Origin of the sequence: Crossiella sp. SN42, assembly GCF_023897065.1 — a bacterium.
Taxonomy (GTDB): Bacteria; Actinomycetota; Actinomycetes; order Mycobacteriales; family Pseudonocardiaceae; genus Crossiella.
Map to the genome: position 1 here is coordinate 1 of NZ_JAMHIV010000002.1, position 57,671 is coordinate 57,671.

Consider the following 57,671-nt stretch of genomic DNA (forward strand, 5'->3'; position numbering starts at 1 on the left):
TCCGGCGAGGACATTCTTTTGATCTTCGGGGTTAAAACCAAGAGCGAAGATCAAGAGCGTCCTCGCCGGACGGGCAGGAATCAAAGCATGGGGGGAAAGTCAAGGTCAAAGGCAGAGACGCAAGCGGGTCTTGAGGTTCCCCATGCCCGTCAACCTTCCGAAATCGAACCACATCCCAGCGAGCAGCCGCCGTCACGTGGCGTGGCCTTGGCGGCGGCGCCTGTGAGCGTCTGCTCGCTGGGATGTGGTGCGATGTCTCCAGGTTGACGGGCATGGGGAACCTCAAGACTTCGGACAGGTTTTGAAAAGCCAGCCCGTCGCTAGCTCATGTGGCTGATCTCCGGCCAGAGGTCGTCCCAAGATCGCGTGACGTTCTCGCAGAGCCAGATCTTGCCGCCCTGTTCGCGGTTCTTGATGCCCAGGTTGTTGCGGATCTCGGCTTCGTAGCGGAGGTTGGTGCAGGCTTTCTTCGCCCAGGCAGGGGGTTCTGGGCTCTTGGCGGGCTGGATCAGGATGGCGTTCCGTGCTGTCGCCGGGGGGCGTTCCCAGGCCGCGTAGCCCCGGTATCCACTGTGGACGGTGGGGAGGCCCCTGGTGCGGCCGTAGCGGTGCAGGGCGGCTGCCTCGCCGAAGTTTTCGGCGATGATGACGGTGGTGCCGCGTTGGGCTGGGGGGAGGGTGTCGTAGACCTTGGTCACGGTGTCGGTGAGTTCCGGCCAGCCGAACTGTTCGGCGGACAGGCCGTTCATCTGGATCACCGGGATGCGGTCGAGCTGGCTTTCCGGGACCAGGGGCAGCGCCAGGGGGAGGATGAACACCGCGGAGAGGACGCCGGCGGTGGTGGCCACGGCGGTTCTCGCGTTGCCCTTGGCTCGGGACAGCCAGCCGTCCACGGCCAGCGCGCCTGCCGCGAGCAGAGCCGGGTAGCCGCCGAACAGGTACAGGGGGGAGCCGCCGCCGGCGATCAGGGCAACCGTGAGGATGAGGAAGGCCGCGCCCAGGAAGCGGAACTGCTGGGTGCGGAGCAGGCGGACCAGGCCGGCCAGCCAGAGTGGGGTGAGCAGGGGGCCGATGGCCAGGGCCTGCATGGCGAGGAAGAGGGCCGGGCCGCCTCGGTCGGTGTTGCCTTCGCTGAGGATCTTGGCCATTTCCAGTTGGGGCCAGCCGTTTTCGTACTGCCACAGCAGGTTGGGCAGCCAGATCAGGACCGCCAGGGCTGCCCCGGCCCAGAGCCAGGGGGTGCGGAACAGGGAACGGGGGCCGGCGAGGAGCAGGGCCAGCAGGAGGGAGGCGACCACCGCGCCGATGAGGTACTTGTTGTGCAGGGCCACGCCCAGGATCGCGCCCGCGGCCAGCAGGAGTTTGGGGTTGCCGCCGCGGATCACCTTGACCAGCAGCCAGATCACCGCGGCGGTGAAGGTGATGTCGAAGGTGGTGGTGTGCAGCATGTGGCCGGGGATCAGGACCATGCCGGACAGCGCCGTGGCCAGGGCGGCCAGGGTTTGGGCGCGGTGGGTGCCGCCCAGCTCCCTGGCGGTGAGGGTGACGAACAGGACGGTCAGTCCTGCGGCCAGTGCGGCGGGGAAGCGCAGGGCCATCATGGAGTCCGGGACCAGGAAGTCCATCAGGGCCGCGATCATCGGGGTGAAGCTGGGCTGGTCGGGGTAGCCCCAGGCCGGGTGCTGGCCCGCGACGATGAAGTACAGCTCATCGCGGTGGTAGCCGTAGCCGCCGCTGAAGGCGATCAGCGCCAGGGCGGTCACGGCGGGGATCGCCAGCGCCGCCCTGGACAGCGCCGGGCGCACCGAAGTCTCCTGCATCATGGCGGGAAGCCTGCCGGGGCAAGGGTTTCCCGGCCATGGGTCTGCGTCCCTGGCCGGGGTGGTGCCAGGTCTACCGGTGCGGAGGGCTCAGCTTGTGCACGCCACCGGTGCGCAGGAAGCGGTTGACCAACAGGGTCGCCGCGCCCAGGGCGATGGCGTCCGGGCCGAGTTCGCACAGGGCGATCTGGGTGCCTTCGAACGGGTGGCGCAGGGCGTAGGCGCGGGCGGTGTCCCTGATCAGTGGGAGGGTGTGCTCGGCGAGCAGCAGGCCGGCCCAGCCGCCGAGCAGGATGCGTTCCGGGTTGAACAGGTTGACCAGGTTGGCGATGCCCGCGCCCAGGTACCGCGCGCTCTCCTCGATCAGGGCCTGGGCCTGGGGCGCGGGGTCGGCCAGGGCGGCGCGGAAGGCGGTGGCCTCGTCGGTCAGCGGGGTGCTGATGTTCATGGCGGCGCGGTGGCGGGCGACCACGGCCGCCGCGCCGGTGAAGGACTCCAGGCAGCCCCGGGAACCGCAGCGACACGGTGGGCCGTCCAGGGCGAGGGTGGTGTGGCCCCACTCCCCCGCGCTGCGCCGGGCGCCGCGGAAGGGGTTGCCCTCGGCGATCACGCCCGCGCCGACGCCGGAGCCGATCAGCGCGATCACCGCGTGCTTCGCGCCCCGGCCCGCGCCGAACCACATCTCCGCCTGGCCCATGGTGTTCGCGCCGTTGTCGATGTGCAGGGGCAGGTCGGTTCCCTTGCGCAGCAACGCTTCCAGCGGGACCTTGCGCCAGGCCGCGGTGTGCCCGTGCACCAGCAGCTCGCTGTCCTGCTGCACCACGCCCGGCACGCCGACCCCGACGCCGAGCACCCGGTCGGTGCACACCGTGTCCGCGGCCAGCACCTTCTCCAGGCCGGTCAGGATGTGCCCGATCACCAGGTCCCGGTCCTGGTTGTCCGGCTCGACGGGCAGCGTCTCCTCGGCCAGCACGGCCAGGGTCAGGTCGAAGGCCTTGACCCGCACCCAGGTCTCGGCCACCTCCACGCCGATCACCGTGGCGTGCCCCGGGTTCACCCGCAGCAGACCGCGCGGCCGGCCGCCGTCGGAGTCCACCGTGCCCGCCTCGACCAGCACCTGCTCGTCCACCAGCTGGCCCACCACGTTGCTCACCGAGGCCTGGCTCAGACCGGTGCGCGCGGCCAGCTCACGGCGGCTGAGCGGGCCCTCGAAGTACACCGCGCGCAGCACCATCGCCCGGTTGCCGCGGCGCAGGTCGTGCACCGTCTGACTGTTCTCGCGCACCCGCATCCCTTCGCCGTCCTGACCGATTATCAACCTCCGAGTGCTTCCCCTTACCCGGCCGGGCTCTGCCCAGCCTTCCGCGCGGCCGGGATCACCACCAAGGCCCTGGTGCTGGACTGGAACTGGAACTGGAACAAGTGGGCCGAGTGGGGCGCGCCGAACCAGCAGCGGAGCACCGCGTGAGCGCGCACCGGTGAGGTGGTAGGCCCGGGTCCGCGCGGGGAACCCTGGCCTACTTGACCAGCCCGGCCAGCTTCGTCACCAGCGTGGCCGGGGCGGGCATGCCTGCCATTTCCTTGCGCACGGCCAAAGAAGCCTCGGTCAGCGCCGGGTCGGTGAGCAGCCTGCGCAGCTCCGCGGTGCTGATGTCCTTGGCCGCCACCGCGGTGCCCGCGCCGCGCTTGGCGACCAGGCGGGCGTTGTGGTCGCGGTCGCCCGCGCCGGGGACCACCAGCTGCGGGATGCCGGCGGCCAGCGCCGCGGACACCGAACCCGCGCCGCCGTGGTGCACCAGCGCGGCGCAGTGCGCCAGCACGCTGGTCAGCGGGGCCCAGTCCAGGGTGCGCACGTTGGCGGGCAAGGACTCCCGGCGCAGCACCCGGCGGTCCGGGCGCAGCAGCACGATCTCGGCGTCCAGGCCCTCGGCGGCGTCCACCACCGCGCTCATCAGGCGGTTGCCGCCCGGGCCGCCGACGGTGCTGCGGCTGACCGCGATCCGCGGCCGCTCGGACTCCGCGGCCAGCCAGGCGGGCAGCTCGCCTTCGCCGCTGTAGGGCTCGTAGCGCATCGGCCAGCCGGGCTGCTCGCCGACCAGGCTGGGCGGCGCGGTGACGATCCGCGCGGCGGGCTCCGGCAGATCGTCGATCCCGTTGCGGCGCAACGGCTTGGTCAGCTTCTCCTTGGTCGCGGCGAGCAGTTCCAGGCCGTCGAAGAGCGAGTTCTCCACCAGCACCGCGGGCACCCCGGTCACCGCGGCGGCCAGCGCGCCCGCGATGGCCAGCGGCTCGTGCAGGATCAGGTCCGGCCGCCAGGAGCGGGCCAGCTCGACCGCGCCGTCCGCGAGCTCCTCGTTCACGTGCCCGAACAGCAGGGCCGCGCCCCTGGTGCCGGACTTGCCCGCGATCTCCGCCTTGGCGATCAGCGGGTGCCACAGCAGGGTCCGGCGCACGATCGGCTCGAACCGGAAGCCCGGCGCGAGGTCGCGCACCGGCAGGTCGGACTGGTCGGCCACGGCCAGCGCCTCGCCTGCGGTGGCCAGCAGGACCTGGTGACCGGCCTCGCGGATGGCGCGGGCGAGGGGAACCAGCGGCAGCAGGTGGCCCAGCATCGGAGCCGCGGTGATCATGACGCGCACCCCGCCACGGTAGCGCGATCTCCAGAGAGGTTTGTCGATCAGCCGAACGACCTACTCTGGATGCATGGAGCGGCCGAACCCGGCCCGCTGGCTGGCCTACGCCTACGGCGCTCGCCTGCCGCAGCGGTACCGCGAGTGGGTGCTGCACGACGTGACCGCGCCGACCTGGCTGCTGCGGCACGTGGCCCGCACCCTGGCCCAAGCCGCGCCGCTGGTCTTCCTGCTGTTCCTGGTCTTCGACCCGCTGCTGGGCTTCCCGCCTGCCATCGTGCTGCCCGCGCTGGGCATGGGGCTGCTGGTGAGCCTGTACTACTCGGCCTCCTTCGCACCGGAGAGCGCGGACTACCGGGCGGCCAAGCACGGCTACCCGGAGGGCCACGCGACCCAGGTCAGGGCGGCTCGGCGACGGGAGCGCGGTTCGCGCTGACCAGGTCAATTGTTACAGCCTGTGACACTTGTCATACGGGCTACGCGGACGCCTGCCGATGACCGACCATCGAGCCGCACTTCCTGGGATTTGAACGATTTCCCGTGACTGGGGGAACCACACCGTGACTCGCCACCGTGCGGGCAAGGCCGTCGGCCTGCTCGCCTTCACCACCGCCGCGGCGCTGCTGACCAGCCTGCCCGCGTACGGCCTCGCCGGCGGTACCGCCGCGGCGGAGGGCTCCTACGGCTTCGTCGCCAAGATCGACGTCGGCCCTGGCACCCGCAGCTGCAGCGGCGTGCTGATCGACCCGAACTGGGTGCTGACCGTGAAGTCCTGCTTCCCGGAGAACGCCCAGGGCGGCAAGCCGGCCCAGCCGACCAAGGTCACCGTCGGCCGCGCCGTGCTCTCCGGCAGCACCGGCCAGGTGGTGGACGCGGTCAACCTGGTGCACCGCGCCGACCGCAACCTGAGCCTGGTCCGGCTGGCCACCGCGGTCACCGGCGTGGTGCCGGCCACCGTGGCCAAGACCGCGCCCGCCGCCGGGGACACCGTGCGCCTGGCCGGCTACGGCCGCACCGCCACCGAGTGGACCCCGGACCGGCTGCACACCGGCCCGGCCAAGGTCGAGTCGGCCGCCGCGACCACGCTCAGCGTGCTCGGCGAGGGCTCGGTCTCGGTCTGCCGCGGCGACTCCGGCGGCCCCGCCTTCCGCGAGACCGGCAGCCGCGCCGAGGTCATCGGCCTGCACGCGGCCTCCTGGCAGGGCGGCTGCATGGGTGAGACCGAGACCAGGCGCACCGTCACCGAGTCCAGGGTGGACAACCTGGACGGCTGGCTGGAAGCCCAGCTCATCGGCCTGACCGCGACCCCGCTGGCGCAGCACGGCAACCAGCTCAGCTGGCTGAACCCGCCCGCGCTGAACGCCACCGCCTACCGCGTCTACGGCGCGCAGACCGCGGACGTGCCGCTGGTCCCGGCGAACCTGCTGGGCACGGTCAGCGACGGCAGGTTCGCGCACACCGCGCTGCCGGCCAAGCAGACCTGGCACTACCGGGTGGTCCCGGTGACCGCCGCCGGTGACGGCCCGGTCTCCGCGGTCGCCTCGGCCACCGTGAAGACGCACACCATCAGCGACTTCAACGGCGACGGCCGCGACGACATCTCCGCGATCTACGACTACAGCAACGGCGACGCGGGCACGTTCAGCTTCGACGGCACGGTCGCCGGCCCCACCGAGCCGGTCTCCAAGCACCGCACCGGTCCGAACAACTGGACCGTCTCCAGCGCCAAGTACCTCAACGGCGACTTCAACGGCGACGGCTTCGCCGACTGGGGCGCCTTCTACAACTACGGCGGCGGCAACATCAAGTTCTGGGTCCGCTGGGGCTCGCCGACCGGGCTCAAGGACAGCACCTCGCTGTGGGACTCCGCTGGCCAGTGGGACTGGAACCGGGCGCAGTTCGTGGCCGGTGACTTCAACGGCGACGGCCGCACCGACGTCACCGCCGCCTACGGCTACGACAACGGCCGCACCGCGTTCTGGCTGTTCCGGGGCAACCCGACCGGGTTGGACGCGCCGGTGCAGACCTGGAACTCCGGTGACGGCAACTGGGAGCGCACCAGCAGCACCTTCATCGCCGGTGACTTCAACGGCGACGGCCGCGACGACCTGGCCGCGCTGTACAACTACGGCGGCTACGACGTCTCGCTGTTCACCGCCAACGGCACCGTCGACGGGCACACCGCCCCCGCGCAGCAGTGGCGGACCGGCCCCAACCAGTGGGACCCGGCCCGTTCCCGTTTGCTGGCAGGCGACTTTGACGGCGACGGGCGCACCGACGTCGCGGGCCTGTACGGCTACGCCGACGACCGGCTCGCGCTGTACGTGGCCAAGAGCACCCCGAACGGCATCGGGCGGTTCGCGATGACCTGGGAGACCAGGCCGGGCGACTGGCACCTGCCCTCCAGCGTGTGGGTGGCCGGTGACTTCAACGGGGACGGCCGCTCGGACCTCGGCGGCTTCTACAACTACGGCGGCGGCAGCATCAAGCTGTTCAACTTCCGCGGCCAGCCCGGCGGCGGCACCGACCGCGGCGCGGAGGCCTGGGACTCCCGCGGCGGCTGGTACTGGGAGCGGGCCTACTTCATCCCGTGAGGTAGCGCAACGGACAACGCCCGGATCGGCTCAGGCCGGTCCGGGCGTTTCGCTGTGCGGGGCCTGCTCAGGCGAACAGGCTGGCGCCGAAGGCGGTGAAGACCAGCGCGGCGATCACCGCGAGCCAGGTGGCGGTCAGGATGCCGTGGTAGCCCACCACGGCCCGGCCGCCGGCGCGCCCGCCGAAGTGGCCGCGCTCCAGGTTGTGCAGCGTGGTGTAGACGAAGACGGGGATGGTCACCGCCCAGACGACCATGCAGTAGGGGCAGAGCACCCGGATGTCGTACAGGCTCTGCACCACCAGCCAGTGCACGAACACCAGGCCCAGCGTCGCCCCGGCTTGCAGGCCCAGCCAGAACCAGCGGCGGTAGGTCGCCCCGGCCAGCAGCCCGAAACCGATCGCGGTGACCACGCCGAACCCGCCGATGCCCAGCAGCGAGTTGGGGAAGCCGAACACCGCGGCCTGCGGCGACTGCATCACCGTGCCGCAGCTGAGCGCGGCGTTGAAGGTGCAGGTGGGGATGTAGTTCGGGTTGAGCATCAGCTCGAACTTCTCCACCGTCAGCACGAACGCGGCCACCAGCCCGACCAGCCCGCCGACCGACAGCACCCAGGCCACGATCCGGTCCAGCCTGCGGTCCTCGACCCCGGCGTCACCCTCGGCAACGACCTGCCTGCTCGTCATAGCGCTTCCGATCCACTGCGGTTCCGGCCTGCCCACGGTAGGCGGTGCGCGGAGACCACGCACCGCCCCGTTCGATCCCAGCACCGCTGAGGTGACACCGGGGTGAAAACCGGCCGTTCAGTTATCAGTTCACCCGGCCGGGGCCAGGCCGTGTGGTCAAAGCCAGCGCAGGAGGGTGCCTCAGGGCCGCTGGCGCACGGCGCCGTCGGCCGCGACGATCACCCCGGCCTGCGGCTGGCCGCCGCCGCAGTGCGCGCCGGCCGGGAAGACCTCCTTCGGCGTGAGCTGGACCTCCTGCTCCACCAGCACCACGCCCGCGGCGTCGGTGAGCCGGACGCTGAGCCGCATCGGCGCCAGCTTCAGTCCCACCTGGTCGAGGAAGCCGTTCTTCGCCCCGGTGCGGACCAGTTGGGCCGAACAGGGTTGCTCCGGTTTCCCGCTCGGGCAGGTGGACGGCACGGCCGCGGTGGACTCGCTCAGCACCACGTCCTTGCCGTCCAGCGTGGCCTTGGCGACCTTGGCGGCCAGCGGCGCCTCGATCTCCAGCCCGATACCCGCCCGGGCGGCCATGGCCGGACAGGCAAAACCGCCCGGACCACCGCAGCCGGTGAGCACGGCAAGCCCGGCCAGTGCGAGCAAGAACCTCCGCATACCGACCAGACGGTGTGCGCGGCTCACCTGGTTGCACCCCGCTCCACCCGGTTCCGGCCTAGCACTCCGGGTCGCAGCAGGAGTTGCGGCGCATGGTGTGCGCGACCTCCAGCCAGTGCGCGTCGTCGGGCGCCGACTTGGTGAGCGCCTCGGCCTGGTTGGCGAAGGAGCCGACCAGGTCGTCAGCGGTGAACTGGATACCGCCGCGCAGCACCGAGGTGGTGCGGACCAGGGAGCTGAAGTCGGTGAACGGGTCACCGTCCACAATGGTCACATCGGCGACCTTGCCGACCTCAAGGGTGCCCAGGTCCTCGAACTGGCCGAACACCTTGGCCGGCAGCGAGGTCACCGTGCGCAGGGCCTGCGCCGGGGTGAACCCGTTGCGGTGCAAGGCTCGCAGCGCCAGGTGCAGGTGCAGGCCGACCGCCACCAGCGGCTGGTCAGTGCCCAGGGCGACCAGGCCGCCGCCGTCGAGGACCCGCTTGTACACGTCGACCTCGGTGGCCAGCGTGGTCAGCTGGGCCTGGCTGGGCGGCACCTTGGCCGCGGCCCGCGCGGCCGCGGCGTCCCACGGCGGCATCAGCGTGCCGACCCTGGGGTCCTCGGCCAGTGCGGCGTCCGCGCCGAGCAGCGGGGCCGCGGTGAACGGGGTGGCGATGAGGTGGAAGTTCGTCTTCGTGTAGATCTCGGTGAGGTCCTGGTAGGCGCGGCCGGAAGCGCTGGTCGCGTGGCCCCACTCCAGGCGCTGGGTGGCCTGCAGGTGCGTGGTCAGGTCCTGGTTGAGCTGCACGCCGGGTGAGCACAGGTGGCCGCCGCTGCGCACGCCGAGCCGCTCGTGCGCGAACCTGGCCGCCTCGGCCATGATCCAGCCGGGCGCGCGGACGTAGGTCTTGACGAAGTCCCAGTCCAGCGCGGCCGCCCGGTCCAGCGAGCGGCGCAGGCCCTCGCGGGTGCTGTGCGCGCGGCCCATGCTGTAGGCGACCCTGGCGCCGTCGAGCAACTCGCCGGTGGCGATCAGCCGCGGTCCGGCCAGCGCGCCCGCGTTGACCGCCTCCCTGATCCGGGCCTGCTCGTAGGCGAAACCGCCGAAGGAGACCGCGGTGGTGATGCCGTAGGCCAGCTGCAGCGCGGTCTGGCGGCCGCCGTAGGTGGACTGCCAGGGGTGGGTGTGCGCGTCCCACAGCCCGGGCAGCACGGTCTGCTTCGAGGCGTCGATCCGCCTGCCGACCGGCCTGCCGGGACGGTGCGGTTCGACCGCGGCGATCCGGCCGCCGCGCAGCACCAGGTCCACGTCCTGGCGCACCTCGTCACCGGTGCCCGCCCAGAACCTGCCCGCGTGCACCACGGTGTCCTCTGGTCGGGGCCGCCGGTAGTCCAGCGGCGCGCGGACCGTCCGCGGCGCGCCCCCGCCGGTCCCGATCAGCCGCAGGCGGCCGTTGGAGAGGTAGAGCACGGTGCGGCCGTCACCGGCGAAGGACGGGTGGTCGGCGGCCTCGTCGGCGAGCTTGCGCGGCGGGCCGGAGGGGGTGCCGTCCGGGCCGATCGGCACCAGGTGCAGCGCGGACTCGATGATCACCGCGAAGTGCCTGCCGTCCGGGGACCAGACCGGGCCGGAGTCGTAGCGGTCGGCGATCGAGGTGTTCGGCGCGACCGGGTGCAGCCGGGACTTGCCCGAGCCTGCCTCGACCACCCTGATCAGGTTGTAGCCCTCGCGGAAGCGGCCGTTGAGCCGGTTGCGGTCGCAGAAGGCGAGGAACTTCCCGTCCGGCGACCAGCTCGGCCTGCCCGGGATGCCACCGCCGCCGAGCGGGCTGGCCAGCACCTTCTCCGTGCCGGCCGCCAGGTCGCGCAGCACCAGGTTGCCGGACATGTCCAGCGCGGCCAGCCACTTGCCGTCCGGGGACAGCGCGGGGTGCACCCGGCCGCCGGTGGCCAGCACGGTCTCCGCGCCGGTGGCCAGCTCGCGGCGGCGGACGGTGTAGAGGCCGTCGCGGTCGTCGCTGAAGACGATGCTCTTGCCGTCGGCGGTCCAGGTCGGCGCGAGCAGGAACCGGGTCGGCTCGGCGCTGACCACCTTGCGCGGGCTGCCGCCGGAGCTGGGCACGGTCCACAGCGAGTTGAGCGCGGCGAAGACGACCTGCCTGCCGTCCGGGGACAGCGCGGGCAGATGCGGCGAGCGCACGTCGCGCACCCCGCCGCCGGTGAGGTCGTAGCGCTTGCCGCGGTAGCGCGGCCGGTCCACCGGCAGCATCGCGGTGAAGGCGATGGGCTCGGCGTTCGCGGGCGCGCCGGGGCGCAGCAGGGTGAACTTGCCGCTGACGGTGAGCAGCAGTTGGTCCGCCGCCACCCAGCGCGGCGGCACCGGCTCCACGTCGCCGCCCACCGGCACCGGCTGACCGGCCACCACCAGCGTGCAGCCCGCGGCGGGCGCGGGAGTGGTGCGCAGGTAGGCCAGGCGGCCGTCCGGGGACAGCGCGGGGGCCAGCACCTGGGCGCCGCTGGTGTCGGTGTGCGCGACGGTGACCGGGCCGCTGCCGTCGGCGCGGATTTCGGCCACGGTGCGGGAGTCCAGCGCGGTGCCGGTGAAGGAGCCGCGCACGAACAGGATCCGGCCGCCGTCGGCGGAGAACGTCGGGTCGAAGTCCTCCCACGCCTTGTCCTGCAACGGGCCGTCCTGGCCGGGCTTGCCGGTGATCCGGGTCAGCTCGCCGGTGCGCACGTCCAGCACCCAGATCCGGTACGGGCTGCCGTTGACCGTGTGGCCTTCCCGCTCGGAGGCGAAGACGATCTTCGTGCCGTCCGGGGACCAGGCCGGGCCGCGGTCGTCCCACGGGCCGTCGGTGAGCTGGCGCAGGCCGGAGCCGTCCGCGCGCAGCAGCCACAGGTGGAAACCACCGCCGCGATAGGCGCAGACGACGAGCTGTTTGCCGTCCGGGCTGAACACCGGGCGGTTGGGTTCGAGGTCGGCCGGGGTGAGCGCCTTGGCTTTGCCGCCGCCGCGGGGAATGGCCCACAGCACGTTCTGCACCTCGGCGACCAGGCTGCCGTCGACTGGGCTCAGGGTGGCCGCGCCGTTGGTCGCCGCGGTGAAGGAAAGCGCTGTCCGACCAGCCTCTTCGGCGGCGGGCGCGGCGAGTGCCCCCGGTGCGGAACCGAGGGCTCCGGCGGTGCCAGCCGCGGCCGCGGTGAATGCGGCCGCCTGCAGGAACCGGCGTCGGGACAAAGTCGAATCGCTGCTGTCCGATATCTCCACGCGTCGAGGCTACTCAGCAGCCCAGTCCCGACAAGTGCGTTTTAGTTCAGCAAACAGTGCATTTCTGGGCTTTTCGGATTTATTCCCAATCCCAGTGAAAACTGTGCCAGCCCGGCCGGGGTTCGGGCACCAGCAGCTCGACCAGGCCGGTGCGGTCGACCGCCACCGTGCGGACGGTTTCCGGGCAGGTGGCCGGGTCGGGCTGCCAGGTGTGCCGCACCCGCATGGGCAGCGCGTCCGGGTGGAAGGTCAGCCTGGCGCCCAGGGAGTGCACGCCCGCGCGCAGGTGGCCGCGGTAGCGGTGCGCGGTGCGGTGGCAGCCCGCGAACAGCCAGCGCCACTCCAGCACCTGCGCCTCGCCCCGGCGCAACGGCTGGTCCAGCACCAGTTCCGCGTAGGTGGCGCGGTGGTCGCGGTGCTGGCGGCCCAGCTCGCCGCCCAGCAGCGCCTCGAACTCCGGCTGGTGCCGCTCGCCTGCCGGGCCGCGGTGCCCGGTGACGTAGCTGCCCACCCCGTCCGCCTTGGCCAGCACGAACCGGTGGTGCGCGACCTCCCGCCACTCCCGGTGCTCGCCGACGGTGACGTCGACGTCCACGCTCACCATGCCGAGGCGGTCCGGATCCTCGGCGGCGAACGGGAACGGCGGTGCGTCCACTGTGGACGGTGGGGGGAACGACATCACTGCGGCGGCTCCGATCACGAGCGGCCCACGTAGGCGGCGGGACCGTCGCAGTTTAGGTCGCCGCAGCGGCGGAAAAGGTTGCTTCGAACGGATTCACCCGTCCCACTCCCAGGCCAGTCCGTATATACCCGGCTCCGCATCGAGCACGGCGTGGTGCGCGCTACCGCTGGGACCTGGTGGCACGTCGGCGAGCAGGTCCCTGGTCCGGCCGCCGAGCCTGGTGCGGTAGCGGTGGCAGCGCACCGGCAGTTCTGCCGGGTCGAAGCGCACCCGCAGCAGCAGTTCGCGGATCTCGGCCCGGCAGCCGTACTGGAGGTAGCCGTCCCGCTGGCCGGGCGGGGGCAGCTGCACGGTCTCGATCGCGTAGGTCTCCCCGGCGCGCAGCACGTGATCGAAGACGATCTCCACCGCGAACAGCCCCGACTCCGGGTCGTGGGTCTGCCTGCCGATCCGGCAGTCGCTGACCGGCCGGTAGGCGGGGCGGGCGCCGCCGGGCGGCACGGCCTGGAAGGCGAGGAACCGGTCCACCCCGTCCTCCAGCGCCACGAACACCTGCCGGACCCGGTGCTCGACCTCGCAGCGGTCGGCGTCCACCAGGCACAGCCAGTCGTGCTTGAGCTGCCGCAGCTGCGCGTTGGCCCGCCCGGTGTCCAGGTCGGGCAGCCGGACCGGCGAGGTCAGCTCCAGGCTCTGCTCGACCAGCGGCCTGCCGTGCGTCCGGTCCAGCCAGCGCCCGCGCGGCCGGCGCGGGCCGAGCAGGGCGAGCAGCGAGTCGGCGGGCAGTCCGGCCAGTTCCTCCACGGCGCGCACCGCGTTGAGCGACTCCTCGCGTTCCGGCCGCCGGTTGCCGCGCTGCCAGTAGCTCAGGCTGGAGGTGCTCACCGGCAGGCCGATGGCGTGCAGGCGGCGGCTGACGCCCTCGATGCCCAGTCCGCTGCGCCGGATGGCCAGCCGGAAGGCCAGGTGGAACGGTCCGGTGGACAGCGCCTGGTGCAGTGCGGCATCCGGCGGCGGCGTGCCCATCACACCCAGTCCCAGACCGCGCCGTGCCAGCCCGCGCCCGCGTCGGTGAGCAGGTAGTGCGTGCTGCCGCGCGCGCCGATCCGCAGCTCGGCCACCCGCTCCTCCGGCACCGCCAGGCTGGGCCGCCAGGTGCGGTGGCAGCGCGGCGGGATCGCGTCGGGGTGGAAGAACAGCCGGTAGCCCATGGTGCGGGCGCCCGCGCTGAGCACGGTGCGGCTGACGTTGCTGGTGCCCACGCCCAGCGGGAACTCCCAGGTCCACTGCAAGTGCAGGGTCTCGCCGGCGGGCAGCGGCCGGTCGAAGCGCAGCTCGGCGCTGTTGACCTGCCGGTCCAGGTCGCGCAGCTGCTCGCCGGTGGTGGCGCCGATGACCTCGCCGAGCACCGGCAGCTCCTCACCGGGCTCGGCGGCGTAGCGGGTGACGTAGCGGTCGATGCCGTCAGCGAGGGACATCAGCAGGCGGCGGTTGACCATGCGCACCTGCTGGCGGTCCGGGCCCAGGTGCAGGTCGGCCTCCACGCTGACCACGGCCAGCGCGTTGTTGGTCTCCGCGCGCAGCTCCGCGGTGGCCAGCTTCCACTCCAGCCGCTCCTCGAAGGAGCTGGACCGCATCGCCCACTCCTGCCCCAACGGGTGCGGCGCCTTGCCGAGCAGCCTGCGCAGCGACCCGTCGGGCAGCGCGAGGATGTCCTCCAGCGCCGCCACCGCGGCCAGTGAGGTGCGACGTTCCGGCCGGGTGCGGCCGCGGCGCCAGTAGCTCAGGCTGGCCAGGCTGACCGTGATCTTCCGGTCCATCAGCCTGCGCTGGATGTTCTCCAGGCTCAGGCCGCTGTGCTCGATCGCCAGGTGCAGCGTCTCGTGGAAGGTGGCGGTCATGGTGCCGACGAGAATCCAACATCAATGGCTTCGAAGCAAGGCTGACCAGGGGCTAAGTGAAAATCAGCGTGCCAGCCACCGCTCGGCGTCCATCGCGGCCGCGCAGCCGGACCCGGCCGCGGTGATCGCCTGCCGGTAGGTGTGGTCGACCAGGTCGCCCGCGGCGAACACCCCGTCCAGGTTGGTCGCGGTGCCCGGCCCGCTCACCCGCACGTACCCGTCCACGTCCACCTCGACCTGCCCGCGCACCAGCGCCGACCGCGGCTCGTGCCCGATGGCGACGAAGAAGCCGGTCAGCGGCATGATCGACTCCTCGCCGGTGCCCGCGTCCTGGACCCGCACCCCGGTCACCGAGGTCTCCCCCAGCACCTCCAGCACCCTGGTGTCCAGCTGCCAGCGGATCTTCTCGTTGGCCCGCGCCCGCTCCAGCATGATCTTGGACGCCCGGAACTCCTGGCGCCGGTGGATGATCGTCACCGACCGGGCGAACCGGGTCAGGAAGGTGGCCTCCTCCATCGCCGAGTCGCCGCCGCCGACCACCGCGATGTCCTGGTCCCGGAAGAAGAACCCGTCGCAGGTCGCGCACGAGGACACCCCGCGCCCGAGCAGCCGCTGCTCACCGGGCACGTCGAGGTAGCGCGCGGCCGCGCCCATCGCCAGCACCACCGCCCTGGCCTGGTAGTCCCGCCCGTTCGCGGTGACGGTCTTGACCGGCCCGGCCAGGTCGACGGACTCCACGTCCTCGGCCCGCAGCTCCGCGCCGAAGCGCTCGGCCTGCGCGCGCATCTGCTCCATCAGGTCCGGCCCGAGGATGCCGTCCTTGAACCCGGGATAGTTCTCCACCTCGGTCGTGGTCATCAGCGCCCCGCCGTAGCTGACGCCCTCGAACACCAGGGGCTGGAGCTGCGCCCGCGCGGCGTACACGGCGGCGGTGTACCCGGCCGGCCCGGAACCGACGATGATCAGATCTGCCATACCCCCAGATGCTCCGGCGCGCGGGGGCCGCCGCGCCCCGGCCGACCGGCTGGTGGGATTCACAGCCGTTCAGAGCCGTTCAGTTAGGGTCGGCACGCTGGAAGCCATTCGAGGAGGACACCCCATGGGCAAGACCAAGCCCACCGTCACCGTGCCCGACGGCCCGTCGCCGGACTACCTGGACATCACCGACATCGAGATCGGTGACGGCCCGGAGGCCACCGTGGGCCAGGAGGTGACCGTGCACTACGTGGGCGTGTCGCACAGCACCGGCCAGCAGTTCGACGCCAGCTGGGACCGCGGCGACACCTTCTCCTTCCCCCTGGGCGCAGGCCGGGTCATCAAGGGCTGGGACATGGGCGTCAAGGGCATGAAGGTCGGCGGCCGCCGCCAGCTGGTGATCCCGGCGCACCTGGGTTACGGCAACCGGGGCGCGGGCTCGGCGATCAAGCCGGGCGAGACGCTGATCTTCGTGGTGGACCTGGTCGCGGTGAGCTGACGCGGGTCACGGACGGCCGGTCGGCGCGCGCCGACCGGCTTCACCGCCAGTGTCCGTCGGCGGCCAGCCAGCTCTTGCCGCCGGTCTGGCCGGCCAGGCACGGGTCGGCGAAGGCGGTCAGCCAGGCGATCACCTCGGCGAAACTGGCGGGCAGGTGCTCACCCAGGCGCTGTTTGCGTTGCCAGGCCAGCCAGCGGGGTTGTGCGAGCTCGGCGAAGCCGTCCAGCACCTCGCTGAGCACCACGAGATCCACCTTGCGGTGGGCGGCCACCGTGGTGAACGCGGTGCGCAGTTCGTCGCCGGAGACGTCGTGGCGCCGGCTCAGCAGGTAGACGTCGGCGAAGTCGCGCCACCGGGTGTTCGCGGTACCCCGCTGCACCGCCGTGGTGATCTTCTCCGCGTGCACCATCGCCAGCGGATATCCCATGATGGGCAAGGGGTCAGCCAGCAGGCGGGGCAACAGGACGGTCTGCGGTTCGGGCCAGACCGGATCGCCCACGTTGACATCAACGTGCAGACTCAGCCGTGCGGCGGCGAGGCGTCCGGTCATCGTGACCCGGACCCCGCTGTAGTCGTCCTCATCCCGGATGGTCTCCGCCGTCGCCGAGTCGACGTCGAACTCCAGGCCGTCGTCGATCGGCAGGGCCGCGATCGACCGCACCAGCTCCAGCACAGCGGTGGTCTCGTTGGACATCCACCGGCCGAGGAGATCGACGTCTCTGGTGGGGCGGCGGGTGTCGTAGGCCGCGAGCAGCACGCCGCCCTTGAGCACCAGCCGACCTGGCTCGGTCGAGCTGGTGAGCCGGGTCAGGAAGCCCTCCAGCGCGTAGAGCTGGTGCAGCTCATCGGTTGGCCGTCCGGCTTTGCGGGCCAGGTTCTGCAGGTCAAGGTAGGCACGGCCGGCTTTGGTGGATCGCGTGGGGCGAACCGGAGTCACAGAAGAACCTCGAGTGCGTGTCGCAGGGATCTCTCGGCACGGGGAAACGCGCTGGCCATACGCAGCAACGACGAAGGCTGACTGCCTGGTCGCCGGAGCCATCGCCGGAGCGCCTCGTTGCCTAACTCGGGTCCTTCCCACCTGCGCAGCCGGAAGGCGTCGACAACACACCGTTCCGCGTTGTAGATGCCGATGTGGTGCCGCTGGTCCAGCGCCAGGCGCTCCCGGCCGACCGCGAAGGTCTCCGGCGCGAACAGGTGCCAGGAGACCGGTGCCCGGACCTTGGGGCGGGTGTGGCCGCGGGGCACAGCGACATCGATCGTGGCCGGGATCTGGTCGGTCAGGCCGTGCCTGGCCAGCGCGCTCGACAGGCACAGCGTCGCCTCGGGCGCTCGCACGGCGATCTCCAGCAGGTCGGGATCCGTGAGCTGCCCGTCATCCGCCCAGCGGAACAGGCCCCAACCTATCGACTCGATCGCTCCCGAGTCGCGCAGCGCGTACAGGCGCCGGTCCGACATCCCCCGGTCCCGGGCGTCGTTGTAGGTGAACGGCGAGGGAAGCGCCGTGTGCTCCTCCTCAGCCCCTATCTCCACGGAGAAAATCGTACACACGACGGGTACTTATGTGTACGATTTCCCCCGTTCGTGTGCCCTATCCGGGCACCACCACCGAGGTCAGCACCAGCCCGTCCCGCACCAGGTACCGCCCCGTGAACCCGTCCACCCGGTACCCGTCCACCACCGGCGGCTCGATCAGGATCCGGGCCCGGAACCCGCCCTCCCGGTCGAAGGTCAGCTCCGCGTCCTGGAATCCCAGCCACGCGCCGGTGATCGGGAACCACGCCTTGTACACGCTCTCCTTCGCGCTGAACAGCACCCGGTCCCAGTGCAGCCCGTCCCCCGCCCCGGCCAGCCACTCCTGCTCCGCGGGCACCGCCACCATCCGCTGCACGCCCGGCGGCAGCACGTCGTGGATCTCCGCGTCGATGCCCACCGACCGGATGCCGGCGCGGTCGGCCACCGCGGCCGCGCAGTAGCCCTCGCAGTGGGTGATGCTGCCGACGATCCCGTTGGGCCACAGCGGTTCCCGTTTCGGGCCGCGCAGGATGGGCTGTTCCGGCAGGCCCAGGGCGGCCAGGGCGCGGCGGGCGCAGGTGCGGGCTTGGGTGTACTGCTTGCGGCGGCGTTCCACCGCGCGTTCGACCGCGGCGTGTTCCTCGGGCAGCAGGTAGGCGGTGGGGTCGTCGCCGACCACCTCGGCCGCGTGCACGCCGTCGGGGAGCAGCTCCTCGATCATGCCGGCAGCGGGTACTGCGGTTCGGAGTCCACCAGCACGTCGCGCAGCACCGGGCGGCGGCGTTTGCGCGGCTGCCACTCGCGCGGGTAGCCCAGGGAGACCTCTTCGAACCGGACCCCGTCGAACTTGTCGGTGAGCGGGATGTGCAGGTGGCCGGAGACCACCACCGCGGCCCGGTAGCGCAGGTGCCAGTCCTCGGTCAGCGTGGTGCCGCACCACAGCGCGAAGTCCTGGTAGTGCAACCGCTTGGTCGGGCCGGGGTGCAGTGGGAAGTGGTTGACCAGCACGGTCCGCCGCTCCGCCGGGATGGCGTCCAGCCGCTGGCGGGAGTAGCGGACCCTGGCGTGGCACCAGGCGTCCCGGCTGGGGTAGGGGTCGTGGTGCAGCAGCACCTCGTCGGTGCCGACCACCCCGGCCTCGCGGGCGCGGGCCAGCGCCTGGTCCTTGGTCTCGTCCACCCGGCGGCCGATGGAGTAGTCGTAGAGCACGAACAGCGGCGCGATGACCAGGTCCTCCTCCGCGCCGTGCCACACCGGGAACTCGTCCTCCGGCGTGACCACACCCAGGCCGCGGCAGAGCTCGACCAGGTGCCGGTACCTGGCCTCGCCGCGCAGCTGCACCTCGTCCTTGGGCACGGTCCACAGCTCGTGGTTGCCGGGCACCCAGATCACCTTGGCGAAGCGGTCCCGCAGCGTGCGCAGCGCCCAGTCGACGTCGGCGATCGTGTCGCTCACGTCCCCGGCCACGATCAGCCAGTCCTGATCGGACTCGGAGCGGAGACCGGCCACCACCTCGCGGTTGGCGGCGCGGTCACAGTGCAGATCGCTGGTGGCCAGCAAGCGCGGACTCGACACGACCGCCGACGATACCTGGCGTTGCTCAACCGGTCCTGGTGGCGGAAGGAGACGACGCCCACCGGATCAGCATCTTGCTGGCCCCGGAGCCGTCGGCCGCCGCGGTCCACACCTCCTCCCCCGGCAGGCCGTAGACCAGCGTCTTGTCATCCAGCCAGGCCACCTGGTCGTCGATCCCGGCCGGTTCCGCGATCGCCGTCTCGGCCATGGTGGCCAGGTCCAGCACGTGGATCCGCCAGGGCCGGGCGCCGTCGGAGGAGATGCGTTTCTTGAATGCGATCCGCTTGCCGTCCGGGGACAGCGAGGGGCATTCCACGTTCTCCCGCAGCGCCTCGGCCTGCCAGTCCCGGTAGGCCGCGCGGACCAGGTGGGTGCGGCCGCCGGTGGACACCGTGGCGTAGAAGGTCTCGCTGTCCGGGGTGAAGCTGACGCCCCAGAAGTTGACGTCCTCGGCCATGTGCTGCTGACCGCCCAGCCGCAGCGGGATCTCCTCGATGTTGGTCTGCAAGCGGTCCAGCTCGTGGTGGTAGATGCCGGTGCGGGTGGAGAAGCTGGTCGCGTTGTAGGCATCGCCGGTGACGAAGGTGGTCCAGGCGGCGATCTTGCCGTCCGCGGACAGCCGGGCGCGGCTGACCGTGCCCAGGATCTCGAACCGCTTCAGCTCGGTCAGCTGGGCGTCCAGCAGGATCACCACCGCCCTCGGCGCGGGCCCGGCCTCCGCGGCCACGCACAGGCCCCGGTCGCCGCCGGTGGAGAACCGGTCGCAGCGCAGCTGGCTGACCCGGCGCGGCCCGCCCGGATCGGCCCGCGGCACCGAGGCCACCACGCCGAAGTGCGGGCCGGGCGCGGTGTTGCGGAAGACCAGCCTGCCGGGCTCGTCCAGCCGCACCGGCGCCGGGTCGATGGCCAGGTCGGCCGCGGGCTGCTGGTCCGGCGCGGTGGCCCTGGCGTGCAGGGTGTAGACCACCGCGGCCGAGCCGAGCAGGACCGCGGCCAGCACCGCGAGCAGCATGCGCAGCTTGGTGCTCATCGCGCCTCCTTCAGCCGGAACACCGCCGCGGCCACCACCAGCGCGAGCGCGCCGCAGGCGGCGAACACCGCGGGGTAGAGGCCCCACCAGGTCCACGCGGCGCCGAAGGCCACCGCGGAGAGCAGCTTGGCCACCGCCTGCGCGGTCTGCAGCACGGCCATCCCGCTGGTGCGCTGGTCCTCGGGCACCAGCGGGGCGACCGCGGCCATCAGCACGCCGTCGGTGGCGGCGTAGAACATGCCGTGCGCGAGCAGGGTGCCGACGAGCAGCGGGATCCCGTCGGCCAGCCCGGCCACCAGCAGGTAGGCCACCAGTAGCAGCACGTGCCCGGCCAGGAACATCCGCCAGCGCCCGATCCGGTCGGCCAGCTTGCCCAAGGGCATGGCCAGCAACAGGTACACCCCCGCGGTACCCAGCGGCAGCATGGCGATGTAGGCGGGCTCGACCTCAAGTCGCTTCTGCAGCAACAGGTAGAGGAACGAGTCGCCGACGGTCACCAGGCCGAGCAGGGACGCCCACAGCACGATCCGGCGGAAGGCCTTGCCGCGCAACAGGGCGAAGGAGGCGCGCAGCGGGATCCGTTCGGTGGTGGCCGGTCCGCGCTTGTCCTGGACGAACAGCCCGAACAGCAGCACGCCCAGGGTGGCGAAGCAGAAGCTGACGAAGAACACGGTGTCGTAGCCACCGGCCACGACACCCAGCAGCAGGAAGGCGGCCAGTGGGCCGAGGAACGCGCCGACGGTGTCCATCGCGCGGTGCACCCCGAAGGCCCTGCCCTGCTCATCGGCCGGGGTGGACAACGAGATCAGCGCGTCCCTCGGTGCGGTGCGCAGTCCCTTCCCGGTCCGGTCGACGGCCAGCACCAGGCCCATCGCGGCGGCGGAACCACCGGCCGCGATGAGCCCGAGCTTGGCCACGGCGGACGCGCCGTAGCCAAGCCCCGCCACCAGTTTCCGGCGTTGCCACCGGTCCGCGAGGTGCCCCCCGAGGACCCGCACGATCGCGGTGGCCGCGGAGTACAGCCCATCCAGCAACCCGAACTGCAACGGGCTGAATCCCAGCCCCAGCACCAGGTAGAGCGGCAGCACAGCGGTCACCATCTCACTGGAGATGTCGGTGACCAGGCTGACCGCACCCAGCGCGAGGACGTTTCCGGCTACCGCCCGCCGAGCACCGCCACGTTCGCGGTGTGGGGTGCCGGCGGCCCGGGTGGTGGCGAGATACATCGGGTGCTACCCCCTCAGCGACAGGTGAACGGGCCGGCCTTGTCCAGCAGCTTGTTGTCGGTGCCGACGATCTCCCAGGAGTAGCTGGCGCCGTTGAGGATGAGCTTCATGACGCCGTGCTTCTTGATGTAGACCTCCATGCCGGCCCTGGGCACGTGCTGCTGGTTGTAGATGGAGTCGCCGCCGATGCCGACGATCGCCGAGCGGATACCGTTGACCTCGTCCACCTTGCCGCTGGAGTTCAACGGCTTCAGCCGCTCGTAGTGGTGGTCGTGACCGGAGAGCACCAGGTCCGCCTTGGCCTTGACCAGTTCGTCCCACAGCGGGGCCATGCTCGGGTTGTCGCCGTAGTGGCCGGAGTTGAACCTGGGATGGTGCCAGTAGGCCACCACACAGCGCTTCTGGTTCTTGGCCAGGTCGGCGCGCAACCAGTCGAGCTGGGCCCGGTCGTTGGCCTTCTGCGCCATCGAGTCCAGCGCGACGAAGTGGAAGTCGCCGAAATCGTGGCTGTAGTACATCTTCCCGCCACCCAGGGGTGAGGCCGCGGCGCCGAAGTACTGCCGGTACCCCTTGCCCTTGCCCGCCGGGTCGTCGTACTCGTGGTTGCCCGGGCTGGGCTTGGTGATGTTCTTGAACCGGCCCCAGGTCGGCTCGTAGTACTTGCGGAACTCCTCGATCGTGCCGCTGTTGTACTGGTTGTCGCCGGCGGTGATGATCATCGAGGGCTTGATCTTGTCCACCAGCGCCGCGGTCTTGGTGCTGGCACAGGTGGATCCGGAGCAGACCGGCACGATGTCACCGACCGCGACCACCACCTGGCCGCCCGGCGTGCCGGGCTGGGTGCGGGCGGCGAACGGGGCGCTCTCGGCGGAGATGTTGCCCGCCGCGTCCCTGGCCCGGACCGCGTAGTTGAAGGTGGCGCCGGAGGCCAGTCCGGTGTCGGTGAAGGAGGTCGTGGCCGAGGAGCCGACCAGGTTGCCCTCACGCAGGATCTCGTAACCGGTGACCCCGACGTTGTCCGAGGACGGGTTCCAGGACAGCGTGATGCTGTCCGCGGTGGAGGAGGGCGAGGCCAGCCCGGTGGGCGCGGTGGGCGGCTGGATGTCGCCGGACCCGGTGCGGCTGCCGTAGACCGACAGCTCGAACAGCGAGTAGCCGTAGGTGGTGGCCCTGCGGGTGCCGTGCACCCTGATGTGCCTGGTGTTGGTGTTCAACGAGGTCAGCTCGTCCACGCCACCGTCGGATCCGGTGACCGAGCGGATGGTGGTCCAGGTGCGGCCATCGGCGGATGCCTGCACCTGGTACTCGCTGGCGAAGGCGGTCTCCCAGGTGAGACTCACCCTGTTCACGATGGCCGGACCGCCCAGGTCGACCGCGATCCATTGCGGGTCGGCGCCTTCGGCGCTGGCCCAGCGGGTGGTGGTGTCGCCGTCGACCGCCTTGCCGCCGTCGAGCTCGGCGGTCTCGTTCGACGAGGTGGTGGTCAGTTTGTTGAGCGAGAGCAGGGAATCGTTTGCGGCGCTTGCGGTGAGCAACGACTGGGTCAGCGTGACCACCACAGCCGTTGATATCAGTGCGGGAAGGACACGAATTCTCATGGCGGTGTGTTTCTCCTCGACGAGCCTGTGTCGAATCCGGCGCGTGGCGGCGGCGGCGGTGTTGGCTGGCCGGCGTCGACGAGGGATTTAAAAGTTAAGAAACCTCCCTGTCTATTCGGAGTGATCAGCACCGTAAGCGCTTGCCCGGCGTAGCGCAACCCGCCAATCGGGCCACGACCAGGGTCGTTGCGACCCACAACAAACGGCGCCGTCCGGCAGGCTGCGATCATGGGCGGGTGCTGGAACTCCTGCGTGACCACCACCGGCTGCTGACCGTCCGCGGCGCCCTCGCACTGCTGTTCGCCGTGCTCGCCTTCGCCTGGCCGGACACCGACTGGGTGGTGCAGTTCGGTGTGCTGGTGGCGTACCTGGTCGCCGAGGGCGTGTTCGGGCTGCTGCTGGCCTTGCGCGGCAAGCAGTCCCCCGCACTGGACCGCTCGCTGTTCGCACTGCCCGCGCTGTTCGTGCTCGCCGGGGTGGCGATCACCGCGCTGGCCTTCGCGGTGGACCCGTTCATCGGCCTGCTGGGCCTGGTGGTGACCACCTCGGGCTGGCCGGTGGTCAACGGCATCGGCCAGGCGCTGGCCGCCGCGCGGGCCAGGGAGCTCTACACCCGGATCGGCCTGGCGATCAGCGGCACACTGTCCATTGTGGCCGGTGTGCTGGTGATGAACGTGCCCACCCAGGAGGTCTCGCTGTGGACGCTGCTGGCCTGGTACGCCATGGTCTCCGGCGCGATCTTCCTGGCGCTGGGCATCCGGTTCCAACGCGGCCAGGGCGGACCGCGTGCGGCCCGCCCTGGTAAGTCCCGCTGATCAGTCGCCGCGGCAGGTGAGGTCGCCGCCGGGCAGCACGCCGTCGCGCAGGTAGGTGTTCACCGCGTTCTCCATGCAGCCGTTGGGGTAGCGGGAGAACAGGCCGTGCGCGCGCACCCCGGGCAGGGTGATCAGCCGCGAGCCGGACATGGCCCGGTGCAGGTCGACCCCGCTGTCGTAGGCGGTGCGGGTGTCCTCGGTGGCCTGCACGATCAGCGCGGGCACCGAGTTGCGCACGATCACCGGCGCTTCCACGGGCTCGGCCCAGAAGGCGCAGGGGTTGATGCCGTTGGCCAAGGCGCCGAAGACCGGCTGGCTCGCCCGGCTGCGCTGGATGTTGCGCCAGTACCACTCCGGGTCACGCCGCACCGCCGCGTCCCCGCACATGATCGCGGCCTGCCCGGAGAGCTGCGCGTTCGGATCCCGCCTGCTCAGCACGTGCAGGCTGGCCAGCAGCCCGGGGCTGGGGCTGACCTGCTTGCCGTCGGCGGCGTCGGTCAGCACCCGCACGGTCTCGGCCAGCACGGTGTTCAGGCGGGTGTCGCCCACCTGCTCGAACAGCACCATGGGCAGCATGTGCTCGTCGACCTGGTACTCCCCGACCGGGATGGCCTGCCGCGCGGACCGGCGGATCAGCTCCTCCACCGCGCCGCGCACCTGCGCCGCGGTGCGGCCGAGCCGGTACTCGCCGTCCCTGGCCGCGGTCCAGGCCGCCCAGTCATCCAGGGCCCGCTCGTTCGCCGGGCCCATGTCCCGCACCATCTGCTGGGAGTACCGCTTGGAGTCCACCGCGCTGTCCAGCACGATCCGGTCGCTGCGGCGCGGGAACATCTGGGTGAACACCGAACCCAGGTAGGTGCCGTAGGAGTAGCCGAAGTAGCTGATCTTCCGCTCACCCATGGCGCCACGGACGACGTCCATGTCCCGTGCGGTGTTCCGGGTGGTGATGTGCCGCAGGGTGTCGCCCTGGGTTTGCGCGCACCGGCGGGCCAGGTCGGCCTGCAACGCGACGGTGCGGTCGAAGCCTGCCCGGTCCAGCCCGGAGGAGCGCAGCATGAAGCCCACCGGCCAGCCGCAGTCCACCGGGTTGGACCGGCCGACGCCGCGCGGGTCCATGCCGATGAGGTCGTAGCGGGCCAGCACGTCCGGGTTCAGCTTCGGCCGCATCTTCAGCGGCAGGCCGAGTCCGGGGCCGCCGGGTCCGCCGGGGTTGGACAGCATGATGCCCCGCCGCTGCCCCGGGTCGGTGGCCTTGAGCCGGGAGATCGCCACGGTGATGGTGCGGCCCCGGGGCTGCTGGTAGTCCAGCGGCACGGTGACCTCGGCGCACTGGGCGCCCGCGGCGTCCAGATCCTGGTCGCCACAAGCCTTCCAGTCCAGGCGCTGCTGGTAGAACCGTTCTGCCCCACCACGTCCGGCGGCCTCCGGCTCGGCCCCGGCCAGACCGGCGCCGGCCAGCAAACCGGCCCCGGCCGCCGCGGCGGTCAGCAGTGCGGTCATGCGTCTCATCGTCAAGGCTGCCTTCCCCGTGTTCACCGGCCGCCGCTACTCGGTGGCCGGTGATCACAAGGCTAGGAACTCCGGCCGCGCCGACCCAGCCAGACAGCACCCGCATCGAGGGTCCAGACCACTGCCGTCCCGGGGGTGGGGCAGGCCCCACCTAGTGCGGCACGTAGACGCCGTCGACCTGCTTGGCCGAGCCGGGGGTGAAGGTCAGCACGGTGCGCAGGGTCCGGTGCCGGATCTTGGCGTCCGCGCCGGGAATGGCGTAGTGGTCGGCGAACTCGTCCAGCGCGGCGAAGTCGGGTTCCCTGGCGCAGATCAGCAGCATCTCCACTGCCGGGTCGACGGCCTCGGCGGCGGACTGGACGTTCGCGGCGACCTCCGCGTCCAGCTCGGCGTGCGCCAGGCGCAGCGCGATGCCCGCCGGCGCCAGTTCCGCCACCAGCTCGGTGATCCGCTCGACCTGCTCGACCAGCTCCGCGCGGTCACCGATCGGGCCGAGCTCCAGGAACGCGCGAATGCCCCGGTCGCGCAGCAGCTGCCGGGTCGCGCGGTCGGCGGGACCGATGACGGCCCAGTCCGCCGCCGCCAGGTTGCCGCCTCGTCCGATGCACAGGATCCGCCCCATCCGCGCATCCTCGCACGGCCGGCTGGGGACGCCGTGGAGTGCGGCGTCCCCAGCGAGTACTGAGCTACCGGCGCGGGTCAGGCCGTCACGGCCGTACCGCCGTGCCCTCGGTGAGGGTGGTCTGGCCGGTCACGTACTCACTCCACACCCCGACCGACAGCCTGGCGCCCGGCCGCGCGAAGCTCCGCACGAAGCTCTGTCCTTTGTGGACAGCGCCGAAGGTCACGTAGAACTCCTTGGTGCTGGGCCGGTCCTGTGGCGGGATGTCGCTCACCGGCAGGATCTCGTCCAGGCCCCAGCCATAGGATTCCCGGTAGCCGCCAACCACCCGCTCCAGGGTGTTCTCCAGGATGGCGCCGGTGACCGGAATGTGGATCAGGACGCCGCGCCTGCCCTGGCCCAGGACGGTGTTGAAGACCAGCACCTCGCTTTCGCCGCCACGGTAGAACACCGCCCGGCCGGAACCGACCTGGGAGCCCGGTGGGCAGGCCGCCGCGCCCAGCTTCGCGATGACCGATCGATCACAGGTCGGGAATAAGTGCGGACTGAAGTGCACCGAGCGGTCGAACAGGAACACGAACTGCCGGGCCGCGGCCGGCTCCACCCCGGTGGTGGTGGAGCGCAGGCTGGTGAAGGAGACGGTGACCCCGGACCGGGAACCACCGTCCCTGGCGTAGGTCACGGACCCCTTGTCGATGTTGACCGGGCCCGCCACGGCGGGCTCGTGCGGCCGCTGCGGGCCGAAGGGGGTCGGGTGCGGATGTGCGCCGCCGGGCGCGGCCGAAGCCGGTCCGGGTGCGGCGACGAGTGCGATGGCGACGACGACGGCGGACAGGATCACCTGACGGGATCGCATGGGCAGAGCCTTTCCATCCGGTCTATTCGATGCTCAACGAATAGACCGGATGGGAGGTAGAGTCTTCGTGAAGTGTCGAAAAGACTGGAGAACCTCGCCAGGGAGGACAGGCTCGTGCCCCTCGGCCGCTGGACCGGCGTCTCGCACCCCGAACTCGACGAGATCACCGTCGACGACGTGCTGCACGCCCTCGCCGACCCCACTCGCCGCGCGATCATCCGGCTGCTCCAGGCCGAGGGCGACCGCCCGTGCGGCACGTTCGGGCTCCCGGTCGCCGCGTCGACCCTGAGCTTCCACTTCCGCGCCCTGCGCAAGGGCGGCCTCATCCGCCAGTACGACGAGGGCAGGCAACGGATGAACACGTTGCGCATCGCCGAGCTGGAGACCAGGTTTCCCGGTCTGGTGGCCGCCGTGCTCAGTTCCGCGGACTGACCACCGCTCGCGGGCCGGGGACGCCGGCAGTGCGGCGTCCCCCGGTCCCGATTCAGCGAGCCCCGTTGTCCATCCGCTCGCGCAGGCTCTTCGGGCGCATGTCGGTCCACACCTCGTCCACGTGCCGCATGCACTCGTCCTTGGTGCCCTGCTTGCCGACCGCCCGCCACCCGGCCGGCAGCTCGGTGCCCACCGGCCACAGCGAGTACTGCTCCTCGTCGTTGACCAGCACCTGGTACTTGCCGTCCTCAGACATCAACTTGCCCTTTCCTCAGTGGTGGTGGCCCCATGCTCTTCAACAGGCACAGTCGGCCGGGGGAAGTTCCTCAACGTGGGACTCAGCGTGACGAGCAACGCCGTCAGCGCGATGCCGCCGGTGCACACCAGTACCGCGGTGGTGGCGGGCAGCAGTTCCATCAGCACGCCGCCGAGCGCGGGGCCCGCGGTGCCCGCGACGCCGGTGGCCACGCCCATCACCCCGCCGAGCCTGCCGCGCAGCTCGTCGGGGGTGAGCAGCAGCTGGTAGGTGCTGATCGTGGTGTTGGCCGCGGGCAGGGTGAAGGCCATGCCCGCGAACAGCAGGCCCATCAGGTAGCCGCTGTCGATCCAGATGGTCAGCGGGGTCAGCGCGGCGAGCACCCAGAACACGCCGATGATGGACACCGCGGGGCTGATCAGCCGGTGCAGCAAGGGCGCGGCCAGTGCGCCGAGCAGTCCGCCGACACCGAGCAGCGAGGCCATCACGCCGATCTCGCCGGCGGGCACGTTCCTGGTCTGCGCCAGGATGATCACGACCAGGTAGAACGCGGTGAAGAACAGGTTGAGCAGCACCGCGCACAGCGCCATCGTCCGAAGTGGACGTTGCTGCCACACCCAGCGCACCCCGGTCACGATCTCACTGCCGAGCTGCCCGACCGGCGCGGACTTCCGTTCCTGCTGGGGCACCCGCAGGAACAGCAGGCCGAGGAAGGCGATGGTGTGGCTGATCAGGTCGACCAGGAACGGCACCACCCGGCCCACCGCGAACAGGAACCCGCCGGCCGCGGTGCCCAGCAGCTGGGCCAGGTAGCCGCGGGCGGCGTTGATCGACACTGCCGTGCCGAGCTGCTCGGCGGGCACGAGGTTGGGCAGGGTGGCTTCCTCGGCTGGCTCGAACAGCGCGGCGGCCACACCGATCACCGCGGCCACCGCGACCATGTGCGGCACGGTGGCCACGTCCCACCACAGCGCCAGCACCAGGCTGCCCGCGGCGACCGCCTGCGCGGCCTCGCAGAGCACCATCACCGCCTTGCGGTTCCACCGGTCGGCCAGCGCACCGGCAGGCAGGCCGACCACCAGCCGGGCCGCGGACATGGTGACCAGCACCAGGCTGGCGGCCGACGGTGAGCCGGTGAGCGCCAGCACCAGCAGCGGGAAGGCGATGGTGGTGATGTTGACGCCCAGTTCGGCGCTGGCCTGGCTGACCCACAGCAGCTGGTAGTTCCGGTTGCGGGACAGCGGAACCGGCCGGGTGTCGGTGGTGCTCACTGCTTGCCCCCGCAGTCCCTGGCGATGTGCTCCAGCGCGGTCCGGAAGTCAGCCGCGACTCGCTCCACTGTGGACTGATCGTGCCGGTCCGGCCGGTAGTGCCAGGCGAACCGGAGCTGACCGCCGCCTGCCGCGCCGACCACCTCGATCAGGTGCTCGCCCTGGTTGGCGTGGTCCTCCTCCTGGCCGATCGAGCCGTGCGCGGCGTGGTAGAGGCCCTCCTCGGCCTCGCCGCGGACCGCGCTGTCCCACTGGCCCAGGTAGTTGAACACGATCTGCGGTTTCCGGTCGTCGGCGGCCAGCCGCTCCCGCACCTGGGGTGAGCCGAGGTGGCGCAGCGCGCCGAAGCCGAAGCCGTTGTCCGGCACCGCGCGCAACTGCCGCCGCACCGACTTGATCAGCGTCCGCCAGTTGGTCTCGCCGGTCTCCGGGACCTCCAGGCCGACCGGGAACATGGTGGTGAACCAGCCGACCGTCCGGGAGAGGTCCACCCCGTCCAGGATCTCCTCGCGGCCGTGGCCCTCCAGGTCGATGGAGACCCGTTCGCTGCCGGTCCACCGGCTGATCGCCCAGGCCAGCGCGGTGAGCAGCACGTCGTTGATCCGGGTGCGGTACACCGTGGGCGCGGCGAACAGCAGCGCCTCGGTGTCCGGCCGGCTCAGCTCCACCGACACCGTGGCCGGTTCGGCGACCGGCCGGTCCTGGTGGTCCACCGGCAGCGGCGCGCCGTCCAGGGCCTTGGTCCAGTGCGTCAGCTGGTGGTCGAGACCACCGCCTGCGACGTGCTCGGACAGCCGGATCGCCCAGTCCCGGAAGGAGGTCGAGCGCGGGCCGAGGTCGACCTTGGCCCCGCGCACCGCCTGCTGGTAGGCGGTGTCCAGGTCGTCCAGCAGCACCCGCCAGGACACCCCGTCCACCACCGCGTGGTGCACCGCGAGGAACAGGTGCGGGCGGGCCTCACCGCAGTCGAAGAGCACCGCCTTGAGCTGCGGGCCCTCGCCGAGGTTGAAGCTCGCGTGCACCTCGTCGGCCACCCGCTCCATCGCGGCCCGCTGCTCCGACGGGTCCACTGTGGACAGATCGTGGCGGCGCAGGATCTCGCCGGGGGTGAACGGCGGGTTGTACTGGTGCCACTGGCCGTCGACCTGCTCGAACAGCATGCGCAGCGCGTCGTGGTGCTCCACCAGCGCCTGCAGGGCGTTGTCCAGTGCGGCCGGATCGGCGGTGTGGTCCAGTTCAACCAGTGCGGACTGGTTGAAGTGGTGCGGGTTGGCCTGGTAGGCGCCGAAGAACCAGTCCTGGATCGGGGTCAGCGGCACCGCGCCGACGGCGGGCGCCTGACCGGCCTGTCCGGCCTCGATCTCGGTGGCCACCTTGGCCAGCGCGCCGATGGTCTGGTTGCCGAACAGGTCCTTGGTGGTGAAGGCGTAACCCGCCTTGTGCGCCCTGGACACCACCTGGATGGTCAGGATCGAGTCACCGCCCAGCTCGAAGAAGTTGTCCGAGGTGCCCACCCTGGCCAGGCCGAGCACCTCGGCCCAGATCTCGGCCAGCGCCTTCTCCGCGGGAGTCTCCGGCGCGCGGTAGGCCGCGGTCAGCTCCGGTCCGTACTCGGGTGCGGGCAGCGCCTTGCGGTCGACCTTGCCGTTGGGGCTCAACGGCAGCCGGTCCAGCACGGTGATCGAGGAGGGCACCATGTAGTCCGGCAGACTGGCCGAGACGAACTCGCGCAGCTCCAGCGCGGTGACCTGGCCACCGGCCGGGACCACGTAGGCGACCAGGCGTTTGCGCGATCCGTCCACGTGCACCTCGGCCACCGCCTCGGCAAGGTAGGGGTGGCGCAGCAGCACCGACTCCACCTCGCCGAGCTCGATCCGGAAACCGCGGATCTTGACCTGGTCGTCTGCCCGGCCCACGAACTCCAGCTGCCCGTCGGCGGTCCAGCGGACCACGTCGCCGGTGCGGTACATCCGGCTGCCGATCGGGCCGAACGGGTTGGCCAGGAAGCGGTCCGCGGTCAGGCCGGGGCGGTTGAGGTAGCCGCGGGCCAGGCCGTCCCCGGCCACGTACAGCTCACCGGGCACCCCGATCGGCACCTCCCGCAGCCGCTGGTCGAGCACGTACACCCTGGTGTTCCAGATCGGCTTGCCGATCGGCGGAATTCCGCCCGGCACCAGGGGTTCGCTCCAGGTGGCGGCCACGGTGGACTCGGTCGGCCCGTAGGCGTTGATCATGCGGCGGCCGGGTGCCCAGCGGGCCACCAGGTCCGCGGAGCAGGCGTCGCCACCGACGACGAGCGTGCGGAACTCGGGCAGCTCGACCTCGGGCACGGTGGCCAGCGCGGCCGGCGGGATCAGCGCGTGCGTGACCCGCTGCTCGCGCAGCACATCGGCGAGCTGCTGCCCGAGCAGCGGTCCCGGCGGCGGCACCACCAGCGCGGCCCCGGCGGGCAGCGCCAGGCACAGTTCCAGCACCGAGGCGTCGAAGCTGGGCGAGGCGAACTCCAGCACCCGGTCACCCGGCCGGACCTCGAACCGGTCGATCTCGGCCGCGGAGAACCCGGCCAGCCCTCGGTGCGAGACCAGCACGCCCTTGGGTTTGCCGGTGGAGCCGGAGGTGTAGATGACGTAGGCGGCGTTGGACAGCGCGACCGTGTTCGACAGGTTCGCCACCGGGCACTCGTCCACTGTGGACTGGGTGGCGGCCAGGAAGTCCTCGTCGATCACCAGCACCGGATCCGCGTCGGCGAGCATGAACTCGATCCGCTCGGCCGGGTAGGCCGGGTCCACCGGCAGGAAGGCCGCGCCTGTCTTGAGCACGGCCAGCTCGGCCATGATGATCTCGGCCGAGCGGGGCAGCGCGAGCGCCACGATCCGCTCCGGACCGGCCCCGCGCTGGACCAGGAAGCGGGCCAGCCGGTTGGCGCGGGCGTTCAGCTCGGCGAAGCTGACCGTCCCTTCCGGACTGATCACCGCCGGGGCATCCGGGGTGCGCCGGACCTGGGCCTCGATCAGCTCGGCCAGGGTGGCCGGGGCCACCGGATGGTCGGTGTCGTTGAACTCCCGCAGCAGCCGGTCGCGTTCGGCCTCGCTGAGCAGCGGCAGTTCCGCCACCGGCCGGGCCGGGTCCTCGGCGATCCCGGCCAGCAGCACGCCCAGGTGCTCGCCGAAGCGGGCGATGGTGCCGGGGTCGAACAGGTCGGCGTTGTAGGTGATCGCGGTGTGCAGGCCGCCCTCGTGCTCGACGAACTCCACGGTGAGGTCGAAGCTGGCGTTGACCATCGGCAGCGGCACGTTGTCCACCGCGAGGCCGGGCAGGTCGATGCCGGAGTGCGGGGTGTTCTGCAGCACCACCATGGCCTGGAACAGCGGCGTGCGGCTGGTGTCGCGTTCGGGCTGGAGGTGGTCCACCACCCGCTCGAACGGCACCTCCTGGTGCGCGAACGCGCCCAGCACGGTCTCCCTGACCTGGCCGAGGAACTCGGTGAAGGACCGCTGTCCGTCCACTGTGGAGCGCAGCACCAGGGTGTTGACGAAGAACCCGATCAGCCGCTCCAGCTCGGGCCGTTCCCGGCCGGAGACCACGGTGCCCACCGAGATGTCGTCCTGCCCCGACCAGCGGTGCAGCACCAGCTGGGTGGCCGCCAGCAGCGTGGTGAACAGGGTGCCGCCGTGCGTGCGGCCGAGCTCGCGCAGCGCGCTGGTCACCTCGACCGGGATGGCGAACTCGTGTTCGGCGCCGGTGCTGGTGCGCACCGGCGGCCGGGGCCGGTCAGTCGGCAGCTCCAGCGGCACCGCACCGTCCAATGTGGACTGCCAGTAGTCCAGCTGCTTGGTGAGCGCGGTCCCGGCCAGGTTGGCGCGTTCCCACACCGCGAAGTCGGCGTACTGGATCGGCAGCGCGGGCAGGTCGGGCTGCTGGCCGAGCACGGCGGCCCGGTACAGCTCGCCCAGCTCACCGAGCAGCACGCCGGTGGACCAGCCGTCGGTGACGATGTGGTGCAGCATCAGGCTGAGCACGTGCCGGTCGGCGGCCAGCCGGAACAGCTTGGCTCGCAGCAGCGGTCCCTGCCGCAGGTTGAACGGCCGGGCGGCTTCCTGCTGCAACAGCGCGGTCAGCGTATCCGGGTCGGCGGTCAGGTCGACCAGGTCCAGCTCCACCTCGGCGGGCTCGTGCACGACCTGGACGCCGCGGCCGTCCACCGAGGAGAAGGTGGTGCGCAGCGACTCGTGCCTGCTGATGAGTCCGGTGAGCGCGGTGCGCAGCGCGGGCAGGTCGAGCTCGCCGTCCAGGCTGAGCGCGGTCGGCGAGATGTAGGCGGCGCTGTCCGGCTCGAACTCGTCCAGGAACCACAGCCGCTGCTGGGCGAAGGACAGCGGCAGCGCGCCGGTGCGCGGCACCGCCGGGATCCGTTCCCTGACCTCGGTGCCGACCACCGCGGCGAGCTGTTCCACCGTGGGATGGCTGAACACCAGCCGTGGCGAGACGTCGGTGCCGAGCTCCGCGCCCAGCCTGGACACCGCCTTGATGCTCAGGATGGAGTCGCCGCCCAGCTCGAAGAAGTTGTCCCGCGCGCCCACCCGCTCGGCGCCGAGCACCTCGGCCCAGACCCGCGCGATGGCCGCTTCGGTGGCGGTGCGCGGGGCCAGGTACTCGGTGTCCGCACTGGTGTACTCGGGTGCGGGCAGCGCGCGCCGGTCCAGCTTTCCGTTGCGGGTCAACGGCAGCGCGTTCAAGGTGACGAACGCGGCCGGGACCATGTACTCGGGCAGGGTGCGGCCGAGCTGCGCGCGCAGCTCAGCGGCCGGGACCTCTTGCCCGACCAGGTAGGCCACCAGGCGCTGCACGCCGGGCTGGTCCTCGCGGGCGATCACGGCCGCCGCGGTGACGGTCGGCAGCGCGGTGAGCGCGGCCTCGATCTCACCGGGCTCAATCCGGAACCCGCGGATCTTGACCTGTTCATCGGTGCGGCCGAGGAACTCGATGGTGCCGTCGGCCCGCCAGCGCACCAGGTCGCCGGTGGCGTACATCCGGGAGCCGGGCGCGCCGAAGGGGTTGGCCAGGAACCGGTCCGCGGTCAGGCCGGGGCGGTGCAGGTAGCCACGGGCGACCTGCTCCCCCGCCAGGTACAGCTGTCCGGCCACGCCCACCGGCACCGGCTGGAGCGCCGGGTCGAGCACGTAGGCCTGGAGGTTGCGCAGCGGGCGGCCGATCACCGGGCGCTCGCCGGTCACCTTGCAGGACAAGGCGTCCACGGTGCACTCGGTGGGGCCGTAGAAGTTGTAGCTGGCGGTCTCCGCGTGGCTCAGCTCGGTCCACAGCGCCTCGCCAAGGGCCTCGCCGCCGAGCATCAGCACCTTGGGCTTGTGCTCGCCGTCGAGGAGTCCGGCCGGGATGAGCTGCTGCACGTAGGACGGGGTGAGGTCGAGGAAGTCGATCCGCTCGGTCCGCACGTAGTCCACCAGCACCCTGGGGTCCAGCCGGACCTCGTCGGCGATCAGGTGCAGCTCGTGCCCGTCGGCCAGCAGCACCAGGCCTTCCAGCGAGGTGTCGAAGGAGAACACCGCGGTGGTGGCCACCCGCAGCCGCCCGCCCGCCGCGGCCACGAAGTCCGCGCGGTGGTTGAGCAGCAGGTTGACCAGGCTGTGGTGTTCAACGCTGACGCCCTTGGGCCTGCCGGTGGAGCCGGAGGTGTAGATGACGTAGGCCGCGTTGTCCGTCCGAAGTGGACTGTCCAGGTCGTGGCCGTCCTGGATCGCGGTGGCCGCGGCGAACTCGGCCGAGTGGTACAGCTGCTCGGTCAGGATCACCGCGGGCCGGGCGTCGGCCAGCAGGGTGTCGATCCGCTCCGGTGGCAGCTGCGGGTCGACGGGCAGGTAGACGGCCCCGGCCTTCCACACGGCCAGGACCGCCACCACCAGGTCAGCGGTGCGGGGCAGAGCGACCGCGACGATGCGCTCCGGCCCCGCACCTTGGACGACGAGCTGACGGGCCAACCGGTTGGCCCGCGTGTTCAGCTCGTCGAAGGTGATCCGGGTGTCCCCGAAAACCAGCGCCAGGTCCTGTGGTGTGCGCCGGACCTGCGCCTCGAACATGGCAGGGAAGGTGGCCGCGGGCAGCTCGCCCGCGGTGTCGTTCCATTCCGCCAGCACCAGCTGACGGTCCTGTGTGGACAGCCAGGGCAGCTCGGCGAGGGTGCGCTCCGGTTGCGCGGCCAGCTCGGTGAGCAGCAGCGCGGTCTGCTCCAGCAGGCGGCGCACGGTGGTCTGGTCGAACAGCCGGGGGTCGTAGGAGAGTTCCAGCCGCAGCCGCTCGTCCAGGAAGGCGGCCAGGGCCAGCGGCAGGGTGGTGGTGTCCACCATGTCGACCTGACCGACCTTGGGCGCGCCGTCCAGCGAGTCGTCGCCGAGGGGGTAGTTCTCGAAGACCACGATGCTGTCGAACAGGTTGCCCTGGATCTCGCTCCAGCCCTGCACCTGGTTCAGCGAGACGAAGTCGAACCGCCTGGCCTCGGACTGCTCGGCCTGGAGCTCGCGCAGCCAGGGCAGCAGCGGCCGCTCCGGTTCGACCCGGACCCTGGTGGGCACGGTGTTGATGAACATGCCGACCATGGACTCGACCCCGGGCAGCTCGGCCGGGCGGCCGGAGACGATGCTGCCGAAGACGATGTCGCGCTGCCCGCTGTGCCGGGACAGCAGCAGCGCCCACACGCCCTGCACCAGGGTGTTGACGGTGAGCCCGTTGCGCTTGGCCACCTCGTGCAGCCGCGCGGACTCCTCAGCGCTGAGGTGGTGGGCCAGCTCGCCGGTGGACTCGGCGCGGTGCGCCTCCAGCGGTTGCCGGTCGAAGGGCAGTGCGGTCGCACTGTCCACTCCGGACAGGTTCTGCCGCCAGAACTCCTCGGCCGCGGCCAGGTCCTGCCCGGCCAGCCACTGGAGGTACTCGCGGAACGGGCGGCGCGGCGGCAGTTCGGGTTCGCGGCCGCCGGTGATGGCGGCGTACTGCTCGGAGACCTCGGCGAAGACCGCGGAGGTGCTCCAGCCGTCCAGCAGCACGTGGTGCGAGGTCCAGACGAGCAGCACCTCGTCCTGGCCGAGCCGGGCGATCATCAGGCGCAGCAGCGGCGCCTTGGTGACGTCGACCCCGGCGGCCAGATCCTCAGCGAGCAGTCGATCCAGCTCTGTCTGGGTGTCCTCTTCGGACAGTCCGCGCCAGTCGAAATATTCCACCGGAAGCTCGATCCGGCGGTGCACGACCTGAACGGGCTGGTCAAGGCCCTGCCATTCCAGGTGGCTGCGCAGCACCGGGGTCCGGTCGACCACTCGCTGCCAGGCCTGGCCGAGGGCACGCGGGTCAGTCACCCCGGTCAGCCGCAGCCTGGCCTGGTCGACGTACGCGCCGCCCTCGGTGTCCACCAGGCTGTGGAAGAGCATGCCGGCCTGCAAGGGCGTGAGCGGGTAGATGTCCTCGATCTCGCGCCCGTTCCGGGCCAGCCGGTCCACTGTGGACTGGTCGAGTCCGGCCAGCGGGAAGTCGGACGGGGTGCGGCCACCGGCTCCGGGGGCGGCGCAGTGCGCGACGATCTCCTGGAGGGCGGCGGTCATCCGCTCGGCGACCGCGCGGATGGTCTGCTCCTGGTGGATGTTCGCCGAGTACTGCCAGGACAGGTGCAGCTCGCCGCCGGTGACCGCGCCGACCACGTCGACCAGGTAGGCGCGGGCGGACTCCGGCGCGCTGTCGCTGCCGAGGCTCTCGCCCTGGCCGCGGACCAGGCCGTCGCCTGTCCCGGCGACCTCGAACTGGCCGTGGTAGTTGAAGCTGATCAGCGGGTCCGGGCCGGCGGAAAGGGGGCTGTCCGCGCGGAGCCGGCGCAGGGCCTCGTAGCTGAGGCCGCGGTGCGGCACGGCACGCAGGCGTTCCTTGACCGTCTTGAGCACGCTCCCCCAGTCGCCGTCCGCGCCGAGCGCGACCGGGAACTGGGTGGTGAACCAGCCGACCGTGCGGGAGAGGTCGACCCCGTCCAGGATCTCCTCCCGGCCGTGGCCCTCCAGCGCGACCAGCACCCGGTCCCGGCCGGTCCAGCCGGTGAGCGCCGCGCCGAGCGCGCTGAGCAGCACGTCGTTGACCTGGGTGCGGTAGACCTCGGGAACCTGGTGCAGCAGCGCGTCCGTGGTGACCCGGTCGAGCTGGACGGACACGGTGCGGGTGGACTCGGTGGTGTTGGCCCCGTCCCGGTCCACCGGCAGCGCGGTGTCCACTGTGGACAGTGCGGTCCAGTGTGCGAGGTCGGCGTCGAAGCCGCCGCCCGCGGTGTGTTCGGCGAGCAGGTGGGTCCACTCGCGGAAGCCGGTGCCCACCGGGTCGAGCCGGATCGGCTGCCCGGCGACGGCCTGCCGGTAGGCGGTGTCCAGGTCGCCGAGCAGCACCCGCCAGGACACGCCGTCCATGACCAGGTGGTGCACCACCAGGAACAGCCGGTCCGCGCCGAAGAGCAGCGCCCGGAACAGCGGTCCGCGCTCCAGGTCAAGGCTGGCCTGGGCTTCGGCCGCGGCGTCAGCCAGCGCGGCTGGGTCGTGCATGGAGAAGAACTTGCCGGGCTCGCCGACGTCCTGCCGCCACTCGCCGTTGTGCTCGCTGAACCGGATGCGCAGGGCGTCGTGGTGCCCGACGACCGCGGTGAGCGCGGCGCGCAGGGCGGCCGGGTCGGTGTCCGGGGCCAGTTCCAGGTGCATGGACATGGTGAAGTGGTGCCGGTGCGCGGGTTCGGTGGTGAAGAACCAGCGCTGGATCGGGCCCAGCGCGCTGGGTCCGGTCAGCTCGACCCTGGTGCGCGCGGTGTCCTCGGTGCGCACCACTGGGGCCAGTTCGGCGATGGTCTGGTGCAGGAAGATGTCCTTGGAGGTCAGCCGCAGCCCGGCCTGCCGGGCCCTGGAGACCACCTGGATGCTCAGGATGGAGTCGCCGCCGAGGCCGAAGAAGTTGTCCGTGACCCCGACCTCGGTCACCCCGAGCACCTCGGCCCACACCGCGGCGAGCTGCCGTTCCACCGGGGTGCGCGGCGCAATCCGGCCGGTGGCCTCGATGTCGGGGGCGGGCAGGGCACGGCGGTCGACCTTGCCGTTGGCGGTGACCGGGAAGCGCTCCAGCGCGACGAACGCGGCGGGCACCATGTAGTCGGGCAGCTGCTCAGCCAGGAACGGACGCAGGTCCTCCGCGCTGCCCACGGTGTAGGCGACCAGACGCTTGCGGCCCTGGTCGGTGCGGACCTCTACCAGCGCCTCGCTGATCTGCTCGTGCCGCAGCAGCGCGGCCTCGATCTCGCCCAGCTCGATCCGGAAACCGCGCAGCTTGACCTGGTTGTCGACGCGGCCGAGGAACTGGAGCACACCGTCGGGCAGCCAGCGGACCTGGTCGCCGGTGGCGTACATCCGGGAACCGGGTTCGCCGAACGGGTTGGCCAGGAACACCTCCGCGGTCTGGCCGGGCCGGTTCAGGTAGCCGCGGGCCAGGCCCGCGCCCGCCAGGTGCAGCTGGCCGGGCACGCCGACCGGGACCAGCTGGAGCTGGGCGTCCAGCACGTAGGCGCGCATGCCGTCCAGCGGCCCGCCGATCGGGATCACCGGCGGCACCGAGTCCACAGTGGACATCCGGTGGGCGGTGGCGAAGGTGGTGGTCTCGGTGGGGCCGTAGCCGTCGACCACGGTCAGCCCCGGGCAGGCGGCCAGCACCCGGCGCACCGCCTCGGCCGGCACCACGTCGCCGCCGGTCCACACCTCGCGCACGCCGGTGAAGCAGCCGGGATCCTCCTGGGCGGCCAGCCGGAACAGCCCGGCGGTGAGCCAGAGGCCGGTGACCTGGTAGTCACGGATGGCGGCGGCGTCCACGTCGCCGGGCGCGGCCACCACCACGGTGCCGCCGTTGAGCAGCGGCACCCACAGCTCGTAGGTGGAGGCGTCGAAGGCGGTAGGCGAGTGCAGCAGCACCCGCTCGTGGCCGTCCCGGAACCGGCGGTCGGCGGCCAGTGCGACCACATCCCGGTGCCGGATCGCCACGCCCTTGGGCACCCCGGTGGAGCCGGAGGTGTGCATGGCGTAGGCGAGGTTGTCCGGGTGCACGATCGGCGCGGCGCGCAGCGGGGTCTCGCCGGGCTGGTCGGCGCGCAGGATCTGTCCACTGTGGACGGCGTGGCCGGTCTTCTCCCAGCCGCCGTCGGTGATCAGCACCGGCGCGCCGGTGGCGGTCAGGATCGCGCGCAGCCGGTCCTGCGGGGCGCGGGTGTCCAGCGGCACGTACGCGCCGCCTGCCTTGAGGACGGCCAGCACCGCGACCACCAGGTCGGCGGAGCGGTCCATCAGCAACGCGACCGGGGTCTCCACGCCGACCCCGGCGGTGCGCAGGCGCTGGGCCAGGCGGTTGGCGCGGGTGTCGAGCGCGGCGTAGCTGAGCCGGTCCGCGCCCGCGATGACCGCGGTGGCCTGCGGGTTGGCCCAGACCTGGGCGGCGAACCGGTCCGGGATGGTGTCGGTCGCGGCCTCCTGGCCGGTGTTGTTCCACTCGGTGAGGATGCGGCGGCGTTCGGCCGGGCCGAGCAGCGGCAGGTCGGCCAGCCGCGCCTCGGTGTCCTGGCCGAGCGCGGTGAGCAGGCGGCCGAGGTGTTCGGCCAGCCGGTCGGCGGTGGCCGGGTCGAACAGGTCGGTGTTGTAGTTGACCGCCAGGTGCAGACCCTCCGGCGTCGGCACGAACTGGAAGAGCAGGTCGAAGCTGGCCGCCACCACCGGCATCGGCAGCTCAGCCACCGCCAGCTCGCCAAGCCGCGGCTGCTGGTCGGGGGTGTTCTGCAGCACGATCATGGCCTGGAACAGCGGGGTCCGGCTGGTGTCACGTTCCGGCTGGAGCTCGTCCACCACCCGCTCGAACGGCAGGTCCTGGTGGGCGAAGGCGGCCAGCACGGTGTCCCTGACCTGGCCGAGGAAACCGGCCACCGACGCACGTCCGTCCACAGTGGAGCGCAGCACCACGGTGTTGACGAAGAAGCCGACCAGCCGGTCCAGCTCGGCCTGCTCGCGGCCGGAGGTGACCGTGCCCAGCGCGATGTCGGACTGGCCGGACCAGCGGTGCAGCAGCAGCTGGGTGGCCGCGACCAGGGTGGTGAACAGGGTGCCGCCGTGCTGCCGGCCGAGCCCGGTGAGCGTGCCGGTCACCTCGGCGGGCAGCAGGCGTTCGGCGTAGGCGCCGTTGCGGGTCTGCACCGGCGGGCGCGGGCGGTCGGTGGGCAGGTTGAGCGGTTCGACGCCGTCCAGGCGGGTGCGCCAGAAGTCGAGCTGGGACTGGAGCAGGTCACCGGTGAGCTGCTCGCGTTGCCAGGCCGCGAAGTCGGCGTACTGCACGGGCAGCGGCGGCAGTTCGGCGCCGGTGTAGGCGGCGTCCAGCTCGGCGGTGAGCACGCCGGTGGACCAGCCGTCGGTGGCGATGTGGTGCACCAGGATGAGCAGCACGTGCTCGTCCTGGCCCAGCCGGTAGAGCCGGGCGCGCAGCACCGGTCCGGCGGCCAGGTCGAACGGGGTGCCCGCCTCGGCGAGCAGGGCGGCGTCCAGGTCGGCCGGGTCGAGGTCGAGGACGGGCAGGTCGACCTGGTGCGGGGGCTGGATCAGCTGGCGGCCCTGGCCGTCGACGGTGGTGTAGGTGGTGCGCAGCGGTTCGTGCCGCTCGACCAGCCGGGTCAGCGCGGCGCGCAGGCGGTCGGTGTCCAGCTCGCCGGTCAGGCGCAGCACGATCGGGGACAGGTACTCCAGGCCGCCGGGCTCGAACTGGTCCAGGAACCACAGCCGCTGCTGGGCGAAGGACAGCGGCAGCGCGCCGTCCCTGGGCTGCACCGGAATACCGGTGTCCACAGTGGACCCATCGGTGGGCAGCACCCGCACCAGGTCGGCGACGGTGGGGCTGGTGAAGACCGCGCGGGGTGCGACCTCCGGACCGAACAGGGCGCGCAGCCGGGAGATCACCCGGATGCTGAGGATGGAGTCGCCGCCCAGCTCGAAGAAGTTGTCCGTGACCCCGACCTTCGGCAGGCCAAGGACTTCCGCCCAGATCTCGGCGACCTGGCGTTCGGTCTCGGTGCGCGGGGCCACGTGCTCGGCGGCGGTGTACTCGGGGGCGGGCAACGCGCGCCGGTCCAGCTTTCCGTTGCGGGTCAACGGCAGCGCGTCCAGGGTGACGAACGCGGCCGGGACCATGTAGTCGGGCAGCCGGGCGCCGACGAAGGCGCGCAGCTCGGTCACCGACGGGATCCGGGCCCGCTCGGCCGGGACCAGGTAGGCGACCAGGCGGTTCTCCCTGGCCACCACCGCGACCTCGGCCGCCCAGTCGGCACTGGCCAGCACGGACTCGATCTCGCCGGGCTCGATCCGGAAGCCGCGGATCTTGACCTGGTCGTCGGTGCGGCCCAGGTAGTCCAGCAGGCCGTCCGCGGTCCAGCGGACCCGGTCGCCGGTGGCGTACATCCGGGAACCGGGCACGCCGAACGGGTTGGCCACGAACCGGTCCGCGGTCAGGCCGGGGCGGTTGAGGTAGCCGCGGGCCACCTGCTCCCCCGCCACGTACAGCTCACCCGGCACGCCCACCGGCACCGGGTTCAGGTCGCTGTCCAGCACGTAGGCCTGGAGGTTGCGGCCGGGGCGGCCGATCACCGGACTGGCGGCGTCGTCGAGGCGGCAGTAGACCGCGTCGACCGCGCATTCGGTGGGGCCGTAGTAGTTGTAGCTGGTGGTCTCCGGCGCGGTGGCCAGCTCCCGCCACAGCGCGGCGCCGGTGGCCTCGCCGCCGAGCATCAGCACCTTGGGGCGGTGCCGGGGATCGGTGAGCAGCCCGGCAGGCAGCAGCTGCTGCACGTAGGACGGGGTGAGGTCGAGGAAGTCGATCCGGTTGGCCGCCACGTAGTCCACCAGGGCGCGCGGGTCCAGCCGGGTGTCCTCGTCGATGAGGTGCAGCTCGTGGCCGCAGGCCATGCCGAGCAGGCCCTCCCACGAGGTGTCGAAGGAGAACACCGCGGTCAGCGCGATCCGGGTGGGCCGGCCGCCGGTCTCCGGGTGGAACAGCTGGGTGGCGTGGTCGTGCAGCAGGTTCGCCAGCTGCCGGTGCTCGATCAGCACGCCCTTGGGGCGGCCGGTGGAGCCGGAGGTGTAGATCACGTAGGCCGGGGTGGCGGGGTCGATCCGCACCGCGGGTTCGGTCTCCGGTTGACCGGTGAGGTCGGTGGCGGCGAGCAGGTCGTCGGTGAGCACCAGCACCGGGTTGGCGTCGCTGAGCAGGAACTCGATCCGGTCGACCGGTTGGTCGGGGTCCACCGGCAGGTAGGCAGCGCCGGTCTTGAGCACCGCGAGCAGCGCGACCACGAACTCGGCGGTGCGCGACATCCGCAGCGCCACCAGGCGTTCCGGTCCCGCGCCGAGGTCGATCAGGTGGTGGGCCAGGCGGTTGGCCCGCGCGTTCAGCTCGGCGAAGGTGTACCTGGTGTCGCCGAAGACCAGCGCGGTGCGGCCGGGGAACTCCTCGGCCCTGGCCTGGAAGGACTCCGGGTACAGCTGACCGTTGGTGACCAGCGCGGTGTCGTTCCACCTGGTCAGCGTGGTGGCACGCTCCTGCTCGGTGAGCCAGGGCACCTGGCCGACCGGCCGGTCGGGGGCGGCGCCGAACTCGGTGAGCAGCAGGGCCAGCCGGTCCGCGATGTCCCTGGCGGTGGCCGGGTCGAACAGCTGGGGGTCGTAGGAGAGCTCGAACTTGAGGCGGTCCAGCAGGTAGGCGCTCAGCGTGAGCGGGAAGCTGGTGGTGTCCACCGCCTTGACCGAGCGGATGCGCAGCCCGGTCTCGTCCACGGCCTTGTCGTCGAAGGGGTAGTTCTCGAAGACCACGATGCTGTCGAACAGCGTGCTGCCGCCGGGCAGGTCGCTGTAGGAGCGCAGCTGGGCCAGCGAGACGAAGTCGAACCGGCGTGACTCGGTCTGCCCGGTCTGCAACTCGCGCAGCCAGCCCAGCAGGCTCTGTCCACTGTGGACCTCGACCCTGGTGGGCACGGTGTTGATGAACAGGCCCACCATCGACTCGACCCCGGGCAGCTCGGCTGGCCTGCCGGAGACGGTGGTGCCGAAGACGACGTCGCGCTGGCCGCTGTACCGGGACAGCAGCAGTGCCCAGGCGCCCTGGACCAGGGTGTTGACGGTGAGCCCGTTGGCCTTGGCCAGCGCGCTGAGCGTGGCGGACTGCTCGGCGGAGAGTTCGAGCTCGAGAAGTTCGGCGGACTCGGCGGCGTGGTTCGGGCCGGGCTGGCGATCCACCGGCAGCGGGGTCGGGCTGGTGAACCCGGCCAGCACGGACCGCCAGTGCGCCTCGGCGGCGGCCGGGTCCTGCTGGTCCAGCCACTGGAGGTAGTCGCGGAAGGGCCTGCGGGCAGGCAGTTCCGGCGCGGTGCCGGCGATCTGGCCCGCGTACTGGGCGCAGACCTCGGCGAAGACCTGGCCGAGACTCCAGCCGTCCAGCAGGATGTGGTGGAAGCTCCACACCAGCACCACCTCGTCCGCGCCGGTGCGCGCCAGGGTGAGGCGCAGCAGCGGCGGGGCGGTGAGGTCGATGTCCGCGGCCCGGTCAGCGGCCACGATCCGGTCCAGCTCCCGCGCACAGTCCACTTCGGACAGTCCGCGCAGGTCGTGCTGAGCGATGGGCAGCGGCACCCGGCGGTGCACCACCTGGAGCGGCTGCGGCACGCCCTCCCAGACCAGCGCGCTGCGCAGGATCGGGGTGCGGTCCACCACCAGCTGCCAGGCGCGGGCCAGCGCGTCCACGTCGGCGACCCCGGCCAGGTCCATCCTGGCCTGGTCGAAGTACGCGCCGCGGTCGGCGTCGACCAGGCTGTGGAAGAGCATGCCGGCCTGCAACGGCGTCAGCGGATAGACATCCTCGACCTCGCGGCCACCCCCGACCAGCTTGTCCACAGTGGACTGATCGAGCCCGGCCAGAGGGAAGTCCGAGGGGGTGCGGCCGCCCGCGCCGGGGGTGGCGCAGTGTTCGGTGATCTCGCGGAGCGCGTCCATCATCATCTCGGCGAGGTCGCGGATGGTGCGCTCCTCGTGCACGTTGGCCGAGTAGAGCCAGGTGAGCTCCAGCTCGCCGCCGTCGACCAGTCCGGCGATGTCGATCAGGTGGGTGCGGGTCTCCTCGGCGGCCTGGTCCCGGCCGAGCGGGGTTGCCCTGCCCTGCACCAGGTGCTGCGGGTTCGTGGTGCCGGAGTCCCACTGGCCGTGGTAGTTGAAGCTGATCCGCGGCGTGGGACCGTCGGCAAGCGGGCTGTCCGGGGTGAGGTAGCGCAGCGCGCCGTAGGACAGGCCGCGGTGCGGCACCGCGCGGAGCTGTTCCTTGACCGACTTGAGCACCACGCCCCAGTCGTGCTCGGCGGGCAGGGTCAGCGCGAGCGGGAACTGGGAGGTGAACCAGCCGACCGAGCGGGACAGGTCGATGCCGTCCAGGATCTCCTCGCGGCCGTGGCCCTCCATGGCCAGCAGCGCGCCGGAGCGCCCGCTCCACTCGGCCAGCACATGGCCGAGTGCGCTGAGCAGCACGTCGTTGACCTGGGTGCGGTAGACCTCCGGCACGTCCTGGAGCAGGGCGCGGGTGGTGGCCTCGTCCAGGCGGACCGAGACGGACTTGGTGCTGGCCACGGTGTTCGCGCCGGGCCGGTCGATCGGCAGGTCCGCCTCGACCGCGCCGAGCTGTCCGGTCCAGTAGGCGAGGTCGGCGTCCAGGCCACCGGCGGTGACGTGCTCGATGAGCTTGTGCGACCAGTGGGTGAACGGGGTGCTCACCGGGTCCAGGGTGATCGGCTGACCGGCCTTGGCCTGGCGGTAGGCGGTCTCCAGGTCGCCGAGCAGGATGCGCCAGGACACGCCGTCGACCACCAGGTGGTGCACGGCGAGGAAGAGCTGCGGGGCGCGGTCCTGGCCGAGGGTGAACAGCACCGCGCCGATCATCGGGCCGCTGCCGGGGTGCAGGTCGGTCTGCACGGCCAGCGCCTCGGCGTCCATCGCGGCCTGCTGGTCGTCCACTGTGGACACATCGACCACGCGGAACACGGGCTGCGGTTCGGTCTCCACGGTGTCCTGCTGCCACTGGCCGTCCACCAGCGCGAAGCGCAGGCGCAGCGAGTCGTGGTGGCGCACCAGGACTTCGACGGCCCGACCCAGTGCGGCGGCGTCGGTGTCCTTGGCCAGTTCCAGGGTCATGGACATGCTGAAGTGCGGCTGCGCGCCGTGTTCGGCGAAGAACCAGCGCTGGATCGGGGTGAGCGGGGCCGGTCCCTCGATGATCTCCACCGGGGTCTCTTCGGCGGCGGCCAGGTTCGGCACCGCGCTGACCAGCTCGGCGATGCTCTGGTGCAGGAACACGTCCTTGGAGCTCAGGCGGAGTCCGGCGCGGCGGGCGCGGGAGACCACCTGGATGCTCAGGATCGAGTCCCCGCCAAGGGAGAAGAAGTTGTCCCGCAGGCCGACCCGCTCGACGCCGAGCACCTCGGCCCACACCTCGGCCAGCACGCGTTCGGTCTCGGTGACCGGGGCCACGTACTCCCGGCCGACGGCCTCGACCTCGGGGGCGGGCAGGGCGCGGCGGTCGATCTTGCCGTTGGCGGTCAGCGGCAGCGCGGGCAGCTCGACGAAGGCCGAGGGCACCATGTACTCGGGCAGTCCGGCCCGCAGGTGCTCGCGCAGGTCCGGGATGTCGGTGCCGACCAGGTAGGCGACCAGGCGCTTCTGGCCGTTGTCGGTGCGCACGACCACCACGGCCTCGGTGACGGACTCGTGTGCGGTGAGCGCGGCCTCGATCTCGCCCAGCTCGATCCGGAAGCCGCGCAGCTTGACCTGGTCGTCGGCACGGCCGAGGAACTCCAGGTCCCCGTTGCCGTTCCAGCGCACGGTGTCACCGGTGCGGTACATCCGGGTGCCGGGCGCGCCGAACGGGTCGGCCAGGAAGCTGCTCGCGGTCAGGCCGGCGCGGTCCAGGTAACCGCGGGCCAGGCCCTCGCCCGCCAGGTACAGCTCACCGGGAATGCCGACCGGCTGCGGGTTGAGGTGCGCGTCGAGCACGTAGACCCGCATGTTGTCCAGCGGGCGGCCGATCGGCACCGTGTCCGGCACCGAGTCCACTGTGCACATCTGGTGCTGGGTCGCGTACGTGGTGGTCTCGGTGGGGCCGTAGACGTCGCTGAGCCGCAGGCCCGCGCAGGCGGCGAGCACCCGGCGGATCGCGGCGGCGGGCACGATGTCGCCGCCGGTCCAGACCTCGCGGGCACCGGCGAAGCAACCGGGATCTTCCTGCGCGGCCAGGCGGAACAGGCCGGAGGTGAGGAAGATGCCGGTGACGCCGTGCTCGCCGATCACGCGGCGGATCAGGTCGGCGTCCACGTCGCCGGGCGGCGCGATCACGGTCTGGCCGCCGGAGAGCAGCGGCACCCACAGCTCGTAGGTGGAGGCGTCGAAGGCGCTCGGCGAGTGCAGCAGCACCCGCTCGTGCCCGGCGCCGAAGCGGTGTTCGTGCGCCAGGGCCACGATGTCCCGGTGGCAGACCGCGACGCCCTTGGGGCGGCCGGTGGAGCCGGAGGTGAACATGACGTAGGCCAGGTTCGCCGGGTCGACCGGCACGGCGGGCGCGGCGGCGCTGTGCGCGGTGTGGTCGCCGTCCACCAGCTCGATGTGTCCATTGTGGACATCGGTGGCGGTGGCGTACCAGTTCTGGTCGGTGAGCAGCACATCGGCGTGCGCCTCGGTGAGCACCATGCGCAGCCGGTCCGCGGGTGCGCGCTGGTCCAGTGGCACGTAGGCGGCGCCTGCGGCGAGTACGGCCAGTTCGGCCACCGCGAGCTCGACCGAGCGTTCGACCAGCACGCCGACCCGCTGCTCCGGCCGCACACCGAGCGCGATCAGCCGGTGTGCCAGGCGGTTCGCCCGTTCGGCCAGTTCGCCGCGGGTGACGGCGCCGTGGTCGGTGACCAGCGCGACGGCGGCCGGGTCGCGCCGGACCTGCTCGGCGAACAGCGCGGGCACGGTGCCGGTGGGCAGCTCGGTGGCGGTGTCGTTCCACTCGACGAGCAGCTGCCGGCGTTCGTCCCCGGACAGCAGGGACAGCTCGCGCAGCGGCCGGTCGGGGTGCGCGACGACCTCGGTGACCAGTCGGACCAGGTGGCCGGTCATCCGCTCGATGGTGCCCGCGTCGAACAGGTCGGTGTTGTACTCGAACACCCCGGCCAGGCCGTCCGGGCCTTCCTCGAACTCGGCGGTGATGTCGAAGTTGGCGGTGCTGCGGGTCAACGAGATCGGCTCGGCCTCGAGACCGGCGAAGCGCGGGGTCTCGCCCTGGGCGTTCTGCAGCAGCACCATCACGTCGAAGAGTGGGTTGCGGCTCAGGTCCCGCTCGCTGTGTTGATGCTCGACCCCGCAAGCGGATCTTCGGCTGACCGCGTCGACCAGCCGGTCGAACGGGGCTTCGTCGTGGGCGAAGGCGTCCAGCACGGTGTCCTTGACCGCGACGAGCAGCTCGCGGAAGCTCCACTGTTCGTCCACAGTGGACCGCAGCACCACCGTGTTGACGAAGAAGCCGACCAGCTTGGCCAGTTCCGGGCGGTTGCGGCCCGCGGTGACGGTGCCGATCGCGATGTCCCGCTGCCCGGAGTAGCGGGCGAACAGCAGCTGGGTGGCGGCCACGATCGCGGTGTACAGCGTGGTCTCATCGGCGCGGGCCAGCGCGGCGAACCTGGCGCTGACCTCGGCCGGGAAGGCGAACTCGTGCCGTGCACCCGCCGTGGTGCGCACCGCGGGCCGAGGGCGGTCAGTGGGCAGGGCAAGGGGTTCGATGCCGCTGAGCTTGTGCGTCCAGTGCGCGAGCTCCTTGTCCAGCGCCTCCCCGGTGAGCCGGTTTCGCTGCCAGACCGCGAAGTCGGCGTACTGGATCGGCAGTTCGGGCAGCTCAGCCTCACCGGCGTACCTGGCGGCCAGCTCGCCGCCGAGCACGCCCATGGACCAGCCGTCGATGACGATGTGGTGCGCGGCCAGCAACAGCACGTGCTCCTGCTCGCCCAGCTCGAACAGGGTGGCCCGGAACAGCGGTCCGCGGCGCAGGTCGAACGGCCGCGCGTACTCGGCGGCCAGCAGTTCGGGCAGCCGGTCCTCGTCGGTCGTGGCGGTGGCCAGGGTGACGTCCTGGTGCGGGTGGGTGATCTGCACACCGCGGCCGTCCACCTCGTCGAAGGTGGTGCGCAGCGACTCGTGCCGGGCGACCAGCGCGGACACCGCGTCGGCCAGCTTGGTCACCTCGAGCGGTCCGCGCAGGCGCAGGGCGAGCGCGCTGTTGTACTCCGCGCCGCCGGGCTGGAACTCGTGCAGGAACCACAGCCGCTGCTGGGCGAAGGACAGCGGTAACGGCTCACCGGTGCGCTCGGCTGGCGGGATGGTGTCGGCGCGCTCGGCCTTGCCTGCCAGGCGTTTGCGCATCAGCTCCTGCAGGTGCGCGGGCAGGGCGGCGGTGCGGCTCTGTTTCGACGACGGCATTGTTGGTGGTCCCCCTTCAGAGTTCGCTGTCGGTGCCGTCACCGAAGGCGAGGCGCTCGAGTTCGGCGAGGACCTTCTCCTCCACCAGCTCAGCCAGTCCGGCGACCGTGCGGGCGGTCAGCACGTCCTTGGGCGTGAGGGCGAGGTCGAAGGCGTCCTTGGTCTTGGCGGTGATCTGCAGGCTGCGCACGGAGTCGCCGCCGAGGTCGAAGAAGCTGTCCTCGATGCCGACCCGGTCCAGGCCGAGCACCTCGGCCCAGATCTCGGCGAGCACCTGCTCGGTCTCGGTCTCCGGCGCGACATAACCGGTCTGGCCGACCAACCCGGCGGTCGGCGCGGGCAGTGCGCGGCGGTCGAGCTTTCCGTTGGGTGTCAACGGCAGCGCGTCCAGGGTGACGAAGGCGGCCGGGACCATGTAGTCGGGCAGTCGCCCGGCCAGCGTCGCGCGCAGCTCCGGCACGCTCGGGATCTCTCCCACCAGGTAGGCGACCAGGCGCTTGGCCCCGTCGTCCGCCCTGGCGATGACCACCGCTTCGGTGACGCCCTCCTGTTGGCGCAGCAGGGCTTCGATCTCGCCCGGCTCGATCCGGAAGCCGCGGATCTTGACCTGCTGATCGGCCCGGCCGAGGAACTCCAGCTGCCCGTCCGCGCGCCAGCGGGCCAGGTCACCGGTGCGGTACATCCGCTCGCCTGGCACGCCGAACGGGTTGGGCGGGAAGCGGTCCGCGGTCAGGCCGGGCCGGTTCAGGTAGCCGCGGGCCAGGCCCGCACCAGCGACGTACAGCTCACCGGGCACACCGACCGGGACGGGGTTGAGGTCGGCGTCGAGCAGGTGCACCCTGGTGTTGCGGATCGGCCGGCCGATTGGCGGATTCCCGCCAGGGGTCAGCGGATCGCTCCACGTGGTGACCACAGTGGACTCGGTCGGACCATAAGAGTTGATCATCCGGCGGCCGGGTGCCCACCGGTTGACCAGCTCCGCGGTGCAGGCGTCGCCACCGACGACCACGGTGCGGAAGTCCGGCAGTGCAACGCCTTCCGGGATGGTGGCCAGCGCCACCGGCGGGATCAGCGCGTGGGTCACCCGGTGCTCCGCCAGCACCTCGGCCAGGTGCTCGCCGAGCAGTGAGCCTTCCGGCGGCACCACCAGCGCGGCCCCGGCGGGCAGCGACATGCAGAGTTCGAGCACCGAGGCGTCGAAGCTGGGCGAGGAGAACTGGAGCACCCGGTCACCTGGACTCACTTGGTAGTGCTCGATCTCGGCGGCGGAGAAGCTGGCCAGCCCGGCATGGGTGACCACCACACCCTTGGGTTTGCCGGTGGAGCCGGAGGTGTAGATGACGTAGGCGGGGTGTTCCGGGCGCAGCGGCGCGATCCGGTCCGCGTCGGTCGGGGCGTGCGTGCTGGTGCCCTGCTCGGCCAGGAACTCCTGGTCGATGACCAGCACCGGCTTGGCGTCGGTGAGCATGAACTCGATGCGCTCCGGCGGGTAGTTCGGGTCGACCGGCAGGTAGGCGCCACCGGCCTTGAGCACCGCGAGCTGGGCGATCACGATCTCTGCCGAGCGCGGCAGCCGCAGCGCGACGATGGTCTCCGGGCCGACGCCGAGCCCGATCAGCCGGTGCGCCAACCGGTTCGCCCGCTGCTCCAGCCCGGCGAAGGTGATCTCTCCGTCCCCGACGATCAGCGCGGTCGCCTCGGAGGTCCGCTCGACCTGGGCCTGGAACAGTTCCGGGAACACCGTCGGCGCGGTGTCGTGCGCGGTGTTGTTCCAGGCGGCCAGCTGCTCACGTTCGGCAGCGCCGAGGATGTCCAAGCGGGCCAACGGTTCCGCGTTGTCGGCGGCCAGGCCGCGCAGCACCTCGGTGAGATGTCCGGCCATCCGCGCGATGGTGCCGGGCTCGAACAGGTCCGGGTCGTAGCCGAACTCCAGGTGGAACTGCTTGCCGGGCGAGACGACCAGGCTGATCGGGTAGTTGGTGGTCTCGATGGCTTCCAGCTCGCGGACGCCGAGGCCGTTGGCGGCGGCCACCTCGTCGTTGATCGGGTAGTTCTCGAAGACCACGATGCTGTCGAACAGCTCGGTGCCGCCCTCGACCTGGCTCCAGGACTGGAGCTGGGACAGGGCCACGAAGTCGAACCGCCGCGACTCGGCCTGCGCCGCCTGGAGCTCTTGCAGCCACGCAACCGGGTCGGCGGCCGGGTCGACGGTGAGCCGGACCGGCAGGGTGTTGATGAAGATGCCGGTGATGTCCTCACCGCCGGGCAGATCCGCCGGGCGGCCGGAAACCGTTGCGCCGAAACAGACATCGCGCTGTCCGCTGTACCGCGACAGCAGCAGGGCCCACGCGCCCTGCACCACCGCGTTGAGGGTCAGCCGGTGCCGCTTGGCGAACTCGTACAGCTTGCTCGCCTCGGTCTCCTGGAGCGCGAAGCCGGTCCAGGTGGAGGAGCGGGTGTTGTGACCGGCGGGCCTGGGCTGGTCCAGCGGCAGCGGGGTCGGGGTGTCGAACCCGGCGAGCACCTCCCGCCAGTACCGCTCGGCCTGGGTGTGGTCCTGGGCGTCGAGCCAGCGCAGGTACTCGGCGAACGGGCGGCGGCTGGGCAGCGCGTGCCCGGCATGGGCGGCGAAGACGTCGGAGAGCACCTGGAAGACGCTCCAGCCGTCCAGCAGCACGTGGTGGAAGGTCCACACCACCTGCACCGAGCTCTCGGAGAGCCGGGCCAGGGTGACCCGCAGCAGCGGAGCCTCGGTCAGGTCGAGCCCGGTGGCGCGGTCGCGCTCCAGCAGCTCGGCCAGCGCGGCCTTCCGGTCCTTTTCGGACAGTGCGGTCCAGTCCAGATGCGTGACCGGCACCTGCACCTTGGCCTGCACGACCTGGAGTGGAGTCGGCACGCCGGACCAGACGATCCGGCTGCGCAGCACCGGGGTGCGGTCCACCACCTGCTGCCAGGCGGCGGCCAGGCGGTGCGGGTCGGTGACGCCGTCGAGCACGAACTTGGCCTGCTCGAAGTAGACACCCTGTTCCTGCTGGGACAGCCCGTGGAAGACCATGCCGGCCTGCATCGGGGTCAGCGGGTAGATGTCCTCCACCTCACCACCGGCCAACCTGTCCACTGTGGACTGATCGAGCTTGGCCAGCGGGAAGTCCGAGGGCGTGCGGCCACCCGCGCCGGGCTGGGCGCAGTGCTCGATGATCTCGCGCAGGGCCGCGCGCAGCCGGTCGGCGAGACTGCTGACGGTGGCCTCGGTGTGCAGGTTGGCGGAGTAGAACCAGGTGAGCTGGAGGCGTTTCTCCGCCACCGCCCCGACGATGTCGAACACCCGGTCCCGCTCGCCGCCGAGGCTGACATCGGACTGGATGCCGCTGCTGCCCCGGACCAGCCCGCCCCCGGTGCCGGACTCGAACTGGCCGAGGTAGTTGAAGCTGACCGGCGCCGGCGCGGGCGCGACAGCCGGCAGCCGATCGGTTAGCCACCGCAGCGCCCCGTACCCGAGCCCGCGCCCGGGAATCGCCCGCAACTGCTCCTTCACCGACTTGAGAGTGGTCGACCACTCACAGTCCGGCGTGGACAGCGCGACCGGGAACATGGTGGTGAACCAGCCAACCGTGCGAGAGAGGTCCACCCCGGCGAACAGGTCCTCGCGGCCGTGCCCCTCCAGGTCGATCAGCAACCGGTCCCGCCCGGTCCACTCGGTGAACACCCGCCCGAGCGCGCTCAGCAGGACGTCGTTGATCTGCGTGCGGTAGACCGGCGGCACGTCCTGGAGCAGGGCGCGGGTGTCAGCCTCGTCGAGCTCCACGGTGACGGAGGCGGTGGAGGCGGTGGTGTTGGGACCGGTGGCGTCTCTTGGAATATTCGTTTCAAGGTTAGCGCTGGTCCAGTGCGCGATCTCGTGGTCGAAGCCACCGGCGCGAGCGTGCTCGGCAAGGCGGTGGGACCAGTCGCGGAAGGAGGTGGTCTTGCGTCCGATGTGGACGGTCTGACCGGTGACGGCTTGGCGGTAGGCGGTTTCGAGGTCTTCGAGCAGGATGCGCCAGGAGACGCCGTCGATGGCGAGGTGGTGGATGCACAGGTGTAGTTGGGTGCCGGTGCGGTGGGCGCGGAGCAGGGGGGCCGGGCCGCTGAGGTCGAAGGCGCCGAGGGTGTGAGTGGTCAACCACTCAGGCTCGGTGGCGGGTGGTGCGGGGGTTTCGGCAGTGCTGGCGAGGGGGTTGGTGGGGGTCGAGACGGCGGGAATCGCGGCGGTTGCGGCCGTCGCGGGGGCGGGAGTCGCGGCCGTCGCAGCCGTCCCGGCCATCGCAGCCGTCCCGGCCGTCCCGGCCATCGCAGCCGTCCCGGCCGTCCCGGCGGTCGCAGCCGTCTCGGCAGGCGCAGCTGTCGCAGCCGTCTCGGCGGGGTCGGCTGTCGCAGCGGTCCCGGCGGAGGCAGCAATCGCAGCCGTCGTAGACGTCCCGGCAGCCGCAGCCGTCGCGGCGGTGGCGGCAGTGGCGGCGGTCGAGACGGCAGGGGTCGCGGCGGTCGCTGCCGTCCCGGCGGAGGTGACAGTCGCAGCCGCCAGGCCCGAGGTCGCAGTCGCGGCACCGGCGGGAGTGCCAGTCGCGGCCATGAGGCTGGCAGCGGTCGGAGCCTCAGCGGCCGCAGTCGAAGCGGTCGCGGCGGACGTGGCTGCCCGGCCGTCGAGCGCCGGCGCGTCGAGCGCCAAGGCCGCGTTGGCTGCCGCGACCGAGTTGTTGTGTTGCCGCCACCCGCCCGCCTCCCGGGTGAAGCTCAACCGGAGCGCGTCGTGGTGCCGGATCAGCTCGGCCAGCGCCACCCGCAGCGCCGCCTCGTCCACCTCCGGGTCCAGCTCCAGTGTCATCGCCTGGTTGAAGTGCCCCGGCTCCGGCGCTCCGGCGAAGAACCAGTGCTGGATCGGGGTGAGCGGCACCTCGCCGACGACCTCGCCCTGTTCCGCGGTGTCCGGTTCGGCCTCGGCGACCAGCATCGCCAGCTCGGCGACCGTCTGGGCGCGGAACAGGTCTCGCGGCATCAGGCCCAGGCCTGCTTGGCGGGCGCGGGAGGTGACCTGGATGCTCAGGATCGAGTCGCCGCCCAGGGCGAAGAAGTTGTCCTGGGCGCCGACTCTGGGCAGGCCGAGGACTTCGGCCCAGACCTGGGCGAGGGTCTGCTCGGTCTCGGTGCGGGGGGCTACGTAGCCGGTTTGGGCCAGGGCGGCGAAGTCGGGGGCGGGCAGGGCGCGGCGGTCGAGTTTGCCGTTGCGGCTCAGGGGGAGGTGATCGAGCAGGAGGAAGGCGGCCGGGACCATGTAGTCGGGGAGTTGGGCGGCCAAGGTGTCCTTGATCTTGACCGGATCCAGGCCGGTGCCGACCAGGTAGGCGACCAGGCGTTTGACGCCCTGGTCGGTGCGGGCCAGGACCACGGCCTCGGCGACGCCGGGCTGGGTGGTCAGCAATGCCTCGATCTCGCCGAGCTCGATGCGGAAGCCGCGGATCTTGACCTGTTCGTCGGCCCGGCCCACGAACTCCAGCACACCGTCGGCCCTCCAGCGGACCACGTCGCCGGTGCGGTACATCCGCGTGCCCGCCGGGCCGAAGGGGTTGGCCAGGAAGCGGTCTGCGGTCAGGGCGGGGCGGTTGAGGTAGCCGCGGGCCAGGCCCTCGCCTGCCAGGTGCAGCTCGCCGGCGATGCCGGGCGGGACCGGGTTCAGGTCCGCGTCGAGCACGTAGGCCCGCATGTTGTCCTGCGGGCGGCCGATCGGGATCTGGGCCGGCACCTCGCTGCCCGCCGGAATGCGGTGGTGGGTGGCGAAGGTGGTGGTCTCGGTGGGGCCGTATCCGTCCACAACGGACAGTCCGGGGCAGGCGGCCAGCACCCGGCGGACCGCGCCGGCCGGGACCACGTCGCCGCCGGTCCAGACCTCGCGGAGGCCGTGCAGGCAGTCCGGGGCGTCCTGGGCGAGCAGGCGGAACAGGCCCGCGGTGAGCCAGAGGCCGGTGATGCCGTGCTCGGAGACCAGGCGGCGCAGGGTGTCCACGTCCAAATCGCCTGCGGGGGCGACGATCACGCGGTCGCCGTTGAGCAGCGGCACCCACAGCTCGTAGGTGGCGGCGTCGAAGGCGGTGGGCGAGTGCAGCAGGACCCGCTCGTGCGCGCCGCCGCGGAAGCAGCGGTCGTGGGCCAGTGCGAGCACGTCCCGGTGCCGGACCGCCACGCCCTTGGGAGTGCCGGTGGAACCCGAGGTGTACATGACGTAGGCGAGGTTCTCGCCGTCGACCGCGACCGCGGGGGGCTCGACCGGACCGTCCAGTGGCTCGTCGATGCGGGCCGTGTGTCCACTGTGGACCTCGGCGGCGGTGGCCGCCCAGTGGCGGTCGGCGAGCAGGATGGTGGCGCCGGACTCGGCGAGCACCAGGCGGAGGCGGTCGGCGGGGGCGCGCAGGTCGAGTGGGACGTAGGCGCCGCCTGCCTTGACGATGGCCAGTTCGGCCACGACCAGCTCCGGGGAGCGCTCGGCGAGCAGACCGACCGGCTGGTCGGGGCGCAGGCCGAGGTCGAGCAGGTGGTGGGCCAGGCGGTTGGCCCTGGTTTCCAGGTCGGCGTAGGTGAGGTGGCCGCCGTCGAAGGCCAGTGCGACGGCCTGCGGGGTGCGGGTGGCCTGGGCGGTGAACAGCTCACCGAGGGACCCGGTGGGCAGCTCGGTGCCGGTGGCGTTCCAGGTTTCCAGGACGCGGTGGCGTTCGGCCTCGGTGAGCACCGGCAGCTGGGCCGGGGTGCGCTCCGGGTCGCGGGCGATGCCGGTGAGCAGCAGGGCCAGGCGGTCGGCCATGGCCTGCACGGTGTCCGCGTCGAACAGCTCGGGGTCGTAGTCCAGGGCGAAGGAGAGTTGCTCGCCGGGTGAGACGACCACGCTGAGCGGGTAGTTGGTCGGCTCCTCGTCGCGGGACTCGGCCATGGTCAGGCCGGTGGCGGCGATCGCGGCCGGGTCGAACGGGTAGTTCTCGAACACCACGATGCTGTCGAACAGGCCGGTGCCGCCGGGCAGGTTCAGCCAGCCCTGCAGCTGGGCCAGTGAGACGAAGTCGAACCGCCGGGACTCCGCCTGCGCCGCCTGCAGCTCGCGCAGCCAGGGCAGCAGCGGCTGTCCACTGTGGACGTCGACCCTGGTGGGGATGGTGTTGATGAACAGGCCCACCATCGACTCCACCCCGGTCAGCTCGGCCGGGCGGCCGGAGACGGTGGTGCCGAAGACGACCTCGGACTCTCCGCTGTACCGGGACAGCAGCAGGCCCCACGCACCCTGGAACACGGTGTTGAGGGTGAGTCCGCCGTGCTGGGCCACCTCGCGCAGCCGCGCGGTGTCCGCGCTGGTCAGCTGGGCCCGGACGGTCCCGGAAGACGCGGCGCGGTGCGCCTCCCGGGACTGCCGGTCGAACGGCAACGGCGTAGGAGTGCTGAAGCCGTCGAGTGCCTGCCGCCAGTACTCGGCGGCCTGGTCGGCGTCCTGCTGGGACAGCCAGTCGAGGTAGTCGCGGAACGGCCTGCGGGACACCGGCTCCAGGGCGGGGCCGCCGGTGAGCGCGGCGTAGCGGGCGCACACCTCACCGAAGGCCTGCGCGGCGCTCCAGCCGTCCAGCAGCACGTGGTGGAAGGTCCAGACGAGCAGGACCTCGTTGTCCGACAGGGTGATCACCGCGATGCGCAGCAGCGGCGCGGTGGCCAGGTCGAAGCCCTGGGCGCGGTCCTGGTCAAGCAGCTCGCGCAGCGCGGTCTCGGTGTCGGTCCGCCCGGTCCAGTCCAGCAGGCGGATGGGGACCGTGACGGCGCTGGGCACGATCTGGAGGGGTTCGGTGACGCCCTCCCAGACGATCCGGCTGCGCAGCACCGGGTTGTGGTCCACGGTCTGCTGCCAGGCGGCGGCGAAGGCGGCCGGGTCGGTGACGCCGGTGAGCCGCAGCTGCACCTGGTTGAAGTAGGCGGTGCTCGCCTCACCCATCAGGCTGTGGAACACCATGCCGGCCTGCATCGGGGTCAGCGGGTAGATGTCGGCGACCTCGGTGCCATCGCCGACCAGTCTGTCCACTTCGGACTGGGAGATGCGGGCCAGCGGGAAGTCCGACGGGGTGCGGCCACCCGCGCCGGGCTCGGCGCAGTGCGCCACCAGCTCGCGCAGCGCGGTGGCGAACCGCTCGGCGAGGTCGCGGACCGTGGACTCGTTGTGGCAGCCCTCGGCGTAGGCGAAGGTGAAGGTCAGCCGCCGGGACTCGACACTGCCGATGACGTCGAGCAGGTGCGGGCGCTGGTTGGCCGGACCGGCCTCGCCGCCGAGGCCCTCGGGCAGTCCGGCGATCAGGCCGTCCGTCCCTTGTGGACGGTCGAACTGGCCGAGGTAGTTGAAGCTGACCAGCGGCGCGGGCTGGGCGGGCAGGCGGTCGGTGAGGTGGCGCAGCACGCCGTAGCCGAGGCCGCGGCGCGGGATCGCGCGCAGCTGCTCCTTGACCGCCTTGAGCGCCTCGCCCCAGCCGAGGCCGCGGTGGCCGGGCAGGGCGATCGGGAACATGGTGGTGAACCAGCCGACCGTGCGGGACAGGTCGATGTCGCCGCCGAGGTCCTCCCGGCCGTGGCCCTCCAGGTCGAGCAGCACCCGGTCCCGGCCGGTCCACTCCCCCAGCACCCGGCCGAGCGCGGTGAGCAGCACGTCGTTGACCTGGGTGCGGTAGACCGGCGGCACGTCCTGGAGCAGCGCGCGGGTGGTCTCCTCGTCCAGCTCGACGGTCAGGTTCCGGCCGCGGGCCACGGTGTTCTCGCCGGTGCCGTCGACCGGGATGGCCGGGTCGGCGCTGATGCCGGTCCAGTAGGGCAGTTCCGCGTCGAACTCGCCGTCCTGGGCCAGTGCGGTCAGCTTCCGGGCGAAGTCGCGGAAGGAGGTGGTCTTGGCCGCGAGCCGGACCGGGTTGCCCGCGCGCAGCTGGCGGTAGGCGGTGTCCAGGTCCTCCAGCAGGATGCGCCAGGACACGCCGTCGACCAGCAGGTGGTGCACGGCCAGGAAGAGCTGGTTGTTGTCCAGCAGCACGGCCTTGAGCAGCGGGCCGTGTTCGAGGTCGAACCCGGTGTGGTCGGCCGCGCCGCCGAGCTGGAGCAGGGTGTCCGGGGCCTCGGCGTGCTGCTGCCTGCCGCCGGTGAAGCGCAGGCGGAGCGCGTCGTGCTGGCGCACCAGCGCGCACACCGCCTGGTCGAGCAGCTCCGGGTCGGGGCGCTCGGTCAGCTCGAGCAGCACGGACTGGTTGAAGTGCGCCGGGTCCGCGGTCTGGGTGGCGAAGAACCAGTGCTGGATCGGGGTGAGCGGGGCGTCTCCGGTGACCGGGCCCTGCTCGATGACCGGCTGGGTGGTCTCGGTGGCGGTGGCGGCCAGTCCGGCGACCGTGGGCGTGCGGAACAGGTCCCGTGGCATCAGGCCGATGCCGACCTGCCGGGCGCGGGAGACGACCTGGATGCTGACGATGGAGTCGCCGCCCAGCTCGAAGAAGTTGTCCTCCACGCCGACCCTGGGCAGGCCGAGCACGGCGGCGAAGATCTCGGTGAGCACCCGCTCGGTCTCGGTGCGCGGGGCCACGTAACCGGCGGCGGCGACCAGGCCCCAGTCCGGGGCAGGCAGCGCCTTGCGGTCGACCTTCCCGTTGGCGTTCAACGGAAGCG

31 protein-coding genes (1 of these 31 running past the window's edge) are annotated in these 57,671 nt (G+C 71.7%); 7 read left to right on the forward strand and 24 right to left on the reverse strand.

What is annotated here, in order from left to right; translation table 11 throughout:
- Nucleotides 1-267: hypothetical protein (locus M8C13_RS03100; RefSeq protein WP_252478901.1), on the forward strand; the 267-nt coding region annotated here is incomplete at its 5' end.
- Nucleotides 268-320: 53 nt separating this feature from the next.
- Here the strand turns inward: M8C13_RS03100 and M8C13_RS03105 are convergent.
- Both M8C13_RS03105 and M8C13_RS03110 read right to left on the reverse strand, forming a co-directional pair.
- On the reverse strand, nt 321-1,823 hold the full coding sequence (locus M8C13_RS03105) for a glycosyltransferase family 39 protein (RefSeq protein ID WP_252478902.1): 1,503 nt from the start codon (nt 1,821-1,823) through the stop codon (nt 321-323).
- 70 nt (nt 1,824-1,893) lie between these two features.
- Complete coding sequence (locus M8C13_RS03110; protein WP_252478903.1) at nt 1,894-3,084, reverse strand: ROK family transcriptional regulator; 1,191 nt, start codon at nt 3,082-3,084, stop codon at nt 1,894-1,896.
- On the opposite strand from M8C13_RS03110, the gene M8C13_RS03115 reads away from it, so the two are divergent.
- Nucleotides 3,079-3,288 carry a hypothetical protein gene (locus M8C13_RS03115; protein ID WP_252478904.1) on the forward strand — a complete coding sequence of 70 codons (210 nt, stop codon included), beginning with the start codon at nt 3,079-3,081 and terminating at the stop codon, nt 3,286-3,288. The two genes, M8C13_RS03110 and M8C13_RS03115, sit on opposite strands and share 6 nt — an antisense overlap.
- A gap of 49 nt (nt 3,289-3,337) precedes the next feature.
- On the opposite strand, the gene M8C13_RS03120 is transcribed toward M8C13_RS03115, so the two are convergent.
- Nucleotides 3,338-4,450, reverse strand: a complete 1,113-nt coding sequence (locus M8C13_RS03120; protein ID WP_252478905.1) for a glycosyltransferase — start codon at nt 4,448-4,450, stop codon at nt 3,338-3,340.
- 73 nt (nt 4,451-4,523) lie between these two features.
- Between M8C13_RS03120 and M8C13_RS03125 the strand changes: the two genes are divergently transcribed.
- Nucleotides 4,524-4,886 carry a DUF5313 family protein gene (locus M8C13_RS03125; protein ID WP_252478906.1) on the forward strand — a complete coding sequence of 121 codons (363 nt, stop codon included), beginning with the start codon at nt 4,524-4,526 and terminating at the stop codon, nt 4,884-4,886.
- 124 nt (nt 4,887-5,010) lie between these two features.
- Complete coding sequence (locus M8C13_RS03130) at nt 5,011-7,044, forward strand: FG-GAP-like repeat-containing protein (protein WP_252478907.1); 2,034 nt, start codon at nt 5,011-5,013, stop codon at nt 7,042-7,044.
- Between the two features lie 67 nt (nt 7,045-7,111).
- Here M8C13_RS03130 and M8C13_RS03135 read toward each other — a convergent pair whose 3' ends face one another.
- From M8C13_RS03135 to trxB, 7 genes are all read right to left on the reverse strand, one after another.
- The gene (locus M8C13_RS03135; protein ID WP_252478908.1) at nt 7,112-7,729 is read right to left on the reverse strand and encodes a vitamin K epoxide reductase family protein; all 618 of its coding nucleotides are present in this window, start codon (nt 7,727-7,729) and stop codon (nt 7,112-7,114) included.
- A gap of 180 nt (nt 7,730-7,909) precedes the next feature.
- The gene (locus M8C13_RS03140; RefSeq protein WP_252478909.1) at nt 7,910-8,380 is read right to left on the reverse strand and encodes a hypothetical protein; all 471 of its coding nucleotides are present in this window, start codon (nt 8,378-8,380) and stop codon (nt 7,910-7,912) included.
- Between the two features lie 58 nt (nt 8,381-8,438).
- On the reverse strand, nt 8,439-11,633 hold the full coding sequence (locus M8C13_RS45270) for an amidohydrolase family protein (RefSeq protein ID WP_252478910.1): 3,195 nt from the start codon (nt 11,631-11,633) through the stop codon (nt 8,439-8,441).
- Between the two features lie 79 nt (nt 11,634-11,712).
- A complete protein-coding gene (locus M8C13_RS03150; protein ID WP_252478911.1) occupies nt 11,713-12,312 on the reverse strand; it encodes a hypothetical protein in 600 nt (199 codons plus the stop codon).
- 96 nt (nt 12,313-12,408) lie between these two features.
- Complete coding sequence (locus M8C13_RS03155) at nt 12,409-13,338, reverse strand: hypothetical protein (protein ID WP_252478912.1); 930 nt, start codon at nt 13,336-13,338, stop codon at nt 12,409-12,411.
- Entirely contained in the window at nt 13,338-14,213 is an 876-nt protein-coding gene (locus M8C13_RS03160) for a hypothetical protein (RefSeq protein ID WP_252478913.1), read from the reverse strand. The genes M8C13_RS03155 and M8C13_RS03160 overlap by 1 nt, the downstream gene beginning before the upstream one ends.
- Before the next feature lie 63 nt (nt 14,214-14,276).
- Nucleotides 14,277-15,188, reverse strand: coding sequence for a thioredoxin-disulfide reductase (gene trxB, locus M8C13_RS03165; protein WP_252478914.1), 912 nt, complete (start codon nt 15,186-15,188; stop codon nt 14,277-14,279).
- Nucleotides 15,189-15,312: 124 nt separating this feature from the next.
- On the opposite strand from trxB, the gene M8C13_RS03170 reads away from it, so the two are divergent.
- Nucleotides 15,313-15,687 (forward strand): FKBP-type peptidyl-prolyl cis-trans isomerase, encoded by a 375-nt coding sequence (locus M8C13_RS03170; protein ID WP_252478915.1) that lies wholly within the window; start codon nt 15,313-15,315, stop codon nt 15,685-15,687.
- 40 nt (nt 15,688-15,727) lie between these two features.
- Here the strand turns inward: M8C13_RS03170 and M8C13_RS03175 are convergent, their stop codons facing one another.
- From M8C13_RS03175 to M8C13_RS03205, 7 genes are read right to left on the reverse strand one after another with little or no spacing between them, the layout of a single operon-like run.
- Nucleotides 15,728-16,624 carry a nucleotidyl transferase AbiEii/AbiGii toxin family protein gene (locus M8C13_RS03175; protein ID WP_252478916.1) on the reverse strand — a complete coding sequence of 299 codons (897 nt, stop codon included), beginning with the start codon at nt 16,622-16,624 and terminating at the stop codon, nt 15,728-15,730.
- Entirely contained in the window at nt 16,621-17,217 is a 597-nt protein-coding gene (locus M8C13_RS03180) for a hypothetical protein (protein ID WP_252478917.1), read from the reverse strand. Before M8C13_RS03180 ends, M8C13_RS03175 begins: the two co-directional genes overlap by 4 nt.
- 58 nt (nt 17,218-17,275) lie before the next feature.
- Complete coding sequence (locus M8C13_RS03185; RefSeq protein WP_252478918.1) at nt 17,276-17,920, reverse strand: 4'-phosphopantetheinyl transferase; 645 nt, start codon at nt 17,918-17,920, stop codon at nt 17,276-17,278.
- Nucleotides 17,917-18,774, reverse strand: a complete 858-nt coding sequence (locus M8C13_RS03190; RefSeq protein ID WP_374213015.1) for a metallophosphoesterase — start codon at nt 18,772-18,774, stop codon at nt 17,917-17,919. The genes M8C13_RS03185 and M8C13_RS03190 overlap by 4 nt, the downstream gene beginning before the upstream one ends.
- 25 nt (nt 18,775-18,799) lie before the next feature.
- Nucleotides 18,800-19,804, reverse strand: coding sequence for a hypothetical protein (locus tag M8C13_RS03195; RefSeq protein ID WP_252478919.1), 1,005 nt, complete (start codon nt 19,802-19,804; stop codon nt 18,800-18,802).
- Nucleotides 19,801-21,030, reverse strand: a complete 1,230-nt coding sequence (locus M8C13_RS03200) for an MFS transporter (RefSeq protein ID WP_252478920.1) — start codon at nt 21,028-21,030, stop codon at nt 19,801-19,803. The genes M8C13_RS03195 and M8C13_RS03200 overlap by 4 nt, the downstream gene beginning before the upstream one ends.
- Before the next feature lie 14 nt (nt 21,031-21,044).
- The gene (locus tag M8C13_RS03205; protein ID WP_252478921.1) at nt 21,045-22,586 is read right to left on the reverse strand and encodes a discoidin domain-containing protein; all 1,542 of its coding nucleotides are present in this window, start codon (nt 22,584-22,586) and stop codon (nt 21,045-21,047) included.
- Nucleotides 22,587-22,864: 278 nt separating this feature from the next.
- Here M8C13_RS03205 and M8C13_RS03210 point away from each other — a divergent pair, with 278 nt between their 5' ends.
- A complete protein-coding gene (locus tag M8C13_RS03210; RefSeq protein WP_252478922.1) occupies nt 22,865-23,443 on the forward strand; it encodes a DUF308 domain-containing protein in 579 nt (192 codons plus the stop codon).
- On the opposite strand, the gene M8C13_RS03215 is transcribed toward M8C13_RS03210, so the two are convergent.
- From M8C13_RS03215 to M8C13_RS03225, 3 genes are all read right to left on the reverse strand, one after another.
- Nucleotides 23,444-24,943: an alpha/beta fold hydrolase gene (locus M8C13_RS03215; protein ID WP_252478923.1), complete on the reverse strand. Its 1,500-nt coding sequence runs from the start codon at nt 24,941-24,943 to the stop codon at nt 23,444-23,446. It abuts the gene before it with no gap.
- A gap of 160 nt (nt 24,944-25,103) precedes the next feature.
- Nucleotides 25,104-25,574: a hypothetical protein gene (locus tag M8C13_RS03220; RefSeq protein ID WP_252478924.1), complete on the reverse strand. Its 471-nt coding sequence runs from the start codon at nt 25,572-25,574 to the stop codon at nt 25,104-25,106.
- 85 nt (nt 25,575-25,659) lie between these two features.
- Nucleotides 25,660-26,430: a hypothetical protein gene (locus tag M8C13_RS03225; protein WP_252478925.1), complete on the reverse strand. Its 771-nt coding sequence runs from the start codon at nt 26,428-26,430 to the stop codon at nt 25,660-25,662.
- Nucleotides 26,431-26,502: 72 nt separating this feature from the next.
- Between M8C13_RS03225 and M8C13_RS03230 the strand changes: the two genes are divergently transcribed.
- Nucleotides 26,503-26,862, forward strand: coding sequence for a helix-turn-helix transcriptional regulator (locus M8C13_RS03230; RefSeq protein WP_252478926.1), 360 nt, complete (start codon nt 26,503-26,505; stop codon nt 26,860-26,862).
- A gap of 52 nt (nt 26,863-26,914) precedes the next feature.
- Here M8C13_RS03230 and M8C13_RS03235 read toward each other — a convergent pair whose 3' ends face one another.
- The 4 genes in view from M8C13_RS03235 to M8C13_RS03250 are tightly spaced (at most 16 nt apart) and all read right to left on the reverse strand, a layout consistent with a single transcriptional unit that may run on beyond the window.
- A complete protein-coding gene (locus M8C13_RS03235; RefSeq protein ID WP_252478927.1) occupies nt 26,915-27,118 on the reverse strand; it encodes an MbtH family NRPS accessory protein in 204 nt (67 codons plus the stop codon).
- Nucleotides 27,118-28,389: an MFS transporter gene (locus tag M8C13_RS03240; RefSeq protein ID WP_252478928.1), complete on the reverse strand. Its 1,272-nt coding sequence runs from the start codon at nt 28,387-28,389 to the stop codon at nt 27,118-27,120. The genes M8C13_RS03235 and M8C13_RS03240 overlap by 1 nt, the downstream gene beginning before the upstream one ends.
- Nucleotides 28,386-47,972 (reverse strand): non-ribosomal peptide synthase/polyketide synthase, encoded by a 19,587-nt coding sequence (locus tag M8C13_RS03245; protein WP_252478929.1) that lies wholly within the window; start codon nt 47,970-47,972, stop codon nt 28,386-28,388. The genes M8C13_RS03240 and M8C13_RS03245 overlap by 4 nt, the downstream gene beginning before the upstream one ends.
- 16 nt (nt 47,973-47,988) lie before the next feature.
- Nucleotides 47,989-57,671: the 3' portion of a non-ribosomal peptide synthase/polyketide synthase gene (locus M8C13_RS03250; RefSeq protein WP_252478930.1), read on the reverse strand. 8,974 nt of this gene lie beyond the right edge of the window; 9,683 of the gene's 18,657 nt are visible here — the last part of the coding sequence; its start codon lies off the right edge, out of view — the gene reads right to left on this strand; the stop codon is at nt 47,989-47,991.

Bases quoted from the DNA above. Each gene is read 5' to 3' on its own strand.
- M8C13_RS03105 (WP_252478902.1), bottom strand. From the start codon at position 1,823: ATGATGCAGGAGACTTCGGTGCGCCCGGCGCTGTCCAGGGCGGCGCTG.
- M8C13_RS03120 (WP_252478905.1), bottom strand. From the start codon at position 4,450: ATGATCACCGCGGCTCCGATGCTGGGCCACCTGCTGCCGCTGGTTCCC.
- M8C13_RS03125 (WP_252478906.1), top strand. From the start codon at position 4,524: ATGGAGCGGCCGAACCCGGCCCGCTGGCTGGCCTACGCCTACGGCGCT.
- M8C13_RS03135 (WP_252478908.1), bottom strand. From the start codon at position 7,729: ATGACGAGCAGGCAGGTCGTTGCCGAGGGTGACGCCGGGGTCGAGGAC.
- M8C13_RS03140 (WP_252478909.1), bottom strand. From the start codon at position 8,380: ATGCGGAGGTTCTTGCTCGCACTGGCCGGGCTTGCCGTGCTCACCGGC.
- M8C13_RS03150 (WP_252478911.1), bottom strand. From the start codon at position 12,312: ATGTCGTTCCCCCCACCGTCCACAGTGGACGCACCGCCGTTCCCGTTC.
- M8C13_RS03155 (WP_252478912.1), bottom strand. From the start codon at position 13,338: ATGGGCACGCCGCCGCCGGATGCCGCACTGCACCAGGCGCTGTCCACC.
- M8C13_RS03160 (WP_252478913.1), bottom strand. From the start codon at position 14,213: ATGACCGCCACCTTCCACGAGACGCTGCACCTGGCGATCGAGCACAGC.
- trxB (WP_252478914.1), bottom strand. From the start codon at position 15,188: ATGGCAGATCTGATCATCGTCGGTTCCGGGCCGGCCGGGTACACCGCC.
- M8C13_RS03170 (WP_252478915.1), top strand. From the start codon at position 15,313: ATGGGCAAGACCAAGCCCACCGTCACCGTGCCCGACGGCCCGTCGCCG.
- M8C13_RS03185 (WP_252478918.1), bottom strand. From the start codon at position 17,920: ATGATCGAGGAGCTGCTCCCCGACGGCGTGCACGCGGCCGAGGTGGTC.
- M8C13_RS03195 (WP_252478919.1), bottom strand. From the start codon at position 19,804: ATGAGCACCAAGCTGCGCATGCTGCTCGCGGTGCTGGCCGCGGTCCTG.
- M8C13_RS03200 (WP_252478920.1), bottom strand. From the start codon at position 21,030: ATGTATCTCGCCACCACCCGGGCCGCCGGCACCCCACACCGCGAACGT.
- M8C13_RS03215 (WP_252478923.1), bottom strand. From the start codon at position 24,943: ATGACCGCACTGCTGACCGCCGCGGCGGCCGGGGCCGGTTTGCTGGCC.
- M8C13_RS03220 (WP_252478924.1), bottom strand. From the start codon at position 25,574: ATGGGGCGGATCCTGTGCATCGGACGAGGCGGCAACCTGGCGGCGGCG.
- M8C13_RS03225 (WP_252478925.1), bottom strand. From the start codon at position 26,430: ATGCGATCCCGTCAGGTGATCCTGTCCGCCGTCGTCGTCGCCATCGCA.
- M8C13_RS03235 (WP_252478927.1), bottom strand. From the start codon at position 27,118: ATGTCTGAGGACGGCAAGTACCAGGTGCTGGTCAACGACGAGGAGCAG.
- M8C13_RS03245 (WP_252478929.1), bottom strand. From the start codon at position 47,972: ATGCCGTCGTCGAAACAGAGCCGCACCGCCGCCCTGCCCGCGCACCTG.